The 55491-nt window shown below is 45.3% G+C and carries 46 protein-coding genes; 28 read left to right on the top strand and 18 right to left on the bottom strand.

The genetic code is table 11. From position 1 onward, the window contains the following. The first annotated feature begins 132 nt into the window (after nt 1–132). Both PSI17_RS06535 and PSI17_RS06530 read left to right on the top strand, forming a co-directional pair. Entirely contained in the window at nt 133–612 is a 480-nt protein-coding gene (locus tag PSI17_RS06535) for an MFS transporter (RefSeq protein ID WP_337927206.1), read from the top strand. 3 nt (nt 613–615) lie between these two features. Beyond that, complete coding sequence (locus PSI17_RS06530) at nt 616–1365, top strand: SDR family oxidoreductase (protein ID WP_273551198.1); 750 nt, start codon at nt 616–618, stop codon at nt 1363–1365. 1048 nt (nt 1366–2413) lie between these two features. Here PSI17_RS06530 and lysC read toward each other — a convergent pair. From lysC to guaB, 3 genes are all read right to left on the bottom strand, one after another. Then, entirely contained in the window at nt 2414–2596 is a 183-nt protein-coding gene (lysC, locus tag PSI17_RS06525) for an Rz1-like lysis system protein LysC (RefSeq protein ID WP_273551197.1), read from the bottom strand. Between the two features lie 102 nt (nt 2597–2698). Then, on the bottom strand, nt 2699–4276 hold the full coding sequence (gene guaA, locus PSI17_RS06520) for a glutamine-hydrolyzing GMP synthase (protein WP_273551196.1): 1578 nt from the start codon (nt 4274–4276) through the stop codon (nt 2699–2701). Between the two features lie 78 nt (nt 4277–4354). Beyond that, nucleotides 4355–5821, bottom strand: a complete 1467-nt coding sequence (guaB, locus tag PSI17_RS06515; protein ID WP_273551195.1) for an IMP dehydrogenase — start codon at nt 5819–5821, stop codon at nt 4355–4357. A 173-nt stretch (nt 5822–5994) separates the two neighbouring features. On the opposite strand from guaB, the gene xseA reads away from it, so the two are divergent. The 3 genes from xseA to PSI17_RS06500 all read left to right on the top strand — a co-directional run bounded on the left by xseA (nt 5995) and on the right by PSI17_RS06500 (nt 8315). Then, nucleotides 5995–7362 carry an exodeoxyribonuclease VII large subunit gene (gene xseA / locus PSI17_RS06510; protein WP_273551194.1) on the top strand — a complete coding sequence of 456 codons (1368 nt, stop codon included), beginning with the start codon at nt 5995–5997 and terminating at the stop codon, nt 7360–7362. Nucleotides 7363–7670: 308 nt separating this feature from the next. Further along, a complete protein-coding gene (locus PSI17_RS06505; RefSeq protein WP_273551193.1) occupies nt 7671–7892 on the top strand; it encodes a hypothetical protein in 222 nt (73 codons plus the stop codon). A gap of 189 nt (nt 7893–8081) precedes the next feature. Beyond that, on the top strand, nt 8082–8315 hold the full coding sequence (locus tag PSI17_RS06500; protein WP_273551192.1) for a hypothetical protein: 234 nt from the start codon (nt 8082–8084) through the stop codon (nt 8313–8315). A gap of 197 nt (nt 8316–8512) precedes the next feature. Here PSI17_RS06500 and PSI17_RS06495 read toward each other — a convergent pair whose 3' ends face one another. The 5 genes from PSI17_RS06495 to maeB all read right to left on the bottom strand — a co-directional run bounded on the left by PSI17_RS06495 (nt 8513) and on the right by maeB (nt 17375). Next, entirely contained in the window at nt 8513–10780 is a 2268-nt protein-coding gene (locus tag PSI17_RS06495; RefSeq protein ID WP_273551191.1) for a TonB-dependent receptor domain-containing protein, read from the bottom strand. Nucleotides 10781–10907: 127 nt separating this feature from the next. Beyond that, nucleotides 10908–12962, bottom strand: a complete 2055-nt coding sequence (locus tag PSI17_RS06490; RefSeq protein ID WP_273551201.1) for a S9 family peptidase — start codon at nt 12960–12962, stop codon at nt 10908–10910. A gap of 120 nt (nt 12963–13082) precedes the next feature. Continuing rightward, a complete protein-coding gene (locus tag PSI17_RS06485) occupies nt 13083–13886 on the bottom strand; it encodes a TonB family protein (RefSeq protein ID WP_273551190.1) in 804 nt (267 codons plus the stop codon). Between the two features lie 112 nt (nt 13887–13998). After that, the gene (locus PSI17_RS06480) at nt 13999–14931 is read right to left on the bottom strand and encodes a ChaN family lipoprotein (RefSeq protein WP_273551189.1); all 933 of its coding nucleotides are present in this window, start codon (nt 14929–14931) and stop codon (nt 13999–14001) included. Nucleotides 14932–15095: 164 nt separating this feature from the next. Further along, the gene (maeB, locus tag PSI17_RS06475; RefSeq protein WP_273551200.1) at nt 15096–17375 is read right to left on the bottom strand and encodes an NADP-dependent oxaloacetate-decarboxylating malate dehydrogenase; all 2280 of its coding nucleotides are present in this window, start codon (nt 17373–17375) and stop codon (nt 15096–15098) included. 669 nt (nt 17376–18044) lie between these two features. Between maeB and PSI17_RS06470 the strand changes: the two genes are divergently transcribed. The 5 genes from PSI17_RS06470 to PSI17_RS06450 all read left to right on the top strand — a co-directional run bounded on the left by PSI17_RS06470 (nt 18045) and on the right by PSI17_RS06450 (nt 21496). After that, a complete protein-coding gene (locus PSI17_RS06470) occupies nt 18045–18680 on the top strand; it encodes a response regulator (RefSeq protein ID WP_273551188.1) in 636 nt (211 codons plus the stop codon). A 274-nt stretch (nt 18681–18954) separates the two neighbouring features. Further along, nucleotides 18955–19365, top strand: coding sequence for an ArsC family reductase (locus tag PSI17_RS06465; RefSeq protein WP_273551187.1), 411 nt, complete (start codon nt 18955–18957; stop codon nt 19363–19365). Between the two features lie 14 nt (nt 19366–19379). Continuing rightward, on the top strand, nt 19380–20507 hold the full coding sequence (gene dapE, locus PSI17_RS06460) for a succinyl-diaminopimelate desuccinylase (RefSeq protein WP_273551186.1): 1128 nt from the start codon (nt 19380–19382) through the stop codon (nt 20505–20507). Next, nucleotides 20504–21172 carry a M15 family metallopeptidase gene (locus tag PSI17_RS06455; protein WP_273551185.1) on the top strand — a complete coding sequence of 223 codons (669 nt, stop codon included), beginning with the start codon at nt 20504–20506 and terminating at the stop codon, nt 21170–21172. The genes dapE and PSI17_RS06455 overlap by 4 nt, the downstream gene beginning before the upstream one ends. Before the next feature lie 129 nt (nt 21173–21301). Continuing rightward, nucleotides 21302–21496: a YpfN family protein gene (locus PSI17_RS06450; RefSeq protein ID WP_045971174.1), complete on the top strand. Its 195-nt coding sequence runs from the start codon at nt 21302–21304 to the stop codon at nt 21494–21496. Here PSI17_RS06450 and PSI17_RS06445 read toward each other — a convergent pair. Together PSI17_RS06445 and PSI17_RS06440 are read right to left on the bottom strand one after the other, a co-directional pair. Further along, nucleotides 21441–23606 carry a tRNA(Met) cytidine acetyltransferase TmcA gene (locus tag PSI17_RS06445; protein WP_273551184.1) on the bottom strand — a complete coding sequence of 722 codons (2166 nt, stop codon included), beginning with the start codon at nt 23604–23606 and terminating at the stop codon, nt 21441–21443. The genes PSI17_RS06450 and PSI17_RS06445 overlap by 56 nt on opposite strands. Nucleotides 23607–23685: 79 nt before the next feature. Continuing rightward, nucleotides 23686–24138 (bottom strand): DUF441 domain-containing protein, encoded by a 453-nt coding sequence (locus PSI17_RS06440; protein ID WP_273551183.1) that lies wholly within the window; start codon nt 24136–24138, stop codon nt 23686–23688. A 290-nt stretch (nt 24139–24428) separates the two neighbouring features. Between PSI17_RS06440 and PSI17_RS06435 the strand changes: the two genes are divergently transcribed. Further along, nucleotides 24429–24782, top strand: coding sequence for a hypothetical protein (locus PSI17_RS06435; RefSeq protein WP_273551182.1), 354 nt, complete (start codon nt 24429–24431; stop codon nt 24780–24782). A gap of 100 nt (nt 24783–24882) precedes the next feature. Here the strand turns inward: PSI17_RS06435 and purC are convergent, their stop codons facing one another. The 3 genes from purC to dapA form a co-directional block, all read right to left on the bottom strand. Next, nucleotides 24883–25596, bottom strand: a complete 714-nt coding sequence (gene purC, locus PSI17_RS06430) for a phosphoribosylaminoimidazolesuccinocarboxamide synthase (protein WP_273551181.1) — start codon at nt 25594–25596, stop codon at nt 24883–24885. A gap of 106 nt (nt 25597–25702) precedes the next feature. Further along, nucleotides 25703–26749 carry an outer membrane protein assembly factor BamC gene (bamC, locus tag PSI17_RS06425; RefSeq protein ID WP_273551180.1) on the bottom strand — a complete coding sequence of 349 codons (1047 nt, stop codon included), beginning with the start codon at nt 26747–26749 and terminating at the stop codon, nt 25703–25705. 17 nt (nt 26750–26766) lie between these two features. Next, nucleotides 26767–27666: a 4-hydroxy-tetrahydrodipicolinate synthase gene (dapA, locus tag PSI17_RS06420; protein WP_273551179.1), complete on the bottom strand. Its 900-nt coding sequence runs from the start codon at nt 27664–27666 to the stop codon at nt 26767–26769. Between the two features lie 236 nt (nt 27667–27902). On the opposite strand from dapA, the gene PSI17_RS06415 reads away from it, so the two are divergent. Both PSI17_RS06415 and bcp read left to right on the top strand, forming a co-directional pair. Beyond that, nucleotides 27903–28460 carry a glycine cleavage system transcriptional repressor gene (locus tag PSI17_RS06415; RefSeq protein ID WP_273551178.1) on the top strand — a complete coding sequence of 186 codons (558 nt, stop codon included), beginning with the start codon at nt 27903–27905 and terminating at the stop codon, nt 28458–28460. A 14-nt stretch (nt 28461–28474) separates the two neighbouring features. Further along, a complete protein-coding gene (gene bcp, locus PSI17_RS06410) occupies nt 28475–28942 on the top strand; it encodes a thioredoxin-dependent thiol peroxidase (RefSeq protein ID WP_273551177.1) in 468 nt (155 codons plus the stop codon). Between the two features lie 164 nt (nt 28943–29106). Here bcp and PSI17_RS06405 read toward each other — a convergent pair whose 3' ends face one another. Beyond that, complete coding sequence (locus tag PSI17_RS06405; RefSeq protein ID WP_273551176.1) at nt 29107–30186, bottom strand: AI-2E family transporter; 1080 nt, start codon at nt 30184–30186, stop codon at nt 29107–29109. A gap of 171 nt (nt 30187–30357) precedes the next feature. Here PSI17_RS06405 and PSI17_RS06400 point away from each other — a divergent pair, with 171 nt between their 5' ends. After that, the gene (locus PSI17_RS06400) at nt 30358–31806 is read left to right on the top strand and encodes a beta-barrel assembly-enhancing protease (RefSeq protein WP_273551175.1); all 1449 of its coding nucleotides are present in this window, start codon (nt 30358–30360) and stop codon (nt 31804–31806) included. A gap of 15 nt (nt 31807–31821) precedes the next feature. Continuing rightward, on the top strand, nt 31822–32178 hold the full coding sequence (gene arsC, locus PSI17_RS06395; RefSeq protein WP_273551174.1) for an arsenate reductase (glutaredoxin): 357 nt from the start codon (nt 31822–31824) through the stop codon (nt 32176–32178). 94 nt (nt 32179–32272) lie between these two features. Here arsC and hda read toward each other — a convergent pair whose 3' ends face one another. The 3 genes from hda to upp form a co-directional block, all read right to left on the bottom strand. Then, entirely contained in the window at nt 32273–32980 is a 708-nt protein-coding gene (gene hda, locus PSI17_RS06390) for a DnaA inactivator Hda (protein ID WP_273551173.1), read from the bottom strand. A gap of 408 nt (nt 32981–33388) precedes the next feature. After that, the gene (uraA, locus tag PSI17_RS06385) at nt 33389–34693 is read right to left on the bottom strand and encodes a uracil permease (RefSeq protein WP_273551172.1); all 1305 of its coding nucleotides are present in this window, start codon (nt 34691–34693) and stop codon (nt 33389–33391) included. Nucleotides 34694–34761: 68 nt separating this feature from the next. After that, nucleotides 34762–35388, bottom strand: coding sequence for a uracil phosphoribosyltransferase (gene upp / locus PSI17_RS06380; RefSeq protein WP_273551171.1), 627 nt, complete (start codon nt 35386–35388; stop codon nt 34762–34764). Nucleotides 35389–35614: 226 nt separating this feature from the next. Here upp and purM point away from each other — a divergent pair, with 226 nt between their 5' ends. The 12 genes from purM to baeR all read left to right on the top strand — a co-directional run bounded on the left by purM (nt 35615) and on the right by baeR (nt 53866). Next, entirely contained in the window at nt 35615–36658 is a 1044-nt protein-coding gene (gene purM / locus PSI17_RS06375; RefSeq protein WP_273551170.1) for a phosphoribosylformylglycinamidine cyclo-ligase, read from the top strand. A 119-nt stretch (nt 36659–36777) separates the two neighbouring features. Beyond that, a complete protein-coding gene (purN, locus tag PSI17_RS06370; protein ID WP_273551169.1) occupies nt 36778–37416 on the top strand; it encodes a phosphoribosylglycinamide formyltransferase in 639 nt (212 codons plus the stop codon). Nucleotides 37417–37737: 321 nt separating this feature from the next. Then, entirely contained in the window at nt 37738–38310 is a 573-nt protein-coding gene (gene speG / locus PSI17_RS06365) for a spermidine N1-acetyltransferase (RefSeq protein ID WP_273551168.1), read from the top strand. A 50-nt stretch (nt 38311–38360) separates the two neighbouring features. After that, complete coding sequence (ppk1, locus tag PSI17_RS06360; RefSeq protein ID WP_273551167.1) at nt 38361–40430, top strand: polyphosphate kinase 1; 2070 nt, start codon at nt 38361–38363, stop codon at nt 40428–40430. Between the two features lie 3 nt (nt 40431–40433). Beyond that, nucleotides 40434–41966, top strand: coding sequence for an exopolyphosphatase (gene ppx, locus PSI17_RS06355; RefSeq protein WP_273551166.1), 1533 nt, complete (start codon nt 40434–40436; stop codon nt 41964–41966). 2 nt (nt 41967–41968) lie between these two features. Then, nucleotides 41969–42163: a hypothetical protein gene (locus PSI17_RS06350; RefSeq protein ID WP_273551165.1), complete on the top strand. Its 195-nt coding sequence runs from the start codon at nt 41969–41971 to the stop codon at nt 42161–42163. Then, on the top strand, nt 42138–43598 hold the full coding sequence (mgtE, locus tag PSI17_RS06345) for a magnesium transporter (RefSeq protein WP_273551164.1): 1461 nt from the start codon (nt 42138–42140) through the stop codon (nt 43596–43598). The genes PSI17_RS06350 and mgtE overlap by 26 nt, the downstream gene beginning before the upstream one ends. A gap of 549 nt (nt 43599–44147) precedes the next feature. Then, nucleotides 44148–45386: an MdtA/MuxA family multidrug efflux RND transporter periplasmic adaptor subunit gene (locus tag PSI17_RS06340; RefSeq protein WP_273551163.1), complete on the top strand. Its 1239-nt coding sequence runs from the start codon at nt 44148–44150 to the stop codon at nt 45384–45386. Next, nucleotides 45386–48562: an MdtB/MuxB family multidrug efflux RND transporter permease subunit gene (locus PSI17_RS06335; protein WP_273551162.1), complete on the top strand. Its 3177-nt coding sequence runs from the start codon at nt 45386–45388 to the stop codon at nt 48560–48562. Before PSI17_RS06340 ends, PSI17_RS06335 begins: the two co-directional genes overlap by 1 nt. After that, a complete protein-coding gene (gene mdtC, locus PSI17_RS06330) occupies nt 48559–51675 on the top strand; it encodes a multidrug efflux RND transporter permease subunit MdtC (RefSeq protein WP_273551161.1) in 3117 nt (1038 codons plus the stop codon). Before PSI17_RS06335 ends, mdtC begins: the two co-directional genes overlap by 4 nt. Before the next feature lie 40 nt (nt 51676–51715). Continuing rightward, nucleotides 51716–53104, top strand: coding sequence for a two-component system sensor histidine kinase BaeS (gene baeS, locus PSI17_RS06325; RefSeq protein WP_273551199.1), 1389 nt, complete (start codon nt 51716–51718; stop codon nt 53102–53104). Nucleotides 53105–53158: 54 nt separating this feature from the next. After that, nucleotides 53159–53866 carry a two-component system response regulator BaeR gene (baeR, locus tag PSI17_RS06320; protein ID WP_273551160.1) on the top strand — a complete coding sequence of 236 codons (708 nt, stop codon included), beginning with the start codon at nt 53159–53161 and terminating at the stop codon, nt 53864–53866. Nucleotides 53867–53878: 12 nt separating this feature from the next. Here baeR and PSI17_RS06315 read toward each other — a convergent pair whose 3' ends face one another. Continuing rightward, nucleotides 53879–55027: an MFS transporter gene (locus PSI17_RS06315; protein WP_273551159.1), complete on the bottom strand. Its 1149-nt coding sequence runs from the start codon at nt 55025–55027 to the stop codon at nt 53879–53881. A 255-nt stretch (nt 55028–55282) separates the two neighbouring features. Here PSI17_RS06315 and PSI17_RS06310 point away from each other — a divergent pair. Next, on the top strand, nt 55283–55491 hold a 209-nt coding region (locus tag PSI17_RS06310; protein WP_273551158.1), incomplete at its 3' end, for a YegP family protein.

Here is a 55491-nt window from a genome sequence, read left to right as displayed (position 1 = left end):
ATCGACTATTACAATCGGGTACTAGCCAAACCTTTTAAATGGCTTTACCGTGGGAAAACAGTATAAGGCTATTAATTAAAGTATGTACCACTAGTTTACGCACAGATAGAGTCAGTCGTACCGCAATATTTATTGACCCTGGACGCTGCACGTGCAGTCGATTTGGTGACAGTTATTTTGGTCACCAACGCTATTATCGTAATGGTAGCCCAACTGTATCTGATACCATTGCTGGCAAATACACCACCTGAGCAGCGCATTACAATTGGGGCGCTGATTTTTGCAGTTTCCCAGATACTATTTGGGTTCAACGAAACGGCAAGTCCACTCTGGTGGGGTGGATGTGCAGTGATCTTCAGCATTGCGGAGGCCATTCTGTTACCTAATTTGAGCATTCTACTAGATCGTCTGGCTCCGGAACGCTATCGGGGCGCTTATTTAGGTGCCTCAACATTAGTAATACTTGGACTCTCATTAGGACCGTTTGTTGGTGGCTTGTTGCTGGAATTGTGGGGAAAAGGCGTATTTTTCGTCATGTCGCTATTTTGCCTGTACATTGCAGCCTTAATGTTGACAAATAAGAAAAAAATAAGAATAAGACTGGATGAATAAAACATGATAAATAACATTACCTTGATAACTGGCGGCGATCGTGGTATCGGTCGGGCAACGGCAATATATCTGGCAAATAAAGGACATAAAGTTTGTATTGGGTACCGCACACGTAAAGACTGCGCTCATGAGGTTTTAGAAAAAATTCGTCATACAGGTGGTACGGCCATCGCTATACAGGCAGATATCTCTAAGGAAGAACAAATTGTGGCGTTATTTCAGCAGATAGATAAAGAATTAGGACCAGTTTCAGGATTAGTTAACAATGCCGGAATATTAATGCCTCAAGCGTCAATAGAACAGTCAGACGCACAGCGTTTAGCCAGATTGTTTGCGACTAATGTCAGCGGCAGTTTTATCTGTGCGCGTGAAGCAGTCAAACGTATGGCGTTTCGTCACGGTGGGCAAGGTGGCGCTATCGTTAATGTCTCTTCTGCGGCATCTCGCCTTGGTTCTCCGCATGAGTATGTAGACTATGCGGCATCAAAAGGTGCCATCGATACAATGACTATTGGTCTGTCTCTCGAGGTCGCCGGGCAGGGTATTCGCGTCAATGCCGTTCGTCCTGGTTTTATCTATACCGACATGCATGCCGATGGCGGCGAGGCGGCCCGGGTCGACCGGGTTAAAGATAGTCTACCGATGAAGCGCGGCGGCCAGCCGGAAGAAGTGGCTCAGGCTATAGCATGGTTATTGTCTGATGAGGCTTCTTACGTGACGGGCAGTTTTATAGATTTGGCCGGTGGGAAATAAGGTCTATAAGCATGCTCACGAGGTAGAGGACCACAAGTCACCCATTACGGTGACTTGTGGTCCTTCTTAAAAGCCGTTGTATGCATATAATGCTTCCCCTATCAATGGTGGGAAGCCCTATCTTTATAGAACACATAATGTTGCATGCAACAATTTGTTGTGTGTATACCCGTTAGCGTTCCTCAGCCATACAGGAAAAAATCAGTACGCCATATTCTGTTTCCCGTACGAAGCATCACGCCCAGCTTGAAGTGCTACCACCTCAAGATACAAGAAAAGCATCCTAAAAATAGTTCTCTCGCTCGTAAAATTGGTCACAATGTAGTCTTAACGTACAATAATTTTCGATATCCAAACTGACCCCTTCTATCGGCATTGATGTAATCCACCATTTCCAGACTGGTCATGGTTGGTGCTTCTGTTACAGGAAGATTTACTTTCTTGGTCGCTACTAATTTCATAGGGTAACTAATTGTTAAGGTTTATTCGCTTGTTGTTGGGTGGAAATGGGGGTATGAGTTGTTGTGAATATGTTCGTTTTTGTTGGAGGTGGTTATGCCGATAAACCCGCGAGATCCATTTAGAACTAATTATCCCCTTGTGAAGAACAGACGAGTTTCCCCTGCTCAAGCGAGCATTATGCATTCACAAACTCATTCTCTCGGTGCTGGTATTCTTGACGTATATTTAGCTTACTTAATTGAATGTAGATTCTTAAGTGCGGATAGAACCGGAGTTTTAACCATTAAGGCAAGGTTTCTCGACTTAGCTTATGAACCTTATATTAATTTGCCAAATGTAGAAAAATATCTATACCTTCTTGGATTTACTCGCGCTCTCGCAACCAGCGGTGTTAGATACCTACAGACACGTTACCCAAATGTTCGGAGCTTACCCGATTATGAAAAAAACGTTTTACCCGCAATAAAACGAGCATGGGTTGCGAATCCCCCGTATTGATTTCCATGCAAACAGGTATAGGGTAACAAATCTGATTACTCAGAATCTGACTGACACTGCATCCTTATATACCCCTGCAACCCCAGAATCATTTGTTCTGAGGTGACAGGGTATTCTTCTCAATCTCTCGTATCGCCCGCTTATCCAGATTACACTGCTCAATAACCGCCAATAGTTGCACATTCAACATGAGGCTGTCACTCCATGTCATGGTGTCGGGAATGACTGGAGGCAAACAGTCAGCGAACAAAGATACCGTCAGGAATGTCATGCTGATAGGGGATGCTTTGGTGAAAAAATGAAAAAAAGACCCTAAAATCAGGGTCTTAATTATAAATCGATAATGATTTGGTGAGGTTTAGGGGGCTTTATATCATTCCCACTCAATGGTTGCTGGTGGCTTACCGCTGATGTCATAAACGACCCGCGAAATACCATCAACCTCATTAATGATTCTGTTCGATACACGACCCAAGAAATCATATGGCAGGTGTGCCCAATGAGCGGTCATAAAGTCGATAGTTTCTACCGCACGCAGGGACACAACCCAGTCGTATTTACGGCCATCACCCATCACACCCACAGAACGAACCGGCAGGAATACGGTAAATGCCTGACTGACTTTATGGTACAGATCCGCTTTATGCAGTTCTTCAATGAAGATAGCATCAGCTCGGCGCAATAAATCACAATACTCTTTCTTCACTTCACCCAATACGCGAACACCAAGACCTGGACCCGGGAATGGATGGCGATAGAGCATTTCATATGGCAGTCCCAGCTCCAGACCGATACGGCGCACTTCGTCTTTGAACAGCTCTTTCAGCGGTTCAACCAGACCCAGTTTCATATCTTCTGGCAATCCACCCACATTGTGGTGAGATTTAATCACGTGGGCATTGCCGGTTGCAGATGCCGCTGACTCGATGACGTCTGGATAAATGGTGCCCTGTGCCAGCCATTTAATCTGAGTTTGTTTCGATGCTTCTTCATCAAACACATCAATAAAGACATGGCCGATGGTTTTGCGTTTAGCTTCTGGCTCATCAATGCCCGCCAATGCAGACAGGAAGCGATCTTCCGCTTTAACATGAACAATGTTCAGGTCAAATTTACCTGCAAACATTTCCATTACCTGATCTGCCTCATTCAGGCGTAATAAGCCGTTATCTACGAAGACGCAAGTCAAACGCTTGCCAATCGCACGATCCAGCAGCAATGCAGTAACAGAAGAATCCACACCACCAGACAACGCCAGAATAACGTGATCGTCGCCAATCTGCGCACGCAGACGTTCCACGATATCGCCGATGATAGAAGCCGGAGTCCACAGCGCTTCACTTTGACAAATATCCAGCACAAAGCGTTGCAGGATATTCAGACCCTGATGGGTGTGAGTCACTTCTGGATGGAATTGCACACCATAAAAACGTTTTTCATCATTGGCCATAATGGCAAACGGGCAGGTATCCGTACTGGCAACCGTTGTAAAACCAGCCGGAATAGCGGTGACTTTATCACCATGACTCATCCATACATCCAGCAAAGGTTTGCCATCTTCGCTCAGGGCATCCTGAATATCACGGAACAATTCACAGTTATTTTTGATCTCAACCTGCGCATAACCAAATTCACGCTCATCAGAATTGGAAACTTGCCCTCCCAGTTGCATGGACATGGTTTGCATGCCGTAGCAGATACCCAGCACAGGCACACCCGCATTGAATACATATTCCGGCGCGCGTGGGCTATCGTGTTCGGTTGTGCTTTCTGGGCCACCAGAAAGGATAATACCATTCGGGTTAAATTCGCGGATTTGCTCTTCAGTGACATTCCATGTCCAAAGTTCACAATAAACACCAATTTCACGAATGCGGCGGGCAATAAGTTGAGTGTATTGCGAACCAAAATCAAGGATCAGAATGCGATGCTGATGGATATTAGTTGTCATTTGAGGTGAGTTCCAAAAAAACAAGTGGCAATTAAAAAATAAAAATCAGTGGCCCGATGATGGGCCACCCTAAATAGATTACAGACCCAAACGGTAGTTTGGTGATTCTTTAGTAATCGTCACGTCATGAACGTGGCTTTCCTGAATACCTGCACCACTGATACGAACAAATTCTGCTTTCGTTCTCAGTTCATCAATGGTTGCACAACCCGTCAGCCCCATACAGGAACGCAGGCCACCCATCTGCTGGTGGACGATGTTTTTCAACAGGCCCTTGTAAGCCACACGACCTTCGATGCCTTCAGGAACCAGTTTGTCAGCCGCATTATCAGTCTGGAAATAACGATCAGAAGAGCCTTTGGACATTGCGCCCAGAGAACCCATGCCGCGGTAAGATTTGAACGAACGGCCTTGGTAGAGTTCAATTTCACCCGGCGATTCTTCTGTCCCTGCCAGCATAGAACCCACCATCACACATGATGCTCCCGCTGCAATCGCTTTAGCGATGTCACCAGAGAAGCGAATACCACCGTCCGCAATAACCGGAATGCCAATACCTTCCAGCGCTTCAACCGCGTCTGCAATGGCAGTGATTTGAGGAACACCCACACCGGTAACAATACGGGTCGTACAAATAGAACCTGGGCCAATACCCACTTTCACTGCGTTTACACCCGCGTCTACCAGCGCCTTGGCGCCTTCACCCGTCGCGACGTTACCGCCGATGATTTGCAAATCAGGGTATTTAGTGCGAGTTTCACGAATACGCTGCAATACCCCTTCAGAATGGCCGTGGGAAGAGTCAATCAGCAGTACATCTACCCCCGCAGCAACCAAGGCATCAATCCGCTCTTCGTTGCCAGCACCTGCACCAACCGCAGCACCAACACGCAAACGGCCTTCTTCGTCTTTACATGCGTTTGGCTTACGTTCCGCTTTCTGGAAATCTTTCACCGTAATCATGCCAAGCAGGTGGAATTCATCATCAACAACCAGCGCTTTTTCAATACGTTGTTCGTGCATTTTCTGCAAAACCACTTCACGCGCTTCGCCTTCTTTTACCGTCACCAAACGTTCTTTAGGTGTCATCACCGCAGTCACGGGTTGATCCAGATCAGTCACAAAACGGACATCACGGCCGGTAATGATCCCCACCAACTCGTTTGCTCCTGTTACCACCGGATAACCCGCAAAGCCATTACGTTCAGCCAGCTCATGGACTTCGCGCAGCGTGGTTTGTGGCGTGACAGTTACCGGATCGGTCACGACCCCGCTTTCATGTTTCTTGACACGACTGACTTCTTCCGCCTGACGCTCAATCGACATATTTTTATGAATGAAGCCAATGCCCCCTTCCTGTGCTAATGCGATTGCCAGTGAAGATTCCGTCACGGTATCCATGGCTGCAGAAAGCATAGGTACGTTCAGGCGAATGGTGGAAGTTAATTGAGTGGACAAATCTGCTGTATTAGGCAAGACTGTGGAGTGGGCAGGAACCAATAATACATCGTCAAAAGTTAATGCTTCTTTTCTAATTCGTAACATGGGCAATATCTCACCAGGCTATGGAGCAATAAGAGGGATAAAATATTGCCGCGGCATTATACAGGCCGAAATCGGTTGCCTCCAGCCTTTTTTGAAAAAAATTCTTGCTTAGTCGTATGATGAGATTAATATCTGTCGATTAAGTCCTTGTTTTAAAATTTGATCTAGCTCACATGTCACGACCAAACCAGACCGGAATTTTTTCTGTTAGCCGTTTAAATCAAACTGTTCGCCAGTTGTTAGAGCTGGAAATGGGCAGAATTTGGTTATCCGCCGAAATGTCCAACTTTTCTCAGCCATCATCAGGGCATTGGTACTTCACCTTAAAAGATGAACGAGCACAAATTCGTGCCGCCATGTTTCGAAGTCACAACCTGAAAGCAACGTTTCGTCCACAAAATGGGCAGCAGGTATTGGTTCGGGCACAAATTACCCTGTATGAGCCCAGGGGTGACTATCAACTGATTGTGGAAAGTATCCAGCCTGCCGGGGACGGTTTGCTGCAACAGCAATTTGAAATGTTGAAGCAAAAACTCTCTACAGAAGGTCTATTTGATCAAATTCATAAAAAACCACTGCCCTCGCCGGCAAAACGACTCGGTGTTATCACTTCCGGTAGTGGCGCAGCCCTGCACGATATTCTGAATATCTTAAAACGCCGTGACCCTTCCTTGCCCATTATCATCTACCCTACCGCTGTTCAGGGCGATGAAGCGCCATTACAGATTATCCGGGCAATTGAACTGGCAAATACACGCCAAGAGTGTGATGTTCTGATTGTCGGGCGTGGCGGCGGTTCGCTGGAGGATTTGTGGTGTTTCAATAATGAACAAGTTGCGCAGGCGATATTTCAGAGCGACATCCCTATTGTCAGTGCTGTGGGACATGAAACCGATGTCACCATTGCAGATTTTGTCGCTGACTTACGTGCCCCGACACCTTCTGCGGCGGCTGAGTTAGTCAGCCGTAACCAGACAGAGCTATTGCGGCAAATACAATCCCTGCAACAACGTCTTGAAATGGCAATGGATTATTTCTTTGCCCGGAAACAACGGGTATTTAATCTATTGCAACACCGTCTCCGGCAGCAACGTCCTGATTTGCGATTGGCACGTCAGCAGAATTATTTTGCTGAGTTACGCCAAAAATTGATTGATAGCTTATTACATTGTCTAAAACAGCACTCAATTTCCTATGAGAAGTTAAATCAGCGGTTGTTGCAAATCCACCCTGAGCGAGACATTCAGTATTACAATCAATCTGTCCAACAGTTTGATTTTCGTTTAAAACAGGCCATTGAACGACAATTAGGGCGTTATCGGGAAAAATTTGCTGTTTCCTGTTCGCGCATGGAGGCTGTTAGCCCGCTGGCAACATTGAGTCGCGGTTACAGCATCAGCGAGGTATCTGGCGGGAAGTTGTTAAAGCAGGTTAAGCAGGTAAAAACGGGGGATAAGATGAAAACACGCTTGCAGGATGGTTGGGTTGAGAGTCAGGTGACGCAGGTGACAAAGGTCAGCAAAAGAAAGAAATTAAATTAGTCTGGGTATATTCGATTAATTAGGGGGTTATGTTGAAAATTGCCCCCTGCACAGCTTTTTTTCTATTTTTCTGGTTGATGAATGTTATCTTTATTCTATACTTAGTTTGTTGATGAAATTATTTCGCCAAGTTATATTGGGAAATAGGTTCGCGTAAATACCTAAAACTCTCAAATAGAGCAACCAAGCATTATATTTAAAACAATCTAATAATAAATATGAATTTCTAAAGAAATAGTTGATTCCTCCAATACATGGGGATGGATCAGCATGTTTTATTACACACAACATTAAGTAGTGAGGTAGTTATGACAGATTCAATTCCAACAGAAACAGGTCAACCTATTGATCCAAGTTTGGCTGGTGATATAGGAATTCTTATTAGCAATATCGCAGGAACAATCAATGGGTTATTAAAAATATTGAATGATGCTGATGTTATTTCAAATGACACAGTGAAAATCGTCACCACCATCATAAGTGATTTGGCTGAGGCTATTAAAAAAATCATTGGTACTCTACTTGGTTAAGTAGAACTTATAAATAAATAACCACTCTGGTAAATTTTCTGGCGTGGTTATTTGTCCGGATAGCTCTTATTATTCTCTATCGACAATTAAATTAGGTTTTCTCAATTATTTTTCCCTGCCCAACTAACAATATTTTCATTCCACACTTAGCAGTAAAATCACACACAATAATTAAATAACGAGGTAGCCATGAAAGAGTTAACAAATGCAACAACGAGCTTAGCTCTCAGTGAACAGATGTTGTCAGATATCAATGATGCCCTCGATAATATAGGAAGATTACTTAAAGATATATTTAAATTATTGAAATATTTTAACATTATTTCCAGACACACCCTAACAATAATAAATAAATCTATAGATGTGGCAATTTCAGATATTGAATTGATATTGTCCATATCTAATCCCAATGTAGATAGTTAGTTAATATTACACACCTATATTATTTATAATTAATCAAATTCATATTGATACCAATCAAAAACAAGATTACATACAGAGTGTCTTAATTTTCAGATAATGCAAATTATAAAAGCAAGAGAAAAATAAAATAGATTTAGCAAAATAGCGGTGAAGATTCACCGCTATTTTTATGTGGCTATTTAAGCTCTATTAAAATATCAGAAACGAATTTCTGCTCCCATAACGTAGGTTCGGCCGCGCGCGGTTTGGGTTTTAGTATCTTGTTCTGCTAAGAATGCTGATGAATTCATACGATTCAAAGCATCAGAATAGTTTCGATTAGTTAGATTTTGAATGGAAAATTTAACTAAAATATTTTTATTAATCTCATAATCTGTATATAAATCAAAAATAGTCGGTATTTTATCATCCTTTAACATTTGTACTGGCATAAAACCTTCTTCATTCAATTCCATTGAAGCATCCTGATGAGAAGATTTTCCTGTATATTTTGCAATAGCGCCAATACGCATTTTTTCATCAAATAAGCGTATTCCCATATCCAGAGTTGCATAGCGTTCCGGCAATTGAGATGCAGGACTTGCACCGAAAATAACTGACGAGATTGAAATTGGCTGCTGTGTTTTTTGCTGGCTATATGCTAACGTACTGTAAAATATACCCGCATCATAATTCATTGAAAGCTCATAACCACGCATAGTGACTGGTGTCAAACTATTACTATAAATGTACATATTGAAATTAGGATCAATACCAGACCAGTCTCCATCTGTCAGTGTTCCATCATTCTTACAAATTCGCCCTTCTGCACAGAGCAGATAAGATTCACTAAAGATGTAATTTTTAATTTTGGTATGAAACATAGTCGCTTTCAGGCGAAATGAATCCCCTTCCACGATTAAGTTTGGACGATAACTATTAAATCCAATTTGATAGGTCTCTGCCTTTTCCCCTTTCAGGAATGGATTAATAGAATTGCCGCCTTCATTGGAAAAAAATATTTCCTGAGCATTCGGTGCCCGCATTGAATGGGTATAACTTACAAATGGTTGAAATTCAGGAATAATTTCCGCCGACAATAAAATACTTGGATTAAATCCACGCTCTTTTAAATTTAATTGAGCCTCCCCTCGCGGGAAACAATTGATACGTTTATCACAGGCAGGTTTTAATCCTTTTACACTATAATCCTGATAGTTTAGCATCAGATCAGCAGTGTAAATGCCACGTTCAATTTTTAACTTACTATAAATGCTGGCAATATCTTGCTTACCACTTGGGGAAAATCCATTGTTTTCACGCATTTCACCATCTGTTTTTTCATCCGGCGAACTGGTACCAATGTTTTTACGATATTCAGTTCGCATCCATTTGCTGCCAAGCGTGAATGCAAAATCAGTATCAGCATAATTGAATCGGCTGGTATTACGGATATTGATAGAATCGGAGCGACTTTTTGCTTCACTCGCGCTCAATACTCCCGTTGCACGATCTTGCAAACGTTGTTGACCATTACTGGTGCTGATCATAATTTTAGTATCTACTAACTCAGTAAACGGGGTGTAGTGATATTTCAAATAATAATCATAGTTATCAATATGACGACGGTTAAATTTATTATGATAAAGACGACTACTTAATTCCAAATCATGAAACTCATTGGGTTTAATATTTAATTTCATTAATTGAGAATTGGGCTTTTGTTTGAATGTGTTGCTTGTACCAAATTCCTCACTACTGATACCATCGGCATTTCTATAATGGGCTTCAATATTATGTCCACTGAAAGCGAATAAAGCGCCTAAAGAACCTTCTGGGCTGAATGCCTGTGTTTTTCCTGCAACAGCCATCATACCACTTCGACCGATGCCATTATTGCCATAGGTCCATTTAGTGCGAACGCCCAGATTATTGCCCTCGAATACAACATCATCAACACCAATGGTGCGGAAATTGGCACTTCCTACCAAAGCATTAATAGAATCAGCGTCATCAGCTTGCCCACGGGCAATATCTACTCGCACAATAAAGTTAGGATCAACCAAAGCGCCAAATTGGTTATAAGGCTGGTTTCCATGTCCAAATTCACTCGGCGCTGAACCATAAAAACTTTGGCTGACACCATCCACCATCATATTAACGCGACCGAAACCACTTAAACCGCGAATATTAACACCCACAACGCCTTGCCCCTGACTCGCATCCAGTTGAGTGTAAGTCCCCGGCAAACTGCGTAATATGCTGTCCACAGATTCCAATTTATTATCTTCGCCCACAGAACTATAAGCTCCGGGTTTTTCCATCGCTTCAATCTGAGGTGCATTCTTATTATCTTGAGAGCCTGAAACTTTCAGGCTGCTGAATCGCACGACTTTTTCTTTTGTATTATCATTTTCAGCATAAGCGATGCCCTGAAGCCCAATCAGCATTGCGCTGGCTCCAGCTATTTTTGCCACAGTTTTCATTAAAATATCACCTAAATTAAAAAAGTTTTGATTGACTACTCACACTGCTTCACAAATTTGCGTAATAAGAACCCCATGACGCTGATAAAAGTTATCAGCGCCTTGAGTCATTATTGGCTATTTTTTATTAGTCTTCTAATTCTGGAAAATACGTTTTAGCATCATCCAACATTAATAAGAAACTGTAATCGAAGGCGATATCATTCAGACGATTAAACCGCCCTGATTTCCCACCATGACCGGTATCCATATTTGTCTCTAACAGTAGCAGACTATCGCCTTGTTTCATTTCCCTTAATTTCGCGACCCATTTTGCCGGCTCCCAATATTGCACTTGAGAGTCATGCAAACCTGTCGTGACCAACAAATGAGGATAACGCTGGTGCTGAATATTGTCATAAGGGCTATAGGATTTAATATGGAAGTAATCTTCTTTATTATTTGGATTACCCCACTCTTCATATTCACCCGTGGTTAATGGAATGGATGAATCAAGCATCGTGGTCAACGCATCCACAAAAGGTACTTTTGCAATGACGCCACGATAAAGTTCTGGCGCCTGATTAATCACCGTGCCCATTAATAAACCGCCCGCACTGCCACCTTCTGCATAGACGCGCTTGCTATTACCGTAACCATCCGCAATCAGGGTCTTGGTCACATCGATAAAATCGTGGAAACTGTTCATTTTGTTCCCAAGTTTCCCTTGCAGATACCAATTTTTACCTAAATCCCCCCCACCACGCACATGCACTAATGCGTAGACAAATCCACGATCCAACAAACTTAACAGTGCTGAACTAAAATAAGGGTCCATGCTGATGCCGTAAGAACCATAACCGTAAATCAGGATCGGGTTCTCACCTTTTTTAAACAAGGACTTGCGGTATACCAGAGAAACCGGCACTTCCACGCCATCCCGCGCTGTTACCCAAATACGCTGGCTGGCATAATTTTCTTTGCTGAACCCTTTAACTTCCTGTTGCTTCAATAACTCGCGTTCACCCGTTTGCATATTCCATTGGAATACGGAACTGGGTGTTGTCATTGATGAATAGCTATAGCGCAAGAAATGGGTATCGGGTTCTGGGTTATAACCCAATGATGCCATATAGGCCGGATCATCGAATTGAACACGCTTCTCCTGCTGCGTTTGCCAATCAATCTGGCGGATTGATGACAATCCTTTCGTGCGTTCCTGTAAAACTAACCCCTTGTTGAACAGGGCAAAATTTTCCAGATCGGTATTTTCCTGTGGCGTAATCACAGTTTCCCAAGGTTTATTGATAGCATTTGTCCGATACAGGCCAAATAAGGGATTTTCATGATTAGAACGGATATAGAATTGCCCACGGAAATGGTCGAGGTCATATTCACGCTCCGCCTGACGAGCAGAAAAAACCTGCGGTTCTGATTGTGGCTTATTGGCATCAATCAGCCGATATTCCGAACTCGAATAACTGGTACTCGAAATCAAAATATAGTCCAGTGAGGTACTTTCCGAAATTGACAGATAGAAGCGCTCATCTTCTTCTTGATAGACTTTTTGATCCCGCTGGCTATCAGTGCCATATTGATGGCGGAATAACTGATAAGGCAGTAATGTTTGTGGATCCCTGTGCACATAGAATAGCGTTTCACCATCGTTCGCCCACAAAATATTGCCGGACGTGTTTTCTATCACATTATCCTGCCAGTCGGCATCGGCAAAATGCTTAAACGAGATCTTGTAGTTACGGCGACCTTGGGTATCCTCCGCCACAGCAATCCGCTGGTTATCTAATGTAACCGCAAATCCGCCCAGTTGATAAAACGTATGGCCCTTTGCCCGCTCATTGCCGTCAACCATAATCTGCCAATCATTTGAACTATCAACCGGCTTGCGTTGATAAATGGGGAAATCTTTTCCTGCCTCGTAAACGGTACGATAAACATACCCATTATAGGTATAAGGAACGGACTGATCTTCTTTACTCATTCTGTCAGCCATTTCGTTATAGAGGGTTTTACGCAATTCCTGGCCCGATTTCAGCATTTGCCCGGTATATTGATTCTCCGCCTTTAGGTAATCAATAACGTTTTTATCCTGACGATTGTCATCACGTAGCCAATAATAGTTATCAACACGAACATCTCCGTGCGTTTCTATTTTATGCGGCTGTTTTGTGGCCATAGGTAGCATCCTATTTTCCTCCATTGCGGTAGTGGCAACACTGTGACCCAATAAACTACCAACGAGCAAAAAGCCAAGCACCATTCTTTTCGCTGTCTTATGCTGTGACATGCCATCAATCCTGTATTTTTATTGAGATAAATAAAAATCTATCGGCAGTTCAACGGTGATCCTGCCATGAGTTAAAATGACGTCGGGTGGCTTAGGTAAAGGCTGTGACCTTTCCAGCACCATCCTCGCTTCCCTGTCCAGTGAATTAGTGCCTGAACGTCGCGTTAATTCACTGTCGATCACGGTGCCCAGTTGGTTTACCGTAAATTTCACCATCGGCCGCCCTGTTCGCTTTCTTCTCTGGGCATCGGGCGGATATTTTTTATAGCGGTTCAGGTGTCCCGTGATTTCTGCCTGCCAAACGGCTTTGGCATCCGCAATGGCGTCAGAGCTACTTTCATATGATGCAGCCGTGCGAGCGGTGACATTATTCGCCTTTGCACTACTGGTCGTTGGCGCAGCACTACTGCGAGATTTTTCGCTTTCTTGCTCTTTGGCTTTCACTCGCTTAACGAGCTGGGTTTTCTTGGGTGCATCTTGTTCTTTCTTTTGTTTCTTCGGCTTATTCACCAACAGCAGGGCGTTTTCATTTACCTCTAATTTTGGCATGTTAATTTCATCAACTTTGCTTTCTTGCTGCTTACTGGCAACAGATAGCTGCTGTTCAATGCCAATCGGCTGTACGTGTATTTTATGGATGGCTTCCGTCTGCGTTGACAGTTCCACCATCACCGCGGGAGGAGGAAGAAACTCCTCAATATCGATATCTTTGGGTTTGTGGATCAGCCATCCTACGAACAAAGCGTGCAGTGTGATCGCAGCAAAAAAAGATTTTGTCACATGGCCTGTGTGAGCATTTTGATACGTGGTGTACGTCAGCATCTCTTATAGCACATTATGTCAATAATAAATTGCCATGAATGATAATCAATTAGATATATAAATGAAAACTATTTTTATTTATTTGCTCCTCACATCCTTGTGATAATTAACATTATTGGGTTATCTTTTCGCTCACTTTTGGCGTAAACCAGACAAAATCAGCATATTCGCTATCCAATGAAACACCCTGTTCAGCAATGACAAATACAACTACTTTTTCATTTGGCGCGATTTTCTTCACATGCTGAGGGACTCCCATCGCTTTTACCGCATGATACCCACCTGCAAATAACACAGCCGGTGAGGGTGCTTTAACCAATTGTTCAGCCATGCGTTGATCGCGCATTTGCTGAATCTTGGTCATGGCAGAAAGGTGTTGCTCATCGATATTTCCACCGTGGGAATTTTTAATCGTTGCTTCGATGCGTTTTTTGACATCATCAGAAACCAGTGAAGTTCTGTCTCCAGCCCGGTGATCTTTATAGGCTTGATCGACTTCACGGCGATTCAGGTTTGCCGCCAGCAAGGGATAAGGGGCTTTCATCAGCGCCATGACTAAATCACCGTACCATTCCCACGGCCAGCCTTGCTGCCACGCCAATAATTGTTGGATGCGTTCTTGCCTGACGATCGGATTCCCCTGCAACCAGCTTTTCACTTTATTCACTTTTTCTTGCTGATCCGGGTTAATCATTTCCAGTAATACGGAACCATGAGGACGCTTTTTTCCCAGTTGTTGCACTAACCATAACTCGATTTGGTGATGGTAAGGGTTGTCATGTTTTTCACCCACAATAACACGCGGATAATTCGCCAATTGTTCCAGCAGTTGATCTGGCGTGATTGCTGCGCCTGTTTTCATATCTAGCACGGCACCCGATTGCATTAACTCATCAGGAAGAATGACTTGGGCGCTATTTTGGGCACTATTTTTGGCACTCTTTTGAGCACTGTCTGGCGTGACGGTACAACCCGCGAGAATACAACTGCCAAGCAGGAAAGAACCGGTCAAAAAAGTCGATCTTATACGGGTAAAAGTTTTCATAACTTAAGGATCATTAAATGTGTTATTGAAAGAAAAATTGCCCGCATACTATAGATAATGAGAATTATTTACAAATAAAAACCCTGTTAAGCATCACCTTAACAGGGTCATTTATGCGTTCATTCCAAATTGATGGTTGGAATTAGCACAGTAACCGACGTTATTTACAGAGGATCTGTTTGTGCTTCAACCGCCGCCAATGCCACCATATTGACGATACGGCGAACCGAAGCAATCGGTGTCAGAACATGAACAGGTTTCGCAACGCCCATCAGGACAGGGCCGACGGTGACACCTTCGGAGCTGGTCACACGCAGCAAGTTATAGCTGATACGCGCCGCTTCCATATTGGGCATGATTAACAGATTTGCGGAGCCTTTCAGTGGGCTGTCAGGCATGATATCGCGGCGAATACTTTCCACCAAAGCCGCATCCCCGTGCATTTCACCATCAATTTCAAGTGATGGTGCCATTTGCTGAACCAGCTCCAGTGTCGTACGCATTTTTCGCGCAGAATCACAATCAGTCGAGCCAAAACTTGAACGCGATAACAGGGCAACTTTAGGTTCAATACCAAAACGACGAACCGTTTCCGCCGCCATCAGCGTGATTTCGGCCAACTCTTCCGGACTTGGATCTTCATTAACATAAGTATCGGCAATGAAGGTATTCCCTGTCGGTAGCATCAAGGCATTCATGGCTCCTGCGGTATGCACGCCCTGACGGAAGCCAAAGACATCTTTCACGACTTGGTAATGTTCAGTATAGCCGCCAACCGTACCACAAATCAGGCCATCCGCTTCACCACGGTGTACCATGATTGCGCCTATCAGCGTCGGATTGCCAATCACTGCCCGGCGGGCTTGCTCTTGTGAAACCCCACGGCGTTTCATCATCTGATAATATTCTTGCCAATATTCTTTGAAACGTGGGTCATTTTCGTTGTTCACTACTTCAAAATCTTTACCGGCTTCAATATGCAGCCCCTGCTTTTTAATCCGCATTTCAATCACGCTGGGACGGCCAATCAGGACAGGGAATGCCAGCCCAAGGGAGACCAGTTCTTGTGTCGCATGCAGCACACGAATATCTTCCCCTTCGGCCAATACAATACGTTTCTTCTCTTTTTTGGCTTGCGAGAAGATGGGCTTCATAAATAGGTTGGTTTTATAGACAAACTCATTGAGTTTCTCAATATATGCCCCGAAATCGGTAATAGGCCGGGTTGCCACACCGGATTCCATCGCCGCTTTCGCGACAGCCGGTGCAATTTTGACAATCAAGCGAGGATCAAACGGCTTCGGAATAATATAATCAGGGCCGAAGAACAGATCTTGATCGCCATAGGCAGAAGCCACTTCCTGGCTTTGTTCAGCCAGTGCAAGATCAGCAATGGCACGCACGCAGGCAAGTTTCATCTCTTCATTGATAGTGGTCGCCCCAACATCCAATGCGCCACGGAAGATGAACGGGAAGCAGAGAACGTTATTCACCTGATTAGGGAAATCAGAACGGCCGGTACAGATAATGGCATCAGGGCGCACGGCTTTTGCCAGTGGCGGCAAAATTTCCGGCTCTGGGTTAGCCAAGGCCATAATGAGCGGATTTTTTGCCATGGTTTTCACCATGTCTTGTGTCAATACGCCAGGCCCGGAACAACCGAGGAAAATATCAGCATCAGGGATCACATCTGCCAGTGTACGGCTGCCATTATCTTCAATGGCATAATCCGCTTTGGTTTTTTCCATATTCGCTTCGCGGCCGCGATAGATAACCCCTTTCGAGTCACAAACAACAATATTTTCACTTTTCAGACCCAGTGCCACCAGCAGATTCATACAGGCAATTGAAGCAGCTCCCGCCCCTGATACCACCATGCGCACTTGACCAATGTCTTTATCAACCACCCGCAATCCATTCAGCACCGCAGCGGTACAGATAATGGCCGTGCCATGTTGATCATCGTGGAATACCGGAATTTTCATGCGCTCACGGAGTTTCTGTTCAATGTAGAAGCACTCCGGTGCTTTGATATCTTCAAGGTTAATACCACCGAAAGTGGGTTCCAGCGCTGCGATGATATCAATCAATTTGTCAGGATTGGATTCATCCACTTCAATGTCAAAAACATCAATACCTGAGAATTTCTTGAACAAAACTCCCTTACCTTCCATAACCGGTTTACCGGCCAATGCGCCGATATTCCCCAACCCTAACACCGCACTGCCGTTGGAGATAACCGCAACAAGATTGCCACGTGCAGTATATTTATAGGCGGCCAAAGGATCTTTTGCTATTTCAAGACAAGGTGCAGCCACCCCCGGTGAATAGGCTAATGCTAAATCACGTTGTGTTGCCAGTGGCTTGGTTGGTGTTACTGTAATTTTGCCAGGTTGCGGAAACTCATGAAAATCAAGAGCACTTTGTTTTAATTTTTCATCCATCATCAGATCCCTTATGCGTCATGTCTTAGTGAAAATGGTTTCAGTATAATAGTTACAGAAGGTTAAATCATGATGTCAGCAGCATTTTGTTCATAATCTTTAAAATCAAGGCGCAAAAAACAGGCAAAGGGAGTCTGGCCGTGATCGACAATGTTGGAATGTTATTTGATCAATATTCTAGGGGCATTATCCCACCGATACCCATATAGAGGTATTTTATCACTGATAAATAACCTGATAAATTAATTAAAGGTGTATTTTTAAATTAATATTTAAAATAAGTTTACAAAAACAAAACTTAATCTATAAAATATTCATCCAAATTTATTTGGAAAATTATTGGCAATTAAGGAAACACATTTTCTTATGAAAGTGAATTTTATTTCACCTGATTGGTTTAACCTGTTTGCGATATTGCTATTTTTATATCAGGATATATACCCGATAAACTTCAAGTTGCCGCTTGCAAGACGAAAACCGATTATTATCCCCCTGCGCTGCGGGAAGATAATAAATTCATCTTGAAATACAACGGGTATATTTTCAGAATCTCATTAACGATGATTCAATATACTCCATAAAAACCACACAGCAATTTAACATAAAGCAGGAACCTGTCTTTTATGTTTTATTAAACATAAATCTGCATTTCTATATGGGAGAAGGGACATGCATAATCATTCAGTCATGATAGTTGATGATCATCCTATCATTCGTCACGGCTTAAAAGGGTTGATTGAATTAGAACGAGAGCTCATTGTGACTGCCGAAACAGACAATGGTGAAGAGGCGATTAATATCGCTTGTCAAATAAAGCCTGACATTATTCTGATGGATTTGAAAATCCATGGCCTTTCAGGGATTGATACGATTAAATCTCTCCGTCGCAAAGGGCTTGATTGCTATATCCTGGTACTCTCCGATTCAGATCACAGAAGTGATATTTACGAGGCCGTTGATGCCGGTGCGAATGGTTATTTATTAAAAGATATCGAGCTCACTTCTCTATTGAACAACATAAAAAAAGCCATAGAGGGTCATGCGGTGTTCTGTGAAAAAGTCCATCAATATTTATCCACCCGCCACCTTTATGTTGATCCGTTATCAAAATTAACCAAACGAGAATTAGATGTTTTAAAAGAAATTGCCGAAGGAATGACAAATAAAGAAATCGCCAACTTCCTTTTTATTTCAGAAGAAACCGTGAAAGTTCATACCCGTAACCTATTGAAAAAACTCAAGTCACGCTCCCGTCTCGAAGCTACTATCATCTACCTGAAACATAGAAAAATGGCGTTCATTTAGCATTGAATTCTCTCTTAACGCCTCCAATATGGAACACAATTTCCCTGAGTTTTGTCGGTGGGGAAATTGTGAGTTATCAAGAAGGATAAATTAATCAGTAACTAATTAATTTAAAATATAATAAACAAAGATATTATTTATTTGATTTATTGATTGGGTTGTAATTAACCGGCCTTTGTCGAGAGTTTAAACATCCACGATACCCGTGTCTGGATAAAATAGCCTATTTCCCGCATTATGTCGGATAGGTTAAACAAGACAAAAGGCGCTTATCATGTCAGCTACCATTTCCCACAAAGTATCCATTCTCTACGGTATCAAAAACTGCGACACCATCAAAAAAGCGCGTCGTTGGCTGGAAGATCAAGGGCTTTCTTATCAATTTCATGATTATCGCCTTGATGGCCTGTCTCCTGAATTACTTCAGTCATTTATTGAAAACGTGAGTTGGGAATCCCTCCTGAATACCCGTGGTACCACGTGGCGCAAATTGTCCGACGAGCAAAAAGCCACCATTAATAATGCAGAAGCCGCCAAAGCACTTATGCTGGAGCAGCCCTCGGTGATAAAACGTCCTCTGCTGGTTTCCAGCACAGCAGACGCAAAAAACCAAGGGGCAGAAACAGCGGAATATTTACTCGGTTTCAAGGCAGAGCAATATCAACAATTTTTCTCGCATGACTAGATACGGAGACGACCATGATTTGTCCAGTCATTGACCTTGCTCAACAGTTAATCAAGCGCCCTTCTGTCAGCCCGGAAGATCAAGGTTGTCAGGAACTTCTTATCCAGCGCCTGCAAGAGATTGGCTTTACGATAGAACGGATGCCTTTCGGTGATACCCTGAATTTTTGGGCCTATCGTGGAACCGGCGTCACTTTTGCCCTGGCCGGACACACCGATGTCGTGCCTGCCGGTGAGATATCGCAGTGGCAAACGCCCCCTTTTGAACCCGCTATCCGTGATGGCATGCTGTATGGTCGCGGCGCTGCGGATATGAAAGGCTCTCTGGCGGCCATGCTGGTTGCGGCGGAACGTTTTGTCGCAGAGTATCCTGAACATAAAGGCCGCCTGGCTTTCCTGATCACCTCCGACGAAGAGGCCAAAGCGACCAATGGCACCGTTAAGGTGGTTGAAGCGTTAATGTCCCGCCATGAACGTTTGGATTATTGTCTCGTGGGTGAACCCTCCAGCCAAACGTGCCTGGGGGATATGATCAAAAACGGTCGCCGAGGCTCCCTGACGGCCAGCTTGACGATCTTTGGCACCCAAGGGCATGTTGCCTACCCACAATTGGCAGATAACCCGATTCATCGTTCAGTGCCTTTTTTGCAAGAACTCGTCAATACTCATTGGGATAACGGCAATGAGTTTTTCCCCGCCACCAGTATGCAGATCGCCAATATTCAGGCAGGAACCGGCAGTAATAACGTTATCCCGGGTAAATTGGAGGTTCAGTTCAATTTCCGCTTCAGCACTGAACTGACTGATGGCGAAATCCGCCAGCAAGTTGAAGATATGCTGAAAAGGCATCACCTCAACTATGAGATTGACTGGTGGCTATCAGGCCAACCTTTTCTGACCTGCAAAGGTGCGCTTGTTGATGCGGTAGTTGAATCCATTGGGCACTATTGTGGCTATCAGCCAGAGCTATCAACCAGTGGCGGTACGTCAGATGGGCGTTTTATTGCCGAAATGGGTGCTCAGGTTGTGGAGTTGGGCCCCCTCAATGCCACCATTCATAAAACCAATGAATGCGTCAAGGTGTCTGATTTGCAGGCATTGAGCCTGATTTATCAACGTATCATGGAGCAGTTAATCAAATGATGACGCCCGAAACCCTGACTGGTTTGTCCACTGATCACCTCATTACGCTGTCTGGCAATCACCGTTTGCAGTTTAATGCCGCCAAGGCATTTCTTGCCATGCAGAAAGAGGCAACCCGGGCAGGTTTTAAACTCCAACCTGCCAGTTCGTTTCGCGATTTCACGCGCCAGCAAACGATCTGGAATGAAAAATTCCGTGGTCAGCGGCCGGTATTGGATGATAACAGCCAACCCATTGATATCGCGAAATTGAGTGAGGGTGAACGTTGTGAAGCGATCCTCCGCTGGTCAGCCCTGCCGGGCGCGAGCCGCCATCATTGGGGTACAGAGCTGGATATTTATGATCCCTTTCTGCTGCCAGAAGGCAAAAAACTGCAACTGGAGCCGTGGGAATATGAAAACGGCGGGTATTTTGAGCCATTAACCCATTGGCTAACAGAAAACATGTCTCACTATGATTTCTACCGCCCTTTTACACGCCATGACGCTGGCGTGGCTTATGAGCCGTGGCATATCAGCTATTGGCCATTATCCCATGAAGCCGAAAATTTATTTGATGAACACGTTCTGCTGAGTGCCTGGGAAAATCATGATATTGCCGGCATCAACTGGTTAAAAACCAATCTATCCTATATATTTGAAAAATACATCAGGATAATAGACTAAGGAAGTCGTCAATCAGGAAAATGGTGGTACAGCAAGATTGCTGACCATGAAAATGGTTGATTAACAGAAATAACCTATTAGGCTCCTGAGCCTCATGGAAGAGGCTCTTAATGTTCCGAGGAAAATATCATGAATTGGCTGATAGATTATTGGTGGATTGTTCTGTTAGTGCTCGTTGGCATTATCGTTAACGCGGTAAAAGCACTCAGTCGCGTCGATAAAGAACATTTCTTAGATAACAAACCCGAATTGCCCCCGCATCGGGATCTCAACGATCAATGGGATGATGAGGATGATTGGCCACAGCGGGATCGCAAGAAATAACCCAATCTCTCCAGTCATTGGCAAGCATGTTATCGATGCTTGTCAATGCCTCAGCAGTCTCTTCCCGCCAATGTTTCAAGAGTACCTTACGGCCACTCAACGATAACTCGCCCACACATTGTTCGACAGTTAACCGCTGCTGAAAATGTTTTCTCAACGCCGGCAAAGCCAAATGACTCTGCAACAATAATCGCTGTAATGCAAAATAAGACGCTGACAGCGGACGATGGGCAAATGCAAAACCAGCCAACTCCTGCCAGTCACTGTCATTAAGCCTTTCGTCATTCTCATGTTTAACCGGCAGGGCAAAGCCGAGTAACGCTTCCAATTCACTGGCATCGCGGGATAATCGTTGTTGTGCGGATTGAGCAAACTGTTCCCCCTGCTCACTCAGGGGTAAAACAGCCATCGCGGTATAGCAACCACTGCTCGCTTCCCGGTGGGTGCCGATCCTCACCAATCGAAAACCACATTTTTGCCAAAGCGCCCACAGATCAGCGGTATAGCCAAAACTCACAGAGATGAAATCCAGTTTTTGTTTACCGGCTGCCAGACATTGTTGGATGATCAAATGCTGTGCGATACCACGACGACGATATTGCGCTTGTACAGCAATGCGGCTGACCCGCTGTGACCGCAGGGTTGCCGCCGATGGAAAGCCGCTATGTGCCGCCAGAGATTGAGCGACCAAATTTCCCCTTGGCCGCCGGCGCCCTGCCCAGATTTCATGCGCCAATTCCGGTGATAATCCCCCTTCGTTCACCATCCACAAAGCGCCTATCAAGTGTGGCTGATACGCTGAACAGCGGGAGGTCGCAGCCAAAAATGTCATTCCATTGCCATCCATTAATCGACGCAGATCAAGCGGAGATGTACGGTAATGTGCGCTGGTCAATAAGCCATAAAATTGGCGCAATAATGTGGCATTTGGTAACCATTCGGGCTGATAAATCGGATGAACGTGCCATTTTTCTTCGCTTAATCGTGTGCCAATTCGCTGTTTATCATCAAATAACAGGGCACTATCCAGCCAGGCTTCCAATGGATCATTTTCAGCCCAGCGCATGGGGGTTTTCAATTCACGGATATGACAGTCAGGTAATGCAGCACAAAGTTTCAACAAAAAACCGCGGCCTGTGCCTTCATAACCTTGAACCGTGGAAGTCAGCAATACGCGCGGAAAATAGCGGATCAATTCGGCCAATTGTGGCGTTGGGATCGCCGCGGCCTCGTCAATCAATAACCAGTCCGCATCGTTTTTATTTTCCTGTCCCTCTTTTTTGGCACGTTTGGCACGGCAATATTTCAACAAATTATCAACCGCCCAAAAAGGCGTCTCTTGTTCCAAAGAGGCCGGCTCAACAGGATCTGAACTGGCGGAGTAACGCCGGATCACCTCCGTCGTTATTTTTGCGGGAGCACATAACCAGCACTGGCCCTGCCAATATCGCACTAACATGCCCGCCAGCGCCGATTTTCCCCGTCCCCGTGGTGCGGTGATCACCCAAACGCCCTGTGTCGCCTGTAGCAATTCGCCAAGAATAGCTTGCTGGCTCACCGTCGGATTACCATCAGGCATCTGCCACGCGGCGGTTTCAGGCAATGGCAATATCTGAGCGGGCTGAAAAGGAATTTCCTGACGCCATAATACGACTTCGGGAAACGCGAGGATTTGCTGCTGGATATGACGAATAAAATGAGGCGTCGAAATGACACCGGCCGATTCATTCCAGCGCAGACTATCTTCATCAGGTTGTTCCGGCCATTGTGACCACGCGGGTACACGCATCACCAACCAGCTTCCCGCTTTTAGTGTGCCGGCCAGTATCGCCAATGCTTCCGCATGCAGCCCTTTCGTTGCGTCAAAAACACCATGCAAGAATTCACGCCCCAGCAAGCTGGCGGCATTTGTCGGATCAACAGCACCGGAGACATGGGCTGAAACCGTGAGCCAATTCCCTTGAAACTGTTCTGTTAGCTGATTGACAATGGATGCACTCCATTGGGGATCACCACTTAAAACGAGCAAACGGCGCTGTCCCTGTTGTTGCATTTGTGTCTGCAACTTTTCCCACAAAGTTGCCCATGCGCTGTGCCATAAGCTATACATAGTACGAACTATCCATAATATGAACCGTATAACATGTGAACTCTCTGATTGATGGCTACGTTAAAAGGGCTATCAGCACTCACCATTTGCCAATCAAAATCGATAAAATACCCGCAGCAATCAATGGGCCTACGGGAACGCCCCTAAATAGCGCCACCCCCAACACGGTGCCGACTAATAATCCAGCCACCGTAGACGGCTGGCCGGACATTAAAGCAACCCCGCGGCTCCCCAACCATGACACCAAGATACCCACCGCAATAGCCAACAGGGATTTCCAATTTAAGAAAGAGCCAAGAATGTCCTGTGCGGAGATTTTCCCACTGGCAATCGGTGCCATGACGCCGACTGTCAGGATCAGGATACCTATCGTCAAGCCATACTTTTCCACCCAAGGGAAAAACTGATTTAATGGTGTGATACGAACGACTAACAGAAATAACATGGCGAGTGTCACTGTCATGTTATGACTGATGATGCCAAGTCCTGCAAGCACAAGTAAAATAAGTAACGTCGGATCAATATGGCTCATGAGTTTTCCTGTAAACACCGATAAAACAATAATCGCGAAGCGACTGACGGTTTTATTAACACGCTTGCTTTTAGTAATAACATTGATAAATAATTATTCACACGAATCAAGATGCCATCTTATTTCTTGATAGCAAAATTTTGATCGTGGAAAGTATCACAACACAGGCAATTTGCCCATAACGTCAATAACAAGCTAGCTTTATTGATAAACACCAACATTTTTACCAAGGCCAATGCAGAAAGATTGCAAGCAATGCGTTGCAATTAAGATGCGTTCGTAGAAGCGATATGAAAAAATTAATGTTCTCCCTGTTAATGTGTTGCTCCTTAGCAGGTTGTACCACTCAATGGGTACCTGCAACAAGTAACCCACCTCCGCTCAATGAAGCTATGGCTGAGTGCCAATCGTCGGCATCAAATCTATTTCCTGTAAAAAATGAAGTTGCCCAAAGATCAACGCTGAAAAGCGTGCGGCAACCCTGCTCGAATGACGACAAATGCGGAAAAGAAGGTTATTACTATCAAAATGTTCCTATGTACGAAAGCTATGTGATAGATGTTAACGAGGATTCCAGAAGAGAGTTTTATCGCAACTGCATGCTACAAAAAGGCTGGAAACAACAAACCCGATCCCTGCTCTAAAGTTGATTTAACGTACCAGACAGGGACAGGATGCCCTTTTGTTACAGGGCATCCTTTTATTTTTATTTAAAAAAATATTTTCAAGTAATCGTTTGCGTCATTAGTCCAAAATAACGCCAATACGGCGTGCAACTTCTTCATACGCTTCGATCAAGCCACCGAGACTTTGGCGAAAACGGTCTTTATCCATTTTATCCATCGTCTGCTTATCCCATAAGCGGCTACCGTCCGGTGAAAATTCATCTCCCAATACGACCTTGCCGTTGAACAAACCAAATTCCAACTTAAAATCCACCAGGATCAGGCCCGCATCATCAAATAATTTGCTCAATACTTCATTGGCCTTGTAGCTCAGACGTCTCATTTCAGATAAGTGTTCTTTACTCACCCAACCGAATGTCTCACAGTAGGATTCATTAACCATGGGATCATGCTTGGCATCATCTTTCAGAAACAGGTCAAACAGTGGCGGATCCAGCAGCATTCCCTCTTCCACTCCCAGACGCTTAACAAGGGAGCCTGCGGCACGGTTACGAATAACGCATTCAACAGGTACCATATCCAGTTTTTTCACCAAGGATTCATTATCTGACAACCGCTGTTCCATTTGCGTCGGAATGCCCGCTTCTTCCAGTTTGCCCATAATGAAATGATTGAATTTATTATTCACCATTCCCTTGCGATCGAACTGTTCAATGCGTTCACCATCCAATGCTGATGTATCATTACGGAATTCCAGCACAAGTAAGTCAGGATTATCAGTGGTATACACTGTTTTTGCCTTTCCACGATACAACTCAGCTTTTTTCTGCATTTTATACTCCGGAAATATGACATCTTTAAACGTAAAAAAATTAAACAACAAACTTATCCCAAATATCTTATCCCAACGATAAAGGGGCCTGAGGCCCCTTTATCTGTTACTTCTCTTTGGATTGGCTAAATACCGCTTCCAGCACAGACACCATCTGATCGTTTTCAGATTGCGTCAGCGGTTTACCTTTTTCGCTGATAAACTGTAGGCTGCTCCGGTTATCCAAATCACCCACCTGTAATTTGTAATTTTTTTCGCTGAGGGGAGGCGCTTCTACTCCCAACGCTTCCCAATCAGAAGGGTTTCGTCCTTGATAAGTCACCTCTATCGCGCCGGTGGAACGCGTACGATCCGTGACGTTCATGCCGATATTTTCCAACGCATGGGGCAACCTGCTCCAGACGATGTTGTAAGGTGCCCGTACAATGATTTGCGGCAAGCCGGTATTATCACTACCGCTTTGTACCGTTAATGCCCCGGAATTTTTAGCACTGCTCAGGCTCGCCGCTTCTTGTTGCAGGCTTAAGCCACTCGCCAGTTTATTCAGCATGATGACGTTGTAACGCTGGATATCCACCGGATTGGTAATAACCTTTTCACCATGTTTTAAGCCTTCATTCGAAACAGACAGGGCTATTTGGTAATCCTGATCGGTAACTGAAACACGGTAGCGCCCCTGATAAGGAACATTTTCATCTGCCCGCTGCCAGATAATCCAGTCTGTCGTCAACGTCTGCGCAGCGTCATCTTTATGGCTGACCTTATACCCTTTTTCTGCCAGCAGATTGTTGACCTGTGACCATAATTTGCTGTATTCAGGGGTATTTTCAAGCAACAACTTACTGCTGTTAGCACTATTTTCAACGCGGGAACCCGTCAATAACGCCAGCGCCTGCACAGGAGGACGGATATCCAAATCTTTACCCACTGCCCCCGTTGAAGCCGTTGCCGGAATATTATATTCGCCATTTTGCAGCGGCAATATCATTCCCGCAGGAATGTTCAATACTTTCAGTGGCGGCGCGTCAAGATAGGATTGATCCCCGCTGACCTGACGTTTATAGCGCTGATCGCTGGAACAGGCAGCTAACAAAACTACCAATGACAGGCCAGCAATCTTCATGACCTTCGATTTTTGCAATAATGTTGCCATTAAAATTCCCTAAAATTTTACAGTAATCCAGCTATTTTCAAGGCCTTATCAACCGGAATTTGCCCTTCCTGCGTTAGCGGAATCATCGGCAAACGCAATGTATCATCGGCAATCAATCCCAATTGACGGCAAGCCCACTTAACTGGCGTCGGGCTAGGTTCAACAAATAATTGATGATGCAAACCCATCAGTCGGCTGTTCAGGTCACGAGCTTGCAAAAATTTACCTTGCCCAGCCAATTCACACACCTGTGCCATTTCCGCTGCCGCAACGTTTGCGGTCACAGAAATCACACCTTTACCACCAAGCTGCATGAAATCGACAAAACTTGCGTCATCACCACTCAGAAGAATGAAATTTTCATCATTAACCAATTCTTGGATCTGACTAACACGACTTAAGTTCCCTGTCGCTTCCTTTAGCGCAACAATATTTTTCAGTTCCGCCAAACGCGCAACCGTCGGTGGCAATAAATCACATCCGGTACGAGATGGCACATTATACAGAATTTGTGGTAAGTCAGTATTCTCAGCGATTGCCTTATAGTGCAAATATAAGCCTTCCTGTGATGGCTTATTATAATAAGGTGTCACCGACAGGCAACCCACAACCCCTGTGTTTTCGAAACAATGGGTCAGGGAGATGGCTTCCGCTGTCGCATTTGCCCCTGTTCCTGCAATCACGGGAATGCGTCCATCCGCTATTTCCAGTGTTGTGAGTACAACATTAACGTGTTCGTCATGGTTAAGCGTTGCACACTCGCCGGTTGTACCAACAGACACAATCGCAGATGTCCCGCTGGCGATATGATAATCAATCAATTTTCTCAAACCGGCCTTATCAATCTGACCCGCTGAGTCCATCGGAGTTATCAATGCAACAATACTGCCTGTAAAACCAGAATGATTGCTTACCATTGCCATTTCCCCCTGAGTTAAAACTAAAATTGCAAATGAGGAGTTTATGGTACTTTCTTGTCATACAGAAGAAAACTCTTTAAACAAGCGATTTCAATGAATTTTGTTAATATCAAGTGTAGCCAATTAAACAGAAATGATAATTTTGCTCTTCGGATAAATGCGATTGACCTTCCGTTGATCATTTTTTATGTTTAAACACAGCAAACACCAATTAAAACGAAAGGAAAACCACATTGCCAATATCAGAACAGCATTTTTTAGTGATCACCGCCCTCGGTACCGATCGTCCCGGCATCGTCAATACCATTACCCGCCTCGTCAGTACATGCGGCTGTAATATTGAAGACAGCCGGCTGGCAATGTTTGGCGAAGAATTTACTTTTATCATGTTACTATCTGGTAGCTGGAATGCCATTACTTTGATCGAGTCAACCTTGCCACAGAAGGGGGCAGGACTTGAATTACTCATCGTCATGAAACGTACCCGGTGTGGGGAACAGAAAATATTTCCTTCGACCATCACCGTTAAGGTAGATGTCGATGATTCACCGGGAATTGTTGAACGTTTTACCAGTTTATTCACGACCCAAGATCTTAATATCGCGGAACTGGTATCAAAAACACACCCTGCCGAGGCAGATCACCCCGCTCGCCTGCAAATTCAAATTACAGGCCACAACCCATTTGATGATAATGGCACGATATTTAAAGAAACCTTTCATCATCTATGTACAGAATTGAATGCGCAAGGCAGTATTATCGTCCAAGAACATTTAAATCAACACGATTAAACGGAGAATGAGTGATGAGTCCATTGAAAACTGGTGATAAGGCCCCTCAATTCAACCTTCCTGACCAAAATGGCGAACCCATTAATTTATCTGACTTCAAAGGTCAACGTGTTTTAGTTTATTTTTACCCCAAGGCGATGACGCCGGGCTGCACCGTTCAGGCATGTGGCTTGCGTGACTCGGTGGATGAACTAAAAGACGTCAATGTTAAGGTACTGGGTATCAGCACCGATGCCCCTGAAAAGTTAGCCCGCTTTGTCGAAAAAGAGATGCTGAATTTCACGCTGCTTTCTGATGTTGATCATCAAGTTGCCGAACAATTTGGTGTTTGGGGCAAAAAACAGTTCATGGGGAAAATCTATGACGGCATTCACCGCATCAGTTTCTTGATTAATCCACAAGGTGAGATTGAACACGTTTTTGATAAATTCAAAACCAGCGAGCATCATCAGGTTGTACTGGATTACCTGAAACAACATTAATCGCCAGCCTGCCACCATCGCCGGCGTAATAGATTAAATGCGTTGCCGCTCAATCAATAAAGCGGCAACTGATTGACTTTCACTGAGTACTTTATTGCATCATACTCAAAGCAAACGGATTTTTAATATTTTCGCGATAAATAACCATTCGTCATGGTGCAATATCAGTCATTGCCATTGTCACTTTTTTCTTTCAGATTTTCCTCCGGCCAGGCATGAATCACTGCCTTGATTAACGTTGCCAGCGGAATGGCAAAGAAAACGCCCCAGAATCCCCATAATCCACCAAAAATAATGACAGACAGGATAATAACCAGTGGATGAAGATTGACGGCTTCCGAAAACAAAATTGGCACAAGCAGGTTACCATCTAACCCTTGCACCACCAGATACGCGATAAACAGAGCCCAGAAATCAGCCCCGCATCCCCATTGAAACAGCGCCACCACAATCACCGGAAGGGTGACAAGCACGGTGCCGATATAAGGAATGAGCACAGACAAACCGACCAGAACCGCCAGCAACAGAGAATAATGCAATCCAAAGAAAGCAAATACTGCATATGTGCAGAGCGTCAATATGACCATTTCTGTCACTTTGCCGCGGATATAATTGGTAATCTGCTGGTTCATTTCGCGCCACACTTTCCCCGCCAAACTGCGATTACGTGGCAATACATGCTGCAATGCCGCCACCATTTGGTCTTTATCTTTCAACAGAAAGAACACCATCAAGGGAACCAGAATCAAATAAATCGCCAGCGTCAATAACCCAATCAGAGAGGCAACCGAAAACTTAAAGACGGATTCACCCGCCCCAGAGAGTTTGCCACGCAGATTATCAGCAACCATATCGATAATACCGGCATCAACCAGCGCAGGATAACGGGAGGGAAAAGTATGCGCGTATTCATTAAACCGATTAAGCATATTGGGAAGATCGGAGAATAAGTTTAAACCCTGCCTCCAGACTGTCGGGGCAACAATCAAGATCACCAACGCACTGATCCCCATAAAAATGGTTAACACAATGGAAACAGAGAGGGTACGGCTACACCCTAACTTTCCTAATTGCACCGTGGGCCACTCCAGCAAATAAGCCAGTACAATCGCGGCAAGGAGCGGGGCCAGGATCCCATTGAAAAAATAGATAATCCCAAAACCCGCCAATAAAATAATTGATAACGCAATGACTTGTGGATCAGCGAAACGACGACGATACCATTGCATGATCATATCAAACATAAGTACAACTCCCATTTATCCAACATAAGTACAACTCCTTTGCTGCAATACATATAAATATTTTTCACTAAAATTTATGATGATGAAGGATTTTAAGGTACTCTTTTATCATAAAAGTATTCATGAAACTGATAGCTAGAATGGAGCACACCATTTTATGAGAATCGCTTTATGAGAAAAATACCCCAAACCCTTTTTATCAGCCTGTTGTTATTAGGCAATCCCCCTGTATTCTCTTCACCAACTGAAGACTCGCTACCTGATATCGGCACCACAGCGGGGGCAACGCTCAGCATCAATCAGGAGATGGCCATGGGCGATTTATATATACGTTCAATAAGGGCCCAATCCCCCCTGATTTATGACCCGCTGCTGACCCAATACATTAATCAATTGGGTCAGAAATTAGTCAACCATGCCGATTCAGTAAAAACACCTTTCCATTTCTATTTGTTAGATAACCCTAATATTAATGCCTACGCATTTTTCGGCGGCCATGTTGTTCTCCATTCGGCACTATTTCGCTATAGCCGTAATGAAAGTGAACTGGCATCTGTCATGGCCCACGAGATTTCCCATGTTACACAGCGGCATTTAGCCCGATTTATGGAAGAACAAAAACGGAACAAACCACTGACATGGGCTGGCACACTGGGTTCTCTCCTGCTTATGGTGGCCAATCCACAAGCAGGAATGGTTGCACTCAGCGGAACACTGGCGGGCTTCCAGCAAGGTATCATCAGTTTTACCCAATCGAATGAGCAAGAAGCGGATCGTATTGGCATGCGAACACTGAGTCGAGCAGGATTTGATCCACACGGCATGCCTAATTTTATGCAGGCACTGGTCGATCAATCCCGCTATAGCTCTAAGCTGCCTGAAATGCTATATACTCACCCATTACCTGACAGCCGTATGTCTGACGCCCGTAATCGGGCCAATCAATATCCGGCTAAAACGGTTGCAGAGTCTCAAGATTTTCTGTTCGCCCGTGTCCGTATTTTAACTATGTATTCAACGGATCAACGTCCCCACATTGAACCATTGCTGAAAAAATATAGCCAAGGTACCGCCAAAGAACAGCTTGCTGCTGCCTATGGACGCGCCATTTTACTCTCTCAAGACAAAAAGTATGCCGAGGCCAGGGCAATCTTATCGCCATTGCTGGATAGACAACCGGATAACATTTGGTTTATCGATACAATGACGGATATTGATATCGAGCAAAAACAGTATACCAACGCGATCACTCGCTTGCAGGATGCACTCAAGCAGCAGAAAAACAATCCGGTATTGCAAATTAACCTCGCAAACGCGTACCTTATGGACAAGAAGTATTCTCAGGCCTCACAACTTCTGTTTCGTTATACCTTCAATCACCCTGATGACCTTAATGGCTGGACACTGTTAAGAAAAGCAGCCGGAGGACAAGGAAAACACAACGATGAACTCGCCGCCTATGCAGAACTCATTGCACTGAAAGGTGATTTTGACTCCGCCATAGAACAACTTGGCAAGGCCAGTTCATTGGCAAAATTGGGTAGTAATGAGCAAGAACGATATGATGCCCGGATTGATCAATTGCGCCAATTGCAACAAAGCTATGGCCAATATAAATGAATGAAGGATTTTCACATGCAACACGTTACCTTTTACCATAATCCCCGCTGCTCAAAGAGCCGTGAAACACTTAAGCTGGTTGAAGAACTCGGCATTACACCAGAAATCATTCATTATCTTGATACGCCACCGACAGCAGAACAACTTGCCGTACTATTAAAGCAACTCGGCTTCAACGATGCCCGCCAATTAATGCGTACCAAAGAAGATCGCTACAAGGAATTAAACCTTGACGATGCGACGTTATCCCAAACGGCCTTGCTTCAGGCGATGGCTGAAAATCCTAAATTGATAGAGCGCCCCATTGTGGTTGTCGGTGATAAGGCTCGTTTGGGTCGTCCGCCTGAGCAGGTTAAAGAAATTCTGTTGTAACGCTTTTTCAATAAAAATTTTCAATAAAAAAGTGACAGGGAGATATTCTCTATCACTTTTTTATCCTGACCCGTTCCCTTTCGGCTTTAGTCACTCAAAGCTCAAGGATATCTTTTACAAACGGGATCGTCAGTTTACGTTGTGCCACAATGGAAGCCCGATCAAGCTCATCCAAAGTCTTAAACAATGTTTGCATTTCCCTGTCGAGCCGTTTCAACACAAACCGCCCCACATCCTCAGGCAATTCAAAACCCCGTAATCTTGCCCGTAGCTGCAATGCTTGGATTTTCTCATCGTCAGACAGCGGCTGTAATTTGTAAATTTGCCCCCAATCCAGACGGGATGCCAAATCCGGGAGTGTCAGGTTAATTTGCCGTGGAGGACGATCACCAGTGATCAAAAGACAAGTTCGGCCAATTTCTACAATGCGGTTGTAAAGATTGAAAACAGCCATTTCCCATTCCTGATCACCGGCAATACACTCAATATTATCGATGCACACTAATGATAAATGTTCCATGCCATCAAGAACTTCAGGAACAAAATAGGCACGTTTATCCAGTGGCACATACCCTACAGCTTCTCCCTGTTGGGACAATTCGGCACAGGCTGCATGAAGCAAATGGCTCTTGCCCCCGCCATCGCGGGACCAAAAATAGATATAACTGCCGTGTGACTGACTAATGGCCAATTTTACTGCGGCTAATAAGGAAGTATTCTCACCTGCAAAGAAACTGGCAAAAGTTTCATCATCGGGCAAATATAATGGTAATGAAAGCTGCGACGGTGTATTCAGAAGCACCTCAAACAGAATGGATAACGAACAGTGCTAAGTTTACCACAAAAAGTCTCTATAAATGAAACGAATGCTGGGTTTAAAGCAGAAGGTGACCATCCGAGTACATTCTTCCATAAAATGGAGAGATTACGACCAACCGGGTCGTTTTAACTTATTCATCTCACGTTATTTTCAATTATGACAAGTAAAAGATCCTAACCCAAAAAATAATAGACATAATCCTATATGGGTTTCTGAAGCCCATGACCATATTTTTATAAATATATATCATATGGAAAATAAAGTTTTTCCAAAACAGACGAAAGAAACACCCCCACCTATTCAATCAGAGTCATGCCAATGTGATTTAAAAGCAGAAAGGGCCTTGAAAAGCCCTTTCTAATCTCACAAATTTAATTAACCTATTTTCTTCTACACTTCACTCTTATTATCATTTCTTATTGGCTCGACAGAAGAATGAATATACTGCTCTTCTGGGCGGATAATACTTATCAGTTTGAAAAACAGACTCAAACCAATACCCACCATCGTTGCCAGCGCCATTCCCTTTAATTCAGCCGCACCGATCTGAATTTTCGCCCCGCTGACACCAATAATCAAAATAACAGCCGTCAGGATCAAATTTTGTGCCTTGCTGTAATCCACTTTCGAATCAATCAAAACCCGGATACCGGATGCACCAATCACGCCATATAACAGCAGGGAAACACCGCCCATAACGGGAACCGGGATAATTTGGATCGCCGCGGCCAGTTTACCCACGCAGGAAAGCAATATTGCCAGTACCGCAGCGCCTCCAATCACCCATGTGCTGTACACACGGGTAAGCGCCATAACACCAATATTTTCGCCATACGTTGTGTTAGGTGTTGAACCAAAAAAACCTGAAATTATCGTTGAGAAACCGTTGGCAAACATTGAACGATGCAGGCCCGGATTTTTCAGCAAATCTTTCTGTACAATATTTGCCGTTACCACCAAGTGCCCGACATGTTCCGCAATGACCACCAGCGCCGCAGGTAAAATCGTCATAATGGCAAACCATTCAAAACGCGGGGTATAAAACGTCGGCAGTGCAAACCACGGCGCTTCACGGACTGGGGTTAAGTCAACAATTCCCATAAAGAATGACAACGCATAACCGGCCAAAACACCAATCAGAATCGGAATGATCGCCATAAAACCACGGAACATGACCGATCCCAAGATCGTCACACCCAGTGTTACCATGGCGATGGTCAGATTGGTCAGATTCACCTCAGTCCCCGCTGCCGGGCGCAACCCCGCCATATCCGCGGCAACACCGGCCAATTCCAACCCGATCACCGCAACAATGGCACCCATCGCTGCCGGAGGAAATAGCACATTGATCCATCCCCTTCCCGCCACTTTGACAATCAGGGCAACCAGACAAAACAGCAAACCACAGACAATAAATCCACCCAATGCCAATTCATATCCCAAAGGCAGTAACAACAATACCGGTGAAATAAAAGCAAAGCTGGAACCCAAATAAGCCGGAATTTTTCCTCGACAAATGACCAAATACAGCAATGTTCCAATGCCATTGAACAATAAAACCGTCGCGGGATTGACGTTAAACAAAATGGGAACCAAAACGGTTGCACCAAACATGGCAAACAGATGTTGCAAACTTAAAGGAATAGTCTGTGCCAAAGGCGGTTTTTCTTCTACCCCAATAGTCCGACGGGTCATGATTGATATCCTCTTATATCACCTTGCCAGAAACCAAAAAAAGCCGACTTTTCAGTCGGCTATTAATATTATTTAGTGCCAAATATTTTATCCCCTGCATCCCCTAAACCGGGGACGATGTACCCATGCTCATTGAGATATTTATCAATCGAAGCGGTATACAGTTCAACATCAGGGTGGGCTTTCTCCAATGCCGCGATCCCTTCCGGCGCAGCAACCAAAACCAATACCTTAATCACAGGGCATCCCGCTTTTTTCAGCAAGTCAATGGTCGCAATCATGGAGCCACCGGTTGCCAACATGGGATCGACAACCAATGCCATGCGCTCATTGATGTCGGACACTAATTTTTGAAAATAAGGGACGGGTTCAAGGGTTTCTTCATCACGATACACCCCAACCACACTGATTCGCGCACTCGGGATATTTTCCAGTACGCCATCCATCATGCCCAAACCCGCACGCAGGATAGGGACTACCGTAATTTTTTTCCCTTTAATCTGCTCTATCTCTACCGGGCCACACCATCCCTCAATGGTCACTTTTTCGACGTCTAAATCAGCAGTTGCTTCATATGTCAGAAGACTACCCACCTCTGAGGCCAGTTCACGAAAGCGTTTGGTGCTTATATCATGATCTCGCATCAGACCAAGTTTATGTTTAACTAGCGGGTGATTAACCTCAACGATCTTCATGGGTTTCTCCTAATATGGCCGGCAGATAAAAAAATCGCGGGATTATAACGCCTTTTCAACATCAAGCCACTACCCATCTATTAATTTTTATCCATTAAACCTCGTTTTCTTTGATTCTGATCTAACAGGAAACTGATATAAAGCTATCGCAAACGTTTGCTTAGACTGTTAGAATTGTTGCCGTTCTGTTTTATTCATAAAAATGCAACCGCCTGGGAGCTACGCAGTGACCAACAAAACCTCTCTTAGCTATAAAGATGCCGGCGTCGATATTGATGCTGGTAATGCCTTAGTCAATCGTATCAAAGGTGTCGTAAAACAGACCCGTCGCCCCGAAGTGATGGGAGGATTAGGTGGTTTCGGTGCATTATGTGCCCTGCCACAAAAATATCGTGAACCCGTGTTGGTTTCCGGTACCGATGGCGTTGGGACTAAACTGCGTCTGGCCATGGACTTGAAACGCCATGACACGATCGGCATTGATTTGGTTGCCATGTGTGTCAATGATCTGGTTGTTCAGGGCGCCGAGCCACTTTTCTTCCTTGATTACTATGCCACAGGCAAACTGGATGTCGATACCGCCGCCAGTGTTATCACGGGAATAGCCGAAGGCTGCAAACAAGCCGGTTGTGCATTGGTCGGTGGTGAAACAGCAGAAATGCCCGGCATGTATCACGGTGAAGATTATGACGTCGCGGGTTTTTGCGTTGGTGTTGTTGAAAAATCAGAAATTATTGACGGCAGTCAGGTTCAGGCGGGTGATGCCCTGATTGCACTTGCCTCCAGCGGGCCACACTCCAATGGCTATTCTCTGATCCGTAAAATTCTTGAGGTCAGTCAGGCAGATCCAGAAACGACCGTGCTTGAAGGAAAACCTCTCGCAGATCATTTACTTGCCCCCACACAAATTTACGTCAAATCCGTCCTTGCACTGATTGAAAACGTTGACGTTCATGCGATTTCACATCTGACTGGCGGTGGCTTCTGGGAAAATATTCCCCGCGTCCTGCCAGAAAACAGGCAGGCCAGAATCGATGCCGGCAGTTGGCAATGGCCGGCCATTTTTACTTGGTTGCAGCAGGCCGGCAATGTCAGCGAGCACGAAATGTACCGCACATTTAACTGTGGCGTTGGTATGATCATCGCCCTGCCTCAGTCTCAGGCAGAACAGGCGATTTCCTATCTGCAAGCATTGGGCGAAAATGCGTGGCAAATCGGTACCATTACCGAACTCAATGCTGATGAGCAACCTGTTGTTATTACCAAATAACTATTTTTCCTGATTGCTTTTTACCCCACTGATTTCAAGTTGCAGCATGGCAATAAAGCTGCAACTTGAGAAAAATGCAGGGCATACTAGTCAATGAATTTCTTCAGTGAAGACACATTATGAACAAAATTGTCGTGTTAGTCTCCGGCAATGGCAGCAATCTGCAATCCATCATAGACGCTTGCCAACAAAACCGGATTAATGGGCATATTACTGCCGTTTTCAGTAATAATGCCGATGCTTATGGCCTGCAACGTGCTGAACAGGCAGATATCCCAGCCCACTTTATCAACCCGCAAGCCTGTGCGGATCGGGCAAGCTATGATATCGCCCTGCGCCAAGCCATTGATCAATATGCGCCCGATTTAGTGGTCTTAGCGGGTTATATGAGAATTTTATCGCCTGAATTTGTCCAACACTATCACGGGCGCCTGCTCAATATTCACCCTTCCCTGTTGCCTAAATATCCCGGCCTGCACACCCATCGAAAAGCCATTGAAAACGGTGATAAAGAACACGGCACCTCTGTCCATTTCGTGACAGAAGAGTTAGATGGTGGCCCGGTTATTTTACAAGCTAAGGTGCCCATTTTTGCGGGAGACAAGGAAGAGGATGTTATCCGGCGTATACAAACACAAGAACACAGCATTTATCCTTTGGTCATCGGTTGGTTTTTGAATCAGCGCCTGATGATGGAAGGCAATAGCGCGATGATGGATGGAAAGGTTCTGCCCCCACAAGGTTACGCATCGGAATAACCTGTAATAATAGACTTCAACTTACAGCATTGTCTTAACGGATTGGTCTTAACGGATTGGTATTAACGGATTGGTATTAACGGATTGGTATTAACGGATTGGTTGTCAGCGGATTTTGTTAAAGTATTTTTAAGTGCTATATTTCAGTGAGACTTTGCTGTAAGTGACTATCTCGGGTTAATCTATTTTCCATTCACGAAAATTTTTGATCCTCTGTCTATCTAAAAAATATTAATCTGGCAATAATGAGATATTCGCACATGATTAATATCAAATATATTTATTTTCAATAGATTCCAATAAAAAACACTGAGGTATCCGATGTCCAGTGGTTCAGAAAATCCATCCGTCAATTTACGTCCCCTTGAACGGGAAGATCTGCCTTTTGTTCATCAAATCGATAATAACGCCAGTGTCATGCGCTACTGGTTTGAAGAGCCTTATGAAGCCTTTGTCGAATTATGCGACCTCTATGACAAGCATATTCATGACCAAAGTGAGCGCCGTTTTATTATCGAAAGCCTGAACTCCAAAGTGGGTTTGGTGGAATTAGTTGAGATTGATTATGTCCACCGGCGGGCAGAATTCCAAATTATCATCGCTCCGGCCTATCAAGGGCAAGGCTATGCAACCGTCGCGGCCAAACTTGCAATGGAATACGCGTTTGCTGTGTTGAATCTTTACAAGTTGTACCTGATTGTTGATAAAGAGAATTCGAAAGCCATTCATATATACAGTAAATTAGGATTCCATACTGAAGGTGAATTAATCGATGAATTTTTTGTCAACGGCTCCTATCATACCGCTATCAGAATGTGTACTTTCCAACATCACTATTTCACCAATAAAGCGAACAAAGCGCGTGAAGCCCAAATCAGCACATCGACTCATTAAATGCCAACCATTAAACCCAATGGAAAACTCAGGAGTGGTAAGGAGTAGTAATGTCCCACGATCGCCTTTATACCGATAAAGAACTTAGCTGGCTCTCTTTCAACGAGCGTGTACTTCAGGAAGCCGCTGACAAAAGTAACCCGCTGATTGAAAGAATGCGGTTTTTAGGGATCTACTCCAATAATTTGGACGAGTTTTATAAAGTTCGCTTTGCCGATGTCAAACGGCGCATTCTTATCAGTGAAGAACAAGGTTCAGCCACCGCTGCCCGCCAATTATTGCGAAAGATTCAGGCGAAGGTTGCCAAAACCGATCAAGAGTTTGATGCCCTCTATAACGACTTGCTGCTGGAAATGGCACGAAATCAGATTTTCTTGATCAACGAACGGCAGATATCGCCGAATCAACAAATCTGGCTGCGGCAATATTTTCGCCAGCATTTGCGGCCACACATCACGCCAATCGTCATCAATTCAGAAACCAATCTGGTTGAATTTCTCAAGGATGATTACACCTATTTGGCCGTTGAAATTATCCGTGGACAAGAAACGAAATATGCTTTGTTAGAAATTCCATCAGATAAAGTTCCGCGTTTCGTCAATCTGCCCCCGGAAATGCCAAAAAAACGCAAATCAATGATATTAATTGATAATATCCTGCGTTACACACTGGATGAAATTTTCAAGGGGTTCTTCGATTACGATACGTTGAACGTCTATTCGATGAAGATGACCCGTGATTCCGAATATGATCTGGCAACAGAGATGGAATCCAGTCTGCTGGAACTGATGTCTTCAACACTGAAACAGCGGCTGACAGCGGAGCCGGTGCGATTTGTCTATCAGCGTGATATGCCGGATGAAATGGTGGATCTGCTGCGCAGTAAACTGGGGCTGTCCAACGATGACTCCGTGATTGCAGGTGGCCGTTATCATAACTTTAGGGATTTCATCAAATTCCCCAATGAAGGCAATCGCAACCTGCTGAATAAAGCCGTACCGCGACTGCGCCACACTTGGTTCGACCATTTCCGTAACGGTTTCGATGCCATCCGTGAAAAAGATGTTCTGCTTTATTATCCTTATCACACATTCGAACATGTGCTGGAATTGCTGCGTCAGGCTTCATTCGATCCCAGTGTGCTCTCCATCAAGATTAATATCTACCGCGTCGCAAAAGACTCACGCATTATCGACTCAATGATCCATGCGGCACACAACGGCAAGAAAGTGACTGTTGTGGTGGAGTTGCAGGCACGTTTTGACGAAGCAGCCAATATTCATTGGGCGAAACGTCTCACTGAAGCGGGTGTACATGTTATTTTCTCCGCGCCCGGCCTGAAAATTCACGCAAAACTCTTCATCATTTCGCGGCTGGAAGGGGAAGAGATTATCCGTTACGCCCATATTGGGACGGGGAATTTCAACGAAAAAACCGCGCGCCTCTATACCGACTATTCGCTGCTGACGGCCAAACCGGAAGTCACTAATGAAGTTCGCCGGGTGTTTAACTTTATAGAAAACCCTTATCGGCCCGTCACATTTGATAATTTAATGGTATCACCGCAAAATTCACGCGCCATGCTTAATCGGCTGATTACTCAGGAAATTGAGAATGCACAAGCCGGTAAATTGGCGGGGATCACCCTGAAAATCAATAACCTTGTAGACAAAGAATTAGTCAATCGCTTGTACGATGCCTCGGAAGCCGGTGTCAAAATCCGCATTCTGGTACGGGGCATGTGCTCTTTGGTTCCCAATCAGCCCGGCTTTAGTGAAAACATTCAAGTCACCAGTATTGTGGATCGTTTTCTGGAACACGATCGCGTCTATGTTTTCACCAACCAAGGTAATGAAAAAGTGTTCCTTTCTTCGGCCGACTGGATGACCCGCAACATTGACTACCGCATTGAAGTGGCGGTTTGCCTGCTCGATCCAATGCTAAAACAACAGGTTATGGATATCCTCGAACTCCAATTCAGTGATACCGTCAAAGCACGCTATATTGATAAGGAGTTGAGCAATCACTATGTTCCGCGAGGAAATAAGCGTAAAATCCGCGCACAGCTTGCTGTTTATGACTATTTAAAAAACCTTGAGCAACCGGAACCAAGAGCCTGACCTATGCCGTTGAAACACGACACCCCAATACCCAAACCTCAAGAGATTGCCACGATTGATTTGGGTTCCAATAGCTTTCACATGGTCATCGCCCGTATTGTTAACGGTGCATTACAGGTGATTGGGCGTTTAAAGAAGCGGGTTTATCTTGCCGATGGTTTAAACAGTAAAAATGAGTTAAGCGAAGACGCCATCAACCGTGCCCTGAGTTGTCTTTCCCTGTTTGCCGAACGGTTGCAGGGTTTTCCCGCCAACAACGTCTGTTTAGTGGGTACGCATAGTTTACGCGAAGCGACCAACGTACAAGAATTTTTGCAACGGGCAAAAGAAGTTATCCCCTATCCCATTGAAATCATCTCTGGACATGAAGAAGCTCGCCTGATTTTTATGGGGGTTGAGCATACCCAACCGGAAAAAGGCCGGAAGCTGGTGATTGATATTGGCGGCGGCTCCACGGAATTGGTCATCGGTGAAGACTTCGAACCGCTACTGATTGAAAGCCGTCGTATGGGCTGTGTCAGTTTTTCCCGTCAATTCTTCCCGGACGGTGTGATTAATGAACATCATTTTCACAAGGCACGACTTCAGGCAGCACAAAAACTGGAAAATCTCGTCTGGCAATTTCGAACCAAAGGCTGGGATTTTGCCTTGGGTGCGTCAGGAACGATCAAAGCAATACACGAACTATTAGTGGAATTGGGTGAAAAAGATGGCCTGATTACACCCGAACGCTTAAACATGCTGGTGAAACGTATCCTGAAATATAAAAATTTCAAGGCACTGGAATTGCCGGGATTATCCAATGACCGCAAACAAACGTTTGTTCCCGGCCTGTCAATTTTGTGCGGTATTTTCGATGCCCTGCATATTCAGGAATTACGCTTATCTCAGGGGGCGTTGCGGGAAGGGGTACTTTACGAAATGGAAGATCGTTTCCGTCATCAGGATATTCGCCAGCGAACCGCCAAAAGCCTTGCCGAACACTATAATATCGATCGGGAACAGGCAGCCCGCGTTTGGCATACCGCCAAACATCTTTATGACCAATGGGCAGAACAAAACCCCAAACGAGTCCATCCACAACTGGAATCTATTCTCCTGTGGGCAGCCATGCTGCATGAAGTGGGTTTAAGCATTAATTTAAGTGGGTTGCAACGGCATTCAGCTTATATCCTGCAAAATACCGAATTACCGGGGTTCACCCAAGAACAGCAATTATTGCTGGCAACACTGGTTCGTTATCACCGCAAAGCGGTTAAAGTCCATGAGCATCCCCGTTTCTATCTGTTTAAGAAAAAACAGTATCTTCCCATGTTGAAGATATTACGCTTGGCGACCTTGTTGAATAACCAACGCCAATCGACCACCACACCGGATACACTGAGGCTGGAAACCGATCATGGCCATTGGGCACTCTACCTACCCAAAGATTATTTAAAACAAAATGCGCTTGTCTTGCTCGATCTGGAGCAAGAGCAAAACTACTGGGGTGATGTGACTGGCTGGAACTTACATATTAAAGAGGAATCGATTTAACGATGTCGCATTATGAAAAAGAAAAAGAAACCTGCTCAAATTATCCAATTAATCCTGTTTATCAGCTTCTTAATTTTATTTGGGCGCTTTATCTATTCATTTATGGCAGCATTGGAGCATCACCAGCAAATACAGCAACAAGCGGCAAAGCCTCTCAATTAAAGGTACACCATGTCACAATCGGCCTTTACACCTAATACCACGGTTGCCAGCCAGCATTCCCAAAAACTGGCACATGCCCGTCAACACCTGCTTTCACTCTTTATCCACGATAAGCTATTTGTCGATACATTATTGGGTCAGGCTGATGAACATTCCGCGATCAGTGACGAACAGTTATTGGAGAAAATAGAGGAAGTCAGTGCGCTGCTGACCAACCTGCATGCTGCCGATATCGCCGACATTCTGGAAGCCCTGCCTTATGATGAACGCCTCGCTTTATGGCGTTTGATCGACAATCGCCAGCGCGGTGAGGTTTTGGTCGAAGCCTCCATTCCCGTTTGGGATAACCTGATCAAGGACATGTCTGACGTTGAGCTGTTACGCGCCATCGGTAAGCTGCACGTCGATGAACAAGCCTATATCGCAGAGTATCTTCCCCGTGATACCACTCGTCGCCTGCTGACCTATCTGGAGCCGAGCCAACGCAACCGTATCCGGGAAGTGTTGCAGTACCATAAAGACAGTATCGGTCAAATGATGGATTTCGAGTTTGTGACCGTGCGGGGCAACGTGACACTCGGCGCTGTTCAGCGTTTTTTACGTTCCCGCGATGCCATTCCTGAAACAACCGATAAAATCTTTGTTATTGACCGCAAAAATCGCCTACAGGGAGAGCTTCCGCTCACCACTTTGCTCACCAACGTACCGGGTAAATTCGTTTCCGAAGTCATGAATACCGACACCGTGACGTTCTTGCCGGAGCAAAAAGGGGAAGATGCCGCCAGTGCGTTCGAACGTTATGACTTGGTTTCTGCCGCCGTGGTAGACAATAATGGGCGTCTGATGGGACGCCTGACGGTTGAAGATATTGTTGATACCTTAAATGAGGAGACGGATACCAATATTCGCCGCATGGGGGGCTTAAGCCGTGAAGAAGACGTTTTTGCGCCGGTTGGCCAGGCGGTCAAAACCCGTTGGACATGGCTTGCCATCAATTTGTGCACCGCTTTTGTGGCATCACGGGTTATCGGGCTTTTTGAGCATACCATTTCCCAACTCGTTGCCCTTGCGACGTTAATGCCTATTGTTGCAGGGATTGGTGGCAATACCGGTAATCAGACCATTACCATGATCGTCCGCGCGCTCGCGCTCCATCAAATCCAGACGGGCAGTTTTTCTTACCTGCTATTCAGGGAGTTTGGGGTTGCCTTAATCAACGGCATTATCTGGGGCGGGATAATGGGCGTTATCACTTATCTGCTCTACGGTGACCTTGCAATGGGGGGCGTCATGGCCATGGCGATGATATTAAACCTCATGATGGCCGCGCTGATGGGTGTATTGATCCCGTTTATTATGATGAAACTGGGAAGAGATCCGGCCATTGGCTCCAGTGTGATGATTACCGCCATTACAGATACCGGCGGATTCTTTATCTTTTTGGGATTGGCAACGCTGTTTTTGGTTTAATTGATTTTGTAAAAACGCCGATCATCAACTCGGCGTTTTTTTGCCACAATAATATTAACCAAATTAAATCTCATCACCCTCTATTATTTCCTTTTTCCTATCTTCCGGCAGGTCAACATCCCATTCACCAGCAAAATGCTGACAATTTTCCACAAAAAAAGAAAAATATAGCATATACGATTGTCAAATTTTTTATCTTTTCCATCTTGTCTATCACCACCAAATCAATGATGAAAATAATCACTGTTACGTGTTCCGACATGCCGACTAACGGTCACCATCACTTATCCCCATGATAATGACTATTTGACTGCCCAAAGAAAATGCTATCACTCATAACATAATTCTCTGTGCCCCATTGGACAGCCCATCACAAATGCCGTGAAAAATCACTAGCGGAAACATTATCTTTTTGACATAACCTCCATATTTTCTTCATTATTGACGAATTCCTGTTGGTTACACTAATAATATACTCTTGCGCCTAATATAGAATTAAGATGCCACCCGATTGGTTACCGCCACAACACTTAAGAGAATGTCGAGCAAATGAATAACAAAAGCCGTTCCTCCTTTTTCCGACTCGCTGCGGTGCTGGCCGTGATCGTCGTGGCCGTTTTCTTTGCGTGGAAATATTTCAACGCACCGCCATCAGCAGATGGCCCTCAAGATGCAAAATCAAAACAGAGTCTGCCTAATCCCAATCAACCCCCCGTGCAAGTCGCGACGGCTGAAATCAAATCTGTCCCCCATTATTTAGGTGGATTAGGAACGGTGCTGGCGGCAAATACGGTGACTGTCACGAGCCAAGTGGAAGGCCAGTTAATCGCCCTGCATTTTGATGAAGGCCAGTATGTCAAAAAAGGGAATTTGCTGGCGGAAATCGATCCCCGTCCCTTGAAGGTCAAACTGGCAAGGGCGCAGGGGCAATATGCCAAAGATCAGGCAACATTGGCGAATGCGAAACAGGATTTGCGCCGCTTTCAGCAATTGGCAAAAAGTAAACTTATCTCCCAGCAAGATCTGGATAAACAAATCTCGTTGGTTCGCCAAAGTGAAGCGGGCTTAACAGCCGATCAATCCGATATCGACGACGCCAAACTGCAATTGGCATACAGCCGCATCACAGCGCCCATTTCCGGGCGCGTCGGCTTGAAACGCATTGATGTCGGTAACTATATCTCTGGTGGCGGTGCAACACCCATTGTGGTGATTACGCAAGTCGATCCCATTGATATCCTGTTTTCCCTGCCTGAAAACGATATCGGCACCGTGTTGAAAGCACAAAAAGATCACAAAAATGTGGCTGTCATTGCGTGGGATCGCAATAATCAGCAACAATTAGCGCAAGGAAAACTCTCCAGTATCGATAACCAGATTGATGTGACGACCGGCACCATCAAGATGAAAGCACAATTCAATAATCAGGATAATGTGTTGTTTCCCAATCAATTCGTCAATATCCAGATAAAAGTCAATACCTTTAACGATGCTGTTGTGATTCCCGTTGCCGGGTTACAAATGGGAAATAGCGGTAATTTCGTCTGGAAAGTGGATAAAGAAGACAAGGTCAGCAAGCATAAGGTGGTTGCCGGCCTGCAAAATAGTCAATGGGTGGTTATCAATAGTGGCCTGTCAGCAGGTGAACGCGTTGTAACTGATGGCATTGACGGCCTGACCGAAGGTGCCAAAGTCGAGATTGTCAAACCCTTGGCCATTGAAGCACTTGATGCGGATAAAGAGCAGAAAAATTCAGGGCAATCAAACGGTCAAGTGGAGAACGCCTAATGCAATCTGATTCGCCAATAACCGGCGGAGGGCCATCCCGCCTGTTTATCTTACGTCCTGTTGCCACGACGCTGTTTATGATTGCGATCTTGCTGGCCGGGCTCATTGGTTACCGGATGCTGCCCGTTTCTGCCTTGCCGCAAGTGGATTACCCCACCATCCAAGTGGTGACACTGTATCCCGGTGCCAATCCCGATGTGATGACATCTGCGGTGACCGCACCGCTCGAACGTCAGTTTGGTCAGATGTCCGGCCTGAAGCAGATGTCATCCCGAAGTTCAGGTGGGGCTTCGGTGATCACATTGGTATTCCAGCTCTCATTGCCCTTGGATGTGGCAGAGCAGGATGTTCAGGCGGCCATCAATTCAGCCAGCAATTTACTGCCTGAGGATCTTCCTTATCCGCCGATTTACAGCAAAGTCAATCCGGCTGATCCCCCGATATTGACGCTGGCCGTCACCTCTGATGCCGTGGCAATGCCTCAGGTGCAAGATATGGTGGAAACCCGCGTGGCCCAGCGCATTTCTCAAGTCAGTGGTGTCGGTTTGGTCACCTTGGCGGGCGGGCAGCGCCCCGCAGTACGGGTGAAACTGAATGCACAAGCCGTCGCGGCACAAGGATTAGACAGCAATGTGATCCGTTCTGCCATCATGAAAGCCAATGTGAATTCGGCAAAAGGCAGCTTTGACGGGCCGACTCGCTCCATCACCATCTCCTCCAACGATCAAATAAAGTCTATCGACGATTACCGCAATTTAATCGTCGCCTATAAAAACAGTGCGCCGGTTCGCCTGCGTGATGTCGCGACCATTGAACAGGGTGTGGAAAATAGCAAGTTAGGCGCATGGGCAAATGAAAAGCCAGCTATCGTCATCAATGTTCAGCGCCAGCCCGGGGCGAATGTGATTGAAACGACGGATAATATCCACGCTATGCTGCCAGAATTGATCAGCAGCCTGCCCAAATCCGTCAAGGTGGAAATACTGACAGACCGTACCGTCTCGATCCGCCATTCAGTCGAAGATGTGCAGTTTGAACTGTTGCTGGCTATCGCACTGGTTGTCATGGTGATTTACCTGTTTTTGCGCAATGGCATTGCCACCCTGATCCCCAGTATTGCCGTACCTCTTTCGCTGGTAGGCACCTTTGCCGTTATGTACTTTTGTGGCTTTTCCGTCAATAACCTCACCTTAATGGCCTTAACCATTGCAACCGGTTTTGTGGTGGATGATGCCATTGTGGTGATAGAAAATATCTCCCGTTATATTGAGCGGGGAGAAAAACCGCTGGCAGCGGCGCTAAAAGGGGCAGGCGAAATTGGCTTTACGATTATCTCCCTGACTTTCTCATTAATTGCCGTCCTGATCCCTCTGCTGTTTATGGGAGATATCGTCGGTCGGCTGTTCAGGGAGTTCGCCATTACCCTTGCTGTCGCCATTTTAATTTCTGCCGTGGTGTCATTGACACTGACGCCAATGATGTGTGCAAGGATGCTGAAACCCGAAGCGAATATTAAGCACAATCGCTTCGAACAGGCCTGTGAACGTTTCTTTGAACGCCTGATTGCCGTCTATGCCGTGTTTCTGAAACGGGTATTGAATCACCCTTGGCTGACACTTGGCGTTGCACTCGGTACGCTGGCGCTGACTGCCCTGCTCTATGTCATGATCCCCAAGGGGTTCTTTCCCCTGCAAGATAACGGCCTGATTCAGGGGACACTGGAAGCACCACAATCCATTTCATTTAATGCAATGGCAGATAAACAGCGGCAGGTCACGGCACTGTTATTAAAAGATCCGGCGGTGGATAATGTCACGACCTTTATCGGTGTCGATGGCAGCAACCCAACCCTGAATAATGCGCGCCTTCAAATCACGTTGAAACCCCTCAGCCAGCGGGGCACCCGTATTGATGAGGTGATCCCACGCCTACAGGCGCGGATTGCCAAAGTCCCTGACGTCAAGCTGTACCTGCAACCCACTCAGGATTTGACCATTGATACCCAAGTATCGCGCACGCAATACCAGTTTACCTTGCAAGCCACTTCGCTTGATGAACTTGCGGTCTGGGTGCCCAAATTGCAACATGCCCTGAAACAACGGCCGGAATTGGTGGATATCGGTAACAACTGGCAAGATCAGGGGCTGATCGCTTATCTCAACGTGAACAGGGATATGGCCAGCCGCTTCGGGATCTCAATGGACGCCGTGGATAATGCGTTGTATAACGCTTTTGGCCAACGCCTGATTTCAACGATTTACACGCAATCAAATCAGTATCGCGTCATTCTTGAGCAAGATACGCAAAATTCACCCGGGCTGGATGCGATAAACCACCTTTATCTGACCAGTAGTAATGGAGACAGTGAGGGAAAAATGGTGCCTCTCAATGCCATTGCCACTGTCGAACAGCGGCTGGGGAATTTATCTATCGATCACCTGCAACAATTTCCTTCTGTCACTTTCTCATTCAATGTGGCGCAAGATTCGTCCCTTGAACAAGCCGTCAATGCGGTCAAGGAGGCAAAACAGGCGATCCAAATGCCAAAAGACATTATCACGCAATTTCAGGGGGCAACACTGGCGTTCCAGAATGCGCTCAATAATACCCTTTGGCTGATTTTGGCGGCTGTCGTCGCCATGTATATCGTGCTCGGTATCCTGTACGAAAGTTTTATTCATCCCGTGACCATCTTGTCCACCTTGCCTACCGCGGGTGTCGGAGCCTTGTTGTCTTTGATGATCGGCGGATATGAGCTGGATATTATCGCCATTATTGGGATTATTCTCCTGATCGGCATTGTGAAGAAAAACGCCATCATGATGATCGATTTTGCGCTGGCCGCAGAGCGGGAAAAAGGCATGTCCCCTTATGAAGCCATTTATCAAGCCTGTCTGCTGCGTTTCAGGCCAATATTGATGACGACAATGGCAGCGCTGCTGGGGGCGCTGCCGCTGATGCTGAGTACCGGTATCGGTGCAGAGCTGCGCCGCCCTTTAGGGGTCAGCATGGTGGGCGGTCTGATCATGAGCCAGATCCTGACCTTGTTCACAACACCCGTTATTTATCTGCTATTTGATCAGTTAGCGCATTATTACCGGAATCGCCGAAATAATAAGAAAGATCACCAAATCAGGCTTGAGAAAGCCTCAGATAACTCTCAGGAGCCGCTGTGAAATTCTTCGCCCTATTTATCCGGCGGCCGGTTGCCACAACATTGCTGAGTTTAGCCATCACCCTGTGCGGGGCACTCAGTTTTATCCTGCTACCTGTGGCACCGCTGCCAAAGGTTGATTTTCCCGTGATAACGGTTTACGCGTCCATGCCCGGCGCATCACCAGAAACAATGGCATCTTCCGTGACGACACCGCTGGAGCGCGCATTAGGCAGGATAGCCGGGGTCAAAGAGATGTCTTCTGCCAGTTCGTTGGGAAGCGCTTCTATTTTCCTGGAATTTGATCTTGATCGGGATATCAATGGCGCAGCGCGGGATGTTCAGGCCGCCATCAATGCCACCCAAAGTTTGTTGCCTTCCGGTATTCCAAGCAAGCCGAGATATTATAAAGCGAATCTGTCAGGTGCCCCGATCATGATCCTGACGCTCACTTCAGACAATTACAGTGATGGCCAACTGTATGATCTTGCTTCCACCCGGCTGGCGCAGAAAATTTCTCAGATAGAAGGTGTCAGTAAAGTCAGTGTCGGCGGGAGTTCATTACCGGCAATACGAGTTGAACTCAACCCTAATGCCCTCTTCAATCAAGGGGTTTCTCTCAATGATGTCAGTAATGCTATCAACCATGCTAATCTCCGGTTTCCAACGGGTCATGTTGATTCCGATAAACAGAGTTGGCAGTTACACACCAATGACGAGCTGAAAACCCCTGACGATTACCGCTCAATTATTGTCCGCTATAATCATGGGGCACCGGTCAGGTTGCAGGATATCGCCAATGTTAAGCATTCTGTCGAGGATACCCGCGCAGCAGGCATGTCTGGAAATAAGTCGGCGATTGTGCTGATTATCCGCCGTGAAGCGGGTGCCAATATCATCTCAACCGTTCAACGCATTCGTGATCAATTTCCTGCCTTGCAAGCCTCCTTACCGGCCAATGTTCAGCTCAAAGTTGCCCAAGATCGTTCACCGGCGATCCAAGCTTCCCTGCAAGAAGTTAAGCGGGCACTCGCCATTGCCGTCGCGTTGGTCATTCTGGTCGTGTTCCTGTTTTTACGTTCTGGCCGGGCGACATTGATTCCGGCCATTGCGGTTCCGGTATCACTGATTGGTACGTTTACCGCCATGTATTTATGTGGTTTCAGCCTGAATAACCTTTCTTTGATGGCACTAACCATTGCCACCGGATTTGTTGTCGATGATGCCATTGTGGTGCTGGAGAATATTTCCCGCCATCTGAATGCCGGGTTAAAACCAATGCAAGCCGCCCTCAAAGGCACCCGGGAAGTGGGATTCACGGTGTTAGCCATGAGCTTATCCCTCATTGCGGTATTTATTCCCCTCGTCCTGATCGATGAATTACTCGGCAGATTATTCCGGGATTTTGCGGTCACACTGGCAACCGCCATCGGGATCTCGCTGTTAATTTCACTCACCTTGACCCCAATGATGTGTGCACATCTGCTGAAATCCTCTCCCCAAAATGCACAGAAGCAGACGCGGGGGTTCGGTAAGGTATTGTTGCGGATCCAGCAAGGCTACGCCCGTTCATTGCAATGGATACTTAATCATACTCGCTGGGTATTGTTGATATTGATCGGTGTTATCGGCCTGAATATCTGGCTCTATATCAGCATTCCGAAAACGTTTTTCCCGCAACAAGATACCGGCAAAATGCTGGGGTTTGTGGTGGCGGATCAAAGCATTTCATTTCAGGCCATGCGGGAGAAAGTGAAACGCTTTATGCAGGCCATTGATGATGATCCCACCGTGGATAATGTCGTGGGTTTTACCGGTGGTGACAGCATCAATACCGGCTTTATGTTTATTTCGTTGAAGCCATTGAAAGAACGTAGCGAAAGTATCCAACAAGTGATCACCCGTTTAAGAAGCCAACTGCCTAGTATAGCTGGCGCACAGCTATATTTAGTTCCTGTTCAGGATTTGAGAAGCGGAGGACAGGGCGGTAAATCGAGTTACCAGTTTAATTTGTTGTCCGATGATTTTGGTGAATTACGTAAATGGAGTCCTGTTGTCCAGAAGGCATTGAAAACGTTGCCTCAGTTGGTGGATGTCAATGCCGATGGTGATGAAGAGACGAAAGGCGCTGAAATCGCGATTACCTACGATCGTGATGTGATGGCGCGTTTAGGCATCAATGTTGCTGAGGCAAATAATTTGCTCAACAGCGCATTTGGGCAGAGACAGGTTTCTACAATTTACACCTCTTTGAATCAATATAAAGTGGTGATGGAAGTTGAACCGCAATATAACCAAGATCCCAGTGCGCTGGAGAAAATGTTTATCATTAATAACAAAGGTGAACGTATTCCCCTCTCCTACTTTGCCCGGTGGTATCCGGCCAATGCCCCCTTGGATGTTTATCATCAGGGGCTTTCGGCGTCTTCCTCCATTGCCTTTGATGTGGCGCCAGGTTATACGCTGTCTGATGCAATCAGCGCAATAGACAGGACAATAACAGAGCTGGGTGTTCCTTCCGCCGTGCGCAGTTCGTTTGCAGGTACCGCACAGGATTTTCAGGAGAGTGAACGCTCCCAGTTACTGGTGATCCTCGCCGCCATCGTCACGGTTTATCTGGTGCTTGGCATACTCTATGAGAGTTACATTCATCCCCTGACCATTCTTTCCACCCTGCCTTCCGCGGGCGTCGGGGCTTTGCTGGCGCTGGAACTGTTCAATACCCCATTTAGCCTCATCGCCATGATTGGGATTATGCTGTTAATCGGCATTGTCAAGAAAAATGCCATCATCATGGTCGATTTTGCCCTTGAAGCTCAACGCAATGGTAAGCTCAGCGCTCAAGAAGCCATTTTTCAGGCCAGTTTATTACGATTCCGTCCGATCATGATGACGACGCTTTCTGCGCTGTTTGGGGCTTTACCTTTGGTACTGAGCAATGGAGATGGTGCCGAATTACGTTTACCACTGGGGATCACTATCGTGGGTGGTCTGGTGGTCAGCCAACTTCTCACTCTGTATACCACGCCGGTTGTGTATCTGTTTTTTGACCGATTACGTGAAAAATGGCGCCTTCGCCATGCAACCCGCAGCACAGCATTATCTCAGGTAGCCGACTCGGATAGCCATAAGTAGAATAAGCAGAATAAGCAGAATAAGCAGAATGAGATTCAGGATCAAAATGGGCATCAGCAGTAAACTTTTTCTGGCCATTTTTGCCACTTGTATGCTGGTATTGGTCACCATGCACTGGGGCATTTACCTCAGCTTTCAGCACGGTTTTATTGGCTATATCAAACAAAATAGCCAAACCCGGGCTAATATGCTGGCAGAAGCCTTGACAGAACAATATCAGCAGTACGGCAATTGGCGCTTTCTGACTCAGAATGATCGGGCGATATTTCAAATTATCCGCACCATTGAACAGGGTGACAATGCCCTGCAAAAGACCAAATCTCATGGTTGGCGTCCCCAGTTTTGGATTGTGGACACTGACATGAATCGTTTGGTAGGGCATTCTAATGATATTCCGGCAGACAGTTATCGCAAGCCTGTCACCTATCACAATCATGTTGTCGGTTGGGTCATTGTCAGCGCATCAGACAAGATTACCCGTCAGGCTGATATCAGTTTCGCCCACCAGCAACAATTTACCAGTTGGGCTATCGGCGGGCTTTCAACTTTGTTGGCACTGATTGCCACTTTTCTTCTCTCCCGTGGTCTTTTAAGACCTGTTAAGCGGCTGGTTGAAGGGACACATAAACTTGCAGCAGGTGATTTTAGTATCCGTGTCGTTCCATCCAGTAAAGACGAAATTGGTAAATTGGCATCAGATTTTAACCAACTTGCCCGCACGCTGGAAAAAAATGAACAGATGCGGCGTAATTATATGGCTGATATCTCCCATGAACTGCGTACCCCACTGTCTGTTCTGCGCGGTGAACTGGAAGCCTTGCAGGATGGTGTACGAGAGACAACCCCGGAAACTATCCCTTCGTTGCTCACCGAAGTGGCTACTTTGACAAAGCTGGTGGATGATCTGCATCTATTATCCCTTTCTAATCGGGGTTCCCTGACCTATAAAAAAGAGCTTGTGAATATCGGTGAATTACTGCAAATCTCCGTCGCGAATTATCATGGCCGTTTTACGGATAAACAAATCAGGTTGGTATTAGAGTTAAAAGAAAACGTGACACTGTTTGCTGATCCAAATCGGCTGACACAGTTATTCCACAATTTGCTGGAAAATAGCCTGCGTTATACGAATGAGCATGGAAAAGTCATTATCCGTGGATATTCAGATCAACAAAAATGGCGTTTGGATGTACAGGACAGTGCGCCCGGACTGACGGCCGAACAATGTCAGCATGTTTTTGAGCGTTTTTACCGGGGCGAATCTTCCCGTAACCGTGCAAGCGGAGGTTCAGGGCTTGGGCTGGCAATTTGTTATAACATCGTTGAAGCCCATAATGGAATCATTCTCGCAGAAAGCTCACCTTTAGGTGGTATTAAAATTCGCGTAGAATTACCATTGATTAAATTATCTGAACTTGAAACGCGCTAAATTTGAAACGCAATACTTGGAATACCATACTTGGAATACCATACTTGGAACACAATGATTACACCGCTTACACAATATACTGTTCTAATCGTTGAAGATGAACCCAAGTTGGGGCAACTGCTGATTGATTATCTACAATCTGCGGATTACCAAACCCAATGGCTCAGGCGTGGTGATGAAGTCATCGCGCATGTGCAGAAATACCAACCCCATATTATCTTGCTCGACCTCATGTTACCCGGCCTTGATGGATTGTCGATCTGTCGGGAAATCCGGCGGTTTTCCGATATCCCGATTGTGATGATGACGGCAAAAACGGAGGAGATTGACCGGCTACTTGGCTTGGAAATCGGGGCTGACGATTATATCTGCAAGCCTTATAGCCCACGGGAAATGGTCGCCAGAGTCAAGACCATTTTGCGCCGTTGCTACCGTCCGAAAGATATCATCAGTGTGCAAGGTGCACTGATGATTGATGAGAACCACTTTCAGGCGCACTATTTTGAACAGGTACTCGAACTCACTCCGGTTGAATTCCGCCTGCTTAAAATTATGTCCAGCCAGCCAGGGCGTGTTTTTTCCCGCGATCAGTTATTGAATAACCTTTATGACGATCACCGCATTGTGAATGATCGTACTATCGATAGCCATATTAAAAACTTGCGCCGGAAACTGGAGCAATTGGATGGCGACAAATCTTTCATCCGTTCCATTTACGGATTGGGTTATCGTTGGGAAGCCGAAATCTGCCGTTTGATATGACCCTGTTCACCATCACTCATTTTTTTGCAGACCTGAAATGACCGCTAATAACAATGCCATTAAGGCTAATAACCCCCCGGCCAGATTAAGGGCTGCGTAACCATAATGAGATGCGATAATCACTCCACCCAGCCATGCCCCCACGGCATTGCCCAAATTAAAGAAGCCAATATTAACCGAGGAAACCAGATTAGGTGCACCGGCTTCCTGAGCTTTATCCATGACCAGCCGCTGAATTGGCGATACCGTGGCAAAACCCAATGCCGCCATGAAAAATATGCTTAAACAAGCAATAAACGGATTATCGCCATAAAGCCAGAAAATAAACAAAATTAAGGCTTGTAGCCCTAAAGTCCAATACAACAATGGCATCATTGCCTTATCTGCAAGTTTTCCACCAACAATATTGCCAAAGAAAAACCCCAGCCCCAAGACCAGAAGAATCCAAGTGATTGCGCTTTCAGAGAACCCGGCAACATTTATCATCAAGGGTGCGATATAGGTAATCGTCGTAAAAAATGCAGCAGGGCCTAAAATAGTGATCCCCATAGCCAAAAGCACATGGATATTAGTGAAAGCCAGCAGTTCCTTTTTAATACTGACAGGGGCTTTCTGATCGAATTTAGGTAATAACTTTAAAATCCCAATTAATGCGATAATGCCAATCACCGTAATTATTGCAAAAGTGACACGCCAGGAAATCGCTTTCCCTATCCAAGTGCCAAGCGGTATGCCGATTAAATTAGCCAGTGTCATTCCGCTAAACATCAATGCGATGGCGGTTGTTTTTTTATTTTCTGCTACCAACCCAGCGGCAATAATCGCACCGATCCCCATAAACGCACCATGGGTCAGAGAGGCCACAATCCGGCCAATAATGGCCAGATAAAATGTCGGGGAAAAAGTCGTCAGGGCATTTCCAAGAATAAATAATACCATCAACATGGAAAGCATTTTTTTCTTTTCTATCCGTCCCCCCAATATGCTTAGAACGGGTGCCCCGATAAAAACCCCAAGGGCATAACTGGTTACCATATACCCCGCAGTTGGTATTGAAATACTAAATTCAGTGGCAATTTCAGGAAGTAAACCCGCGACAATAAATTCGGTCGTTGCAATCCCAAATGTCGCGATGGCCAGAGCCAAAATAGCAATAGGCATGAAACACTCCTAATAAGAATCTGGATTAATCAGATGATGGTTATCATGATGCGTCTTTTCCCTGAGACAGAGACTGTAATATATTCATGCAGCCGCCAATTTGGAAGCCATTGTCAATTAATTGACAAAGACAAAATAGTTATTGTGCTCGATAAAAATAGAGAAGCAGGAGAGAATTTTTTTCATTAAACTCCTTGATCGTATAAAATTCAGGCTAAACTTAAGCTGATAATTACCCAATCAGGAGAATTTCTTATGGCTACTGGGCATTATGATCTTAAGAAAACAAAGAACGGGCAATTTTATTTCAATCTGGTGACAGCAAGTGGTGACATTATTCTGAACAGTGAAATGTATACCTCCAAGGCTGCCGCCAACAAGGGTATTCACTCTGTGCAAGTCAACTCTCCCGATAAGGCTCGCCATGAAGTGCGAAAAAATAAATCGGGCAAACCTTATCTGGT

Origin of the sequence: Xenorhabdus sp. IM139775, from assembly GCF_028598745.1 — a bacterium.
Classification (GTDB): Bacteria; Pseudomonadota; Gammaproteobacteria; order Enterobacterales; family Enterobacteriaceae; genus Xenorhabdus.
This window is presented reverse-complemented; position numbering and strand designations above follow the sequence as displayed.

Coding starts and splice junctions, on each gene's coding strand:
- PSI17_RS06530 (WP_273551198.1), top strand. CDS start 616: ATGATAAATAACATTACCTTGATAACTGGCGGCGATCGTGGTATCGGT.
- lysC (WP_273551197.1), bottom strand. CDS start 2,596: ATGACATTCCTGACGGTATCTTTGTTCGCTGACTGTTTGCCTCCAGTC.
- guaA (WP_273551196.1), bottom strand. CDS start 4,276: ATGACAACTAATATCCATCAGCATCGCATTCTGATCCTTGATTTTGGT.
- guaB (WP_273551195.1), bottom strand. CDS start 5,821: ATGTTACGAATTAGAAAAGAAGCATTAACTTTTGACGATGTATTATTG.
- xseA (WP_273551194.1), top strand. CDS start 5,995: ATGTCACGACCAAACCAGACCGGAATTTTTTCTGTTAGCCGTTTAAAT.
- PSI17_RS06505 (WP_273551193.1), top strand. CDS start 7,671: ATGACAGATTCAATTCCAACAGAAACAGGTCAACCTATTGATCCAAGT.
- PSI17_RS06500 (WP_273551192.1), top strand. CDS start 8,082: ATGAAAGAGTTAACAAATGCAACAACGAGCTTAGCTCTCAGTGAACAG.
- PSI17_RS06495 (WP_273551191.1), bottom strand. CDS start 10,780: ATGAAAACTGTGGCAAAAATAGCTGGAGCCAGCGCAATGCTGATTGGG.
- PSI17_RS06490 (WP_273551201.1), bottom strand. CDS start 12,962: ATGCTACCTATGGCCACAAAACAGCCGCATAAAATAGAAACGCACGGA.
- PSI17_RS06485 (WP_273551190.1), bottom strand. CDS start 13,886: ATGCTGACGTACACCACGTATCAAAATGCTCACACAGGCCATGTGACA.
- PSI17_RS06480 (WP_273551189.1), bottom strand. CDS start 14,931: ATGAAAACTTTTACCCGTATAAGATCGACTTTTTTGACCGGTTCTTTC.
- maeB (WP_273551200.1), bottom strand. CDS start 17,375: ATGGATGAAAAATTAAAACAAAGTGCTCTTGATTTTCATGAGTTTCCG.
- PSI17_RS06470 (WP_273551188.1), top strand. CDS start 18,045: ATGCATAATCATTCAGTCATGATAGTTGATGATCATCCTATCATTCGT.
- PSI17_RS06465 (WP_273551187.1), top strand. CDS start 18,955: ATGTCAGCTACCATTTCCCACAAAGTATCCATTCTCTACGGTATCAAA.
- dapE (WP_273551186.1), top strand. CDS start 19,380: ATGATTTGTCCAGTCATTGACCTTGCTCAACAGTTAATCAAGCGCCCT.
- PSI17_RS06455 (WP_273551185.1), top strand. CDS start 20,504: ATGATGACGCCCGAAACCCTGACTGGTTTGTCCACTGATCACCTCATT.
- PSI17_RS06450 (WP_045971174.1), top strand. CDS start 21,302: ATGAATTGGCTGATAGATTATTGGTGGATTGTTCTGTTAGTGCTCGTT.
- PSI17_RS06445 (WP_273551184.1), bottom strand. CDS start 23,606: ATGTATAGCTTATGGCACAGCGCATGGGCAACTTTGTGGGAAAAGTTG.
- PSI17_RS06440 (WP_273551183.1), bottom strand. CDS start 24,138: ATGAGCCATATTGATCCGACGTTACTTATTTTACTTGTGCTTGCAGGA.
- PSI17_RS06435 (WP_273551182.1), top strand. CDS start 24,429: ATGAAAAAATTAATGTTCTCCCTGTTAATGTGTTGCTCCTTAGCAGGT.
- purC (WP_273551181.1), bottom strand. CDS start 25,596: ATGCAGAAAAAAGCTGAGTTGTATCGTGGAAAGGCAAAAACAGTGTAT.
- bamC (WP_273551180.1), bottom strand. CDS start 26,749: ATGGCAACATTATTGCAAAAATCGAAGGTCATGAAGATTGCTGGCCTG.
- dapA (WP_273551179.1), bottom strand. CDS start 27,666: ATGGTAAGCAATCATTCTGGTTTTACAGGCAGTATTGTTGCATTGATA.
- bcp (WP_273551177.1), top strand. CDS start 28,475: ATGAGTCCATTGAAAACTGGTGATAAGGCCCCTCAATTCAACCTTCCT.
- PSI17_RS06405 (WP_273551176.1), bottom strand. CDS start 30,186: ATGTTTGATATGATCATGCAATGGTATCGTCGTCGTTTCGCTGATCCA.
- PSI17_RS06400 (WP_273551175.1), top strand. CDS start 30,358: ATGAGAAAAATACCCCAAACCCTTTTTATCAGCCTGTTGTTATTAGGC.
- arsC (WP_273551174.1), top strand. CDS start 31,822: ATGCAACACGTTACCTTTTACCATAATCCCCGCTGCTCAAAGAGCCGT.
- uraA (WP_273551172.1), bottom strand. CDS start 34,693: ATGACCCGTCGGACTATTGGGGTAGAAGAAAAACCGCCTTTGGCACAG.
- upp (WP_273551171.1), bottom strand. CDS start 35,388: ATGAAGATCGTTGAGGTTAATCACCCGCTAGTTAAACATAAACTTGGT.
- purN (WP_273551169.1), top strand. CDS start 36,778: ATGAACAAAATTGTCGTGTTAGTCTCCGGCAATGGCAGCAATCTGCAA.
- speG (WP_273551168.1), top strand. CDS start 37,738: ATGTCCAGTGGTTCAGAAAATCCATCCGTCAATTTACGTCCCCTTGAA.
- ppk1 (WP_273551167.1), top strand. CDS start 38,361: ATGTCCCACGATCGCCTTTATACCGATAAAGAACTTAGCTGGCTCTCT.
- ppx (WP_273551166.1), top strand. CDS start 40,434: ATGCCGTTGAAACACGACACCCCAATACCCAAACCTCAAGAGATTGCC.
- PSI17_RS06350 (WP_273551165.1), top strand. CDS start 41,969: ATGTCGCATTATGAAAAAGAAAAAGAAACCTGCTCAAATTATCCAATT.
- mgtE (WP_273551164.1), top strand. CDS start 42,138: ATGTCACAATCGGCCTTTACACCTAATACCACGGTTGCCAGCCAGCAT.
- PSI17_RS06340 (WP_273551163.1), top strand. CDS start 44,148: ATGAATAACAAAAGCCGTTCCTCCTTTTTCCGACTCGCTGCGGTGCTG.
- PSI17_RS06335 (WP_273551162.1), top strand. CDS start 45,386: ATGCAATCTGATTCGCCAATAACCGGCGGAGGGCCATCCCGCCTGTTT.
- baeR (WP_273551160.1), top strand. CDS start 53,159: ATGATTACACCGCTTACACAATATACTGTTCTAATCGTTGAAGATGAA.
- PSI17_RS06315 (WP_273551159.1), bottom strand. CDS start 55,027: ATGCCTATTGCTATTTTGGCTCTGGCCATCGCGACATTTGGGATTGCA.